We start from the raw sequence: 53014 nt of genomic DNA, 5'->3' as shown, positions 1-53014 counted from the left end.
CAGTAAAAATCCGCCTTCATAGAAGGCGGCTTTGACTACGCCCCAGAGGGGCGCTCTAAGTTCGGACTCATAGAGCCCTCTCTTCACACTTCATGTAGCGATAGCTGTTTATCATCCGCTTCATGCTTTTCTTGATACTTGACGTATTTACGGATCATTTCTGCATTCACACCTACGGTGTCTACACAGTATCCCTTTGCCCAGAAGTGATTTCCCCATAGTTTATGCTTACGTAAGTAGGGAAATTTGCTGAAGAGCCTTATTGCTGTCCTACCCTTCAAGTGGCCCATCACTTCTGATACTGACAACTTCGGCGGTATCTTCACCAAAAGATGCACATGATCTAACTGAACGTTTAGTTCAATAATTTGGATCTTCAGTTGCTCACTGAGTATCCATATCTGTCGGTACACTTCTTTCCCAACATTGCCTTTGAGAATTCTGAAACGGCACTTAGGCGTCCAGACTATATGATATTGACAATGCCACAGTACGTGGGAAGCTCTTTGAAACCTGCTCATGTTTAATTTCCTTATCAGTTGTGGGGACAACAGATAGGGATTTTGGCATGAGCAGGTTTTTACAGGCAGAGCCAAAACCGAGTCGATAACCACGTCCACAGGACGTGGTTTTAAGTTAGGAATAAAAATGGCGCTGAATCCAGCGCCAGTTGAATACTTTCGTGCATTATTTAGTTACGTCCGCGCCAAACCATTTCTCGGAGATCTTCGCCATCGTGCCGTCTTTTTGCATCTCGGCGATCGCCTGGTCAATCGCGGCCAGCAGCTCTGGGTTGTTCTTGCGCAGCGCCACGCCGGACTCCTGACGAGAGAACGCCGGGCCGGCTACCGCCAACGTATCGCCGGTTTTCTTCACCAGATCCAGCGCCGCCAGGCGATCCACCAGAATGGCGTTGATGCGGCCAACGCGCAGATCCTGATACTTGGTCGGGTCGTCGTCGTAGGTACGCACGTCCACGCCCTGCACATTCGCGCGCAGCCATTGCTCATAGTTGGTGCCCAGGCCCACGCCGACCTTCTTGCCCTTCAGGTCTTCCGGCTTGGTGATGGTGCCTTCGTTGCCTTTTTTCACCAGCGCCTGAATACCGGAAACGGTGTAAGGGGTGGAGAAGTCATATTTCTTCTTGCGCTCATCGGAGAGCGTCACCTGGTTGATGACCACGTCGATGCGTTTCGAATCCAGCGAAGCCAGCATGCCGTCCCACTTGGTCGGGTTCAGCTTGGCCTTCACGCCCAGGTGTTCCGCCAGCGCGTTGGCGAAATCCACTTCGAAACCGGTCAGCTTGCCGTCTTCCCCCTGGAAGCTGAACGGCGGATAGGTGCCTTCCAGGCCGACGATCAGCGTGCCGCGCTGCTTCACCTGCTGCAGCAGATTGTCGGCAGCGTAGGTTTGGGTCGCCAAACCGGCGGCCAACGCGACGCCCACCACGCCCAACAGCCATTGACGACGAACTTTTGCAAACATCATAAACACCCCTGTGTGTTATTTATCTTTTTTGATATCAGCACTTTAACAGTGCGACCGCCCGCATAAAGGAATATAACTTTATAAATATAGTTCAAAATGGAATAACAAGCGGTGTTTACACCTGTGGATGGTAGGCGAACAGCGCCGGCGCGCCGCCGGTGTGAACGAACAGAATAGGGCCTTCATCGCGGAAGCGCCGCTGGGCGATGCCGTCGATCAAACCGGCCATCGCTTTGCCGGTGTACACCGGATCCAGCAATACGCCTTCTTGCTGCGCCAGCAGCTGCACCGCCGCCATGCCCTCTTCGTTCGGCATGCCGTATTGTGGCGCGAAGTAATCGTCCCACAGCGCGATCGGCGCCAGTTCGTCGATATTCAGCGAACAGGCCAGAGCTTTCTGGATCTGCTCCACCTTCGGCAGCTGATCGATCACGGTGCGCGAGACGGTCACGCCGATCAGTTCGGTTTCCGGCAGCAGCTGCTGCAGCCCCACCGCCAGCCCGGCGTGGGTGCCGGCGCTGCCGGACGCCACCACCACCGAACTGAACGCCACGTTGCTGCGTTGGCTCTGCTCGGCGATTTCCAATGCGCACTGTACGTATCCCAGCGCGCCCAGGGCATTGGAACCGCCCACCGGCACCACGTAAGGCCGGAAGCCCTGCGCCTCAAGGCGCGTCGCCAGCTCCGCCAGCTGCTGCTGCGGATCGTGCAGCGCTTCGCACATCACCACCTCGGCGTTGAACAGGCCGAGCAACAGGCGGTTGCCGTTGGTCAGGTAGTTTTCCGCGCGGGTATCGATAGGGTTTTCCAGTAGCGCGACGCAGTGCAGGCCCAGTTTCGCCGCCACCGCCGCCGTCTGGCGCACGTGGTTGGATTGAATGGCGCCGGCGGTGACCAGCGTATCGGCACCTTGACGCAGCGCGTCGGCGGCCAAAAACTCAAGCTTTCTCAGCTTGTTGCCGCCCATGGCCATAGGAGTGACATCGTCACGTTTAAGGTAGATTTCGCGGCCGAGGTAATCGGAGAGACGGGACAGCTTTTCGAGCGGTGTGGCGGTGCCAACCAGATCCAGACGCGGAAATTGCGCCAGTTGTTGTTGCAGGTTCACTACTTCCCCCCAGGGAATCGAATATCAACATCTGATAACCGATAGATTTAGCAGATGTGAACTGAATAATCATCCTTTATCACGGGGGAAACAGCAGGCCCCGGCCCAGCGGCCGGGGAAAAGTCTCAGTAGCTGCGCTGCCAGGCGAGATACTGATCGTATTTGCGCAGCGCAATGCGGTAGTTGTTGTGCGCCGCGGTAGGCAGATCGTCGATGATGCGCTGATGGCTGGCGCTGCTGGCGAATTTATCCGCCGGGTAGTTGCGCGCCACCAGCATTTCGTCCAGCCGGCGCAGCCGCACCACATACTCGCGGATGGTGCTGTGGCTCATCTCGGTCTGCTCGAACAGATACTGTTTGAACGCCATGATGTCGAAATAGCTCGGGTGGCTGTTGCAGGAGATCTCGCTGCAGAAGCGGCACAGCGCGGTCAGCTCGTGCTGCACGTTTTGCCAGACCGCATCGTCGATCGGCTGATCCATGCGCGCGATGGCTTCTTTATTGATAATCTTGCCGCGAAACACCAGCGCCATGCGGTCCAACAGTTTGCCGCACTGGGAGCAATGGGTTTGGCTGTGCTTGTAGTCTTTCAGGTAACGGCTAAGCGGCCGTTTCTTCAACAGTATTCCTGGCATAAAGGGCAGTCCGATTGTCGCATGAGTCATCGAGTTGAGGGGCGGTGGGCCGCCGTCAGGTATCGTTCGCCAGCCGCGCGCGCAGCCGTTTGATCGCCTGACTGTGCAGTTGGCTGACGCGGGATTCCCCGACGTCCAGCACGGCGCCGATCTCTTTGAGATTCAACTCTTCCTGGTAATACAGCGTCAGCACCATTTTTTCGCGCTCCGGCAACGCCTCGATGGCGTCGATCACCCGCTGGCGCAGGCTGCCTTCCAACAGGTGATGCAGCGGGTTGGCCTCTTCATGCCCTTCCAGCATCGGTTCCGCGTTCTCGCCATGCTCCTCGCGCCATTCGTCGTAGGAGAAAAGCTGGCTGTTATTGGTGTCCAACAGAATTTGACGGTACTCATCCAGCGAGATATTCAGCGTCTGCGCCACTTCCGTCTCGCTCGCCGGACGGCCGTAACGCTGTTCCAGTTGCCGCATCACCTGCGCGACTTCGCGCGCATGGCGCCGCACGCTGCGCGGCACCCAGTCGCGGCTGCGCAGCTCGTCGAGCATCGCGCCGCGAATGCGTTGCACCGCATAGGTGGTAAAGGCGGTTCCTTGTAGGGCGTCATAACGCTCAACGGCGTTCAATAGCCCGATTCCCCCGGCCTGCAGCAAGTCGTCAAGCTCCACGCTGGCGGGCAGCCTGACCTGCAGGCGCAACGCCTCGTGGCGCACTAACGGGACGTAGCGCAGCCAGAGAGAATTTTTGTCCATCACGCCTTCGGCGGTATACAGATCGCTCACTATGTCTTAAACCTGCGGATAAGAGAGTCAGCGCTATTATGCGTAGGGGGCGGAATGCCAATCGGCTGAACAGTCGCACAAAACGGGCTTTATTTGCGCCATGTAATAACCGCGCGGTGCGCGAGCATAAAAAAACCCCGCCGAAGCGGGGTTTCTTTGCGACAGTTAATCGGGAGAGACGATTAACGCAGCAGGGACAGCACGTTCTGAGTAGACTGGTTAGCCTGTGCCAGAACAGAGGTGCCAGCCTGTTGCAGGATGTTGGCACGGCTCATGTTGGACACTTCGGTCGCGTAGTCAGCATCCTGGATACGGGACTGAGAAGCGGACAGGTTGTTCACGGTGCTGTTCAGGTTGTTGATAACAGAATCGAAACGGTTCTGTACCGCACCCAGGGAAGAACGCAGGGAGTCAACCTGAGACAGCGCTTTGTCCAGGGTTGCCAGCGGGTCGGCAGTTTTTGGCTCGGTGGACTGCTCAGCGCCCTTGGTCACTTTACCGGCTGCGTCTACGGTCGCCTTGAAGTATTTGGCATCGGCACCGGTACCTTCCTGGATCACGTAAGATTTGCCGTTGTCGTAAGAGCGCAGGTTAGCCGCATCAGGACCGGTAGGAGCCACTTCTTTCTCAATGCTGGTTACCGCAGTGCCGCCGGTTGGTTTAGTGGCTTCTTTGGTGCCAACGGATTTCAGGTCGCCGGTCGCTTTATCGAAAGTTGCTTTGTAGTAGTCGCCATCGGCGTTGATAGCGAATACATCGTCACCAACTTTCTCATAGCTGGCAATATCTTTACCACCGGCTTGAACGGTACCGGTGTTGATTGCCACGCTGGTGCCGGTTTTCACGGTAGCAGGTGCAGCGGCAGCTACTTTGGTTTTATCAATGCCATCGGCCACGCTGAACTTTTCCAGACCCAGAGTTTTAGCATTGATGTCTTTCAGTTCGATATCGATGGTTTCGCCGTCGTTCGCGCCAACCTGGATGGTCAGTTTCTGATCTGCGCTCAGTACTTTCACGCCGTTGAAATCAGTCTGCTCGGAGATGCGGTTGATTTCAGACAGACGCTGAGAGATCTCGTCCTGGATGGACTGCAGGTCGCTGGAAGAGTTGGAACCGTTCTGAGACTGTACGGTCAGACGACGGATGTTCTGCAGGTTGTCGTTAACTTCGTTCAGTGCGCCTTCGGTGGTCTGCGCCAGGGAGATACCGTCGTTGGCGTTGCGAGAAGCCTGAGTCAGACCCTTGATGTTCGCGGTGAAACGGTTGGAGATCGCCTGACCCGCAGCATCGTCTTTCGCGCTGTTGATACGCAGACCGGAAGACAGACGCTCAATCGCAGTACCCAGAGAAGACTGAGATTTGTTCAGGTTGTTCTGCGCCATCAGCGACAGGCTGTTAGTGTTAATTACTTGTGCCATTGTTTGCTTTCCTTACGAGTCAGTTGCGTTCTTCGCAACACAGTTAAAAGGTTCGGGCTTGTTTGCCCACGGCGTCAACCACCGTCCCCTCAGGTATCGGCCCTCCCCTAACAACCTTTAGCAATTTTTTAAAATTTTTTGCGCCAGGGGCAATGGCAGAAATAACGCGGTTTTTCCCTCCTCTATTGCGCCATCGTTTTTTTGTTTTTTTCGGTAAACTTTTTCATCACTGGGCCGATAACGCGTAAAGCGAATAAAGTCATTACCAAGGAGAAACACGAATGGCATCGATCAGTTCATTAGGCATCGGCTCAGGACTCGACCTTAACGGTTTGCTCGACAAGCTGACCAAAGCGGAACAACAGCGCCTGACGCCGTACACCACCCAGCAGACCAGCTACAACGCCCAGCTAACCGCTTACGGCACGCTGAAAGGCGCACTGGAGAAGTTTGACAATCTGAGCAAAGACCTGGCCAAGCCAGAGTTCTTCAACAACACCACCGCCACCAAGCACGATCAGTTTACCGTGACCACCACCGACAAGTCGGTACCGGGCAACTATTCGATTGAGGTCTTGAAACTGGCACAGCCGCAAACGCTGACCACTCAGACGCCGATCGCCGACCAGCAGGCCAAGCTGGGCACCCCGGGCAGCAGCGATCGTTCCATATCTATTACGGCAGGTAACCCGCCGAAAGAGACCAAGATCCCGCTCGGTGACGATCAGACTTCGCTGGTCGAGATGCGCGACGCCATCAACAAATCGAAATCCGGCGTCACTGCCAGCATCATGCGCGTCGGCGACAATGACTATCAACTGGCATTGAGCTCCACCACGCCCGGCGAAAAAAACACCATTGCGGTGCAGGTCAATAACGACGACAAGCTCGGTGCCATCCTCAACTACGATCCTAAAAATCCGCCTAAAGATGGCAGCACCGCGATGAAACAAACCGTGCCTGGGCAGGATGCGGAAATCGTCGTCAACGGCACGAAAATCAAGCGCAGCACCAACTCGATCGCCGATGCCTTGCAGGGCGTAACGCTCGATCTGAAAACCACCACCAAGGCCGGCGAACCGCAAAACCTAGTGATCGGCATCGACAAGAGCGGCAGCGCCGACAAGATTAAAGAGTGGGTGGATAACTACAACTCGCTGCTGGACACCTTCAATTCGCTGACCAAATACACGCCGGTCAAAAGCGGCGAAGCGCAGAATGCCAAGAACGGTGCGCTGCTGGGTGACAACACCCTGCGCGGTATCCAGTCCTCGATCAAAAGCGCCCTCAGCTCGGCGCAGGACAACCCGGAGTTGAAAGGCCTGGGCAACCTCGGCATCACCACCAACGTCAAAACCGGCAAGCTGGAAATCGACAGCACCAAGCTGAACAAAGCCATCGACGAAAAACCGGAGCAGGTCGCCAACTTCTTCGCAGGTAACGGCAAAGACACCGGTATGGCCACCCAGATCCACAACGATATCCAAAGTTACATCAAGGCCGGCGGCATCATCGAGAACTCGACCAAGAGCATCAATACCAACCTCGATCGCCTGAACATCCAGATCACCACGGTCACGGCCAGCATTCAGAACACCATCGACCGTTACAAGCAGCAGTTCGTTCAGTTGGATACCATGATGTCCAAATTGAGCAGCACGGGTAACTATTTACAACAGCAATTCTCTGCAAAGTGATCCCTTAACCAGGTAACAGGTAAAGAAACAACATGTATAACAGAAGCGGCACTCAGGCCTATGCACAGGTCAGTCTGGAAAGCGGCGCCATGAGCGCCAGCCCGCACCAGTTAATCGTGATGTTGTTCGACGGGGCGCTCAGCGCCCTGCTTCGCGCACGCATCCTGATGAACCAGGGCGATATCGCCGGCAAAGGCCTGGCGCTGTCCAAAGCCATCAACATCATCGACAACGGCCTGAAAGGCGGCCTCGACCCTCAACAGGGCGGCGAGATCGCCGAAAACCTGGCGGCGTTGTACGACTACATGAAGCGTCGGTTAATGCAGGCCAACCTGCATAACGACGAGGCGGCAATCGCCGAAGTGGTCAAACTGCTGGAGAACATCGCCGATGCCTGGCGCCAGATCGGCCCCAACTACCAACCTTCGCAGGACGCCGTGTAATGGAACGTCAACAGCAGCTGTTAGCCGCTTATCAACAAATTTACAGCCTGAGCAGCCAGATGATCGCGCTGGCGCAAACCGGGCGCTGGGAAGAGCTCGTCGAACTCGAATTCGCCTACGTGACGGCGGTGGAAAAAACCGCCGCCTTTACCGGGCAAGCCGGCCCGTCTATGGCCTTGCAAGAGATGCTGCGCAATAAGCTGCAACAGATCCTCGACAACGAAACCGAGCTCAAGCGTCTGCTGCAGCAACGCATGGATGAGTTGAAAACGCTGATCGAGCAGTCCACGCGCCAGAACGTGGTCAACAATACCTACGGCCAATTTCATGACCGCGCGCTGTTGCTGGGGGAACCACAGGTCCGATAAGATCGACAATACTGACGAAAATGGATTAAATAGCACCATGCGCTATTACTCTCGGGTTACGTTAGGATATTAATCTATGGCATTTGAATTATTCAGTTTATGGGTAATTGGTAAAATGCGCGCTTCGAGCCTGGCTCTCACTTTAATGGATAAGCATCATCCCGACACGGACGTTTTCTGTTCAGCAGGAAATTGATTTTTGATAGATAAAACACGCCGCTGTGTTTCACAGCCCATGGAAAAATGTTGCTCCAACGCGGATCAAAGCGTAAAGATATTCCCAGATAATGGCTGCGAAATGAATATCGATGGAACGTACAATTAATCTCTGTCCAGGAATTGGTGCCTCAGCGCACATCGTTCAGCATACTGAATTATTATTCCCTTCAGTCTATTTTGAGCAACCACATCTGTATCTGATACAACAAGGCCATAAGCGCGTACGCTGGCAACAACACGAAGTGGTGGCTCATCCCGGTGAGCTGTTGATTATCGACGGGGGACAAACGGTGGATATTATTAACGGCCCCTCCGAAGAGGGTGTGTTCAGCTGTCAGTTGCTGACCTGCGACCCTCTGTTGCTCACTCTTCAGCCTCCGGCCGAGGAAACGCCGGCGCCGATGCCGTTCGATGCCGTCCTGGCGCTGCGCAATCTGCCCTGCGCCCTGAAGCACAGCTTTGAGACCACCAGCCTGGCGCTGGCGCTCCGGCAGCGTTTTCCCACCATCATCGTGCGGCACAAAATGCTGGAAATTCTGCTGTGGCTGGCCCAGTTCGGCATTCGCTTCATCCACAACGAAGCCAAAGACCTGACGCAGCGCGTGCGCCGCTGCCTGGCAACCGATCCACACAGCATTTGGACCGCGGCCAAAGTCGCGGAGAGCCTGTCGATGAGTGAAGTGATGCTGCGCCGCAAACTGTCGATGGAAAATACCGCGTTGCGCAACCTGATGATCGACGTGCGCATGAGCAGTGCGCTGGCCCTGCTGCAATCCACCGACTGGCCGATATCCGCCATCGCACAACATGTCGGCTATGAAAGCGCGTCGCGTTTCGCCGAACGTTTTCGCAAGCGCTTCGGCTTTGCGCCTACCGCCATTCGCGGCCACCAAAGGATTATGGAACCTGGCCCCCTGGGGGCCGAAGCGATAGCCGCCGGAGAAACATAAATAGACGCGCAACAAAATGGCTTTATTTAGCACAGGTTCCTAACAGTTGTCACAACGCTGAGATAGGCTACGCAAAGTCGAACCGCCGAAGAGCAAATTAAACGATGCGTAATGAAAAGCGATTATTTTCTCTGGCAATAATGTTGTTGGGGCTGTGGCTTTTAGCATTGCTGTATGAAGAAGACATGATGCGCTTACTTGCCGCACAATAAAATGGCCAGGCTTTTATCGCCTGGTCAGACTTCAGTCCAGTTTAACCAAAATGCCAATTAATACGGCGAGTACCGTCAGCATTAAAATACTGATCAGACGCCATCTGGATTCGCTTTTCGTGCTCATTGACCTGCCTCGAATAATAACCCTACTAATCAGGCCATAATAAACGGTCACCTGGGCATTCAATAAGCCTGACAGCGCCGTTTTCGTCCCTCTATTCGTTACATTAGCGCCCATTCCCTGTCAGTTGCGGCTCCGGCCCTTAGCGTTGTGATACCGACGGCGCCACAAGCGCCAATTTTCCCGGCAGCTCCGCCACCAGTTTGTCCACCGCCAGCCGCACCTTGAGCGGCTGGTAAGGCATATAGGGCCATACCACATTCACCGGAAAACTGAGGCTGGACTCACCGCGCATGATCTCCACCAACGTCCCCGCCGCCAGCCGATCGCGGACCAGCCACTCCGGCAGCCAGGCAATACCGGCACCGGCGGAAACGGCATCGACGATCCCCTGCATATCATCCATCATCATCTTGGCCGGTGGCCTGAACGGCTGCAGCTCGCCGTTTTCGCCGCGAAGTTGCCAGGGCAACACCGCCCCCGCGTGCAGATACCCCACCGCCTGATGTCGGCTTAACGCGTCCACCGTGCTCGGTTCTCCGCTGCGCCGCAGGTAGTCGGGCGAAGCGCACAGGAGCATGCCGTGTTCACCCAGGCGCCGGGCAACCAGACTGCCGCTGTCCGCCAGCTCGCCGATGCGTACCGCCAGATCGAACCCCTCATCGACCAGATCGATCCTGCGATCGCTGAACGAGATTTCCAGCGTCAACAACGGATGCTCATTCGCCAGCGCCGTCAGCAAGGGGGCGATGCACAGGTGGCCGAACAACACCGGCACCGAGACCCTGAGCCGGCCGCTGACCTGCATCTTGCCGCTGTCCAGCTGATTTTCCGCCGCCTGTATGTTCGCTAACGCCTGCCGGCAGTGCTCGTAGTAAAGCGCCCCTTCATCCGTCAGGCTCAGGCTGCGCGTAGTGCGCATAAACAACATCACGCCGAGCCGCGCCTCCAGCCGCGACACGATTTTGCTGACCGCGGAGCGCGTCAGATGCAGTTTTTCTGCGGCGGCGGCAAAACTGCCGCCTTCCGCCACGGCGACAAAAGCCGGCAGCGCGCTGAGATCGCTTTTCATTTTACCGTTTCCAAATTGGAATCAATTAAGTGAAAACCTATCACCACTGGTGAACATCAAGCAATGATAACCTGCAGTCATTCCGGAATTCCCGGTGAAAACCACAGATGACCGTCAGAGGACAACCACATGAAAAAAATACTGGTGCTCAAATCCAGCATTATGGGAAACGACTCGCAGACCAATAACCTGATTGACCGCTATCTGGCGGAGCGTCGGGCCAAAGGACACGAAGATAAGATCGTCGAGCACGATCTGACGGCGTTGGATCTGCCGGTATTGGACGGCGAGCTGTTCAGTGCGCTGCGCGGCGCGGAAAACACCAGCCCACGCGCGCAAGCGGCGGTGGCGCTGTCCAATCGGCTGATTGCCGAACTGAAAGGGAGCGATCTGCTGCTGATCGGAGCGCCAATGTACAACCTCAACGTACCGACCCAGCTGAAAAACTGGTTCGATCTGGTGGCCCGCGCCCGGGTAACGTTCAACTATACCGCCACCTACCCGGTCGGGTTGGTCGAGGGCGTCAATGCGCTGGTATTCAGTTCACGCGGCGGCGTACATGCCGGCCAGCCGACCGACGCCGTGACGCCCTACCTGCGGTCGGTGCTGGGGCTGATGGGGATCGGCGACGTGCAATTTATCTATGCCGAAGGGCTGGATATGAAACCGCACGGCCTCGCGCAGGGACTGGCGAACGCCCACGAACGGATTGCGGAATTGGCGGACTGAGGCCTTTTCGATGTTGCTGACTCTGTTTGTCATCGGCCCTTTTGCCCTCCTGTTAGCCGTCGAGATCCGTCGCTTTTGGCGACGGACCCGGCTCTGACAGGCGGCATAGGCCGAACGTCACACCGGCATATTCATAATATCTTGGTAGGCCGCCACCAGCTTGTTGCGCACCTGCACGCCCAGTTGCAAAGAGACCGACGATTTCTGCAGATCGACCATCACATCGTTCAGGCTGATGCCCGGCACGCCCAGTTCAAAATCCTGCGCCTGCTTGCGCGCCGTTTGCTGGGTCTCGCTGATCTTGCCGAGCGCCGCGGTCAGTTCGCTGGCGAAGCTGACGCCCTGTGGCGCCGCATTCTGCCCCATTTTGCCGGCCTGAACCGCCATGGTCTGCATCTGCTGCAGTACCCCTTCAATGCCCTGAATCGCCATCTGGTCCTCAATCATCTCGTCTCGCCGGGTGACGTTTCACCCTGCACTTCTCCAATGATGCACACCCTAGCACAGCGTTTTCAGAGCTAAAGCGGCTAATTAACTGCAAAAAACCCGGCTTATCGGGCAATCAGAATCGTCTGATAAGGCGAATAATGGCCTGCCCAGAAATGGGAGCGCCGCTATTTAGAAGATATGTGTATCAGGGAGTCTGTTTTGTCACACAACGCTAACCATACCGTTCATCAGCCTGGCAGGGAGCTGCTCAGCGGCCCGTACGGGATCGTGAGCGCCATTGAAGGACGAGACCTAAAATGAGTGCTTCGATAACCGCCGGCGAAAGCCGCGACAACGGCCTGCAGGCCATCTGGAATCGTCTGCGCGCCAACCCGAAAATTCCGTTGCTGGTCGCCGCTTCCGCCGCGATCGCGATCGTCGTCGCGCTGCTGTTGTGGGTGAAAAGTCCCGACTACCGCGTGCTGTACAGCAATCTGAACGACCGCGACGGTGGCGCCATCGTCACCCAGCTGACGCAGATGAATATCCCTTACCGCTTTGCCGAGAATGGCGCAGCGCTGCTGATCCCGGCGGAAAAGGTGCATGAAACCCGCCTGCGCCTGGCGCAGCAAGGGCTGCCGAAAGGCGGCGCCGTCGGCTTCGAACTGCTGGATCAGGAAAAATTCGGCATCAGCCAGTTCAGCGAGCAGATCAACTATCAGCGTGCCCTCGAGGGCGAGCTGTCGCGCACTATCGAATCGCTGGGGCCGGTACAAAACGCCCGCGTTCACCTGGCGCTGCCTAAACCTTCGCTGTTCGTGCGCGAACAAAAATCCCCTTCCGCGTCGGTAACGCTGACCCTGCAACCCGGCCGTGCGCTGGACGATGGCCAGATCAACGCCATCGTTTATATGGTGTCGAGCAGCGTCGCCGGCCTGCCGCCGGGCAATGTGACCGTGGTCGATCAGGCTGGCCGTCTGCTGACGCAGTCCGACGGCACCGGGCGCGATCTCAACGCCTCGCAGCTGAAATACGCCAACGAAGTGGAAAACGGCTTCCAGCGCCGCATCGAAGCGATCCTCGCCCCGGTGGTCGGCAGCGCCAACGTGCGCGCGCAGGTCACGGCGCAAATCGACTTCGCCACTCGCGAACAAACCGATGAACAGTACCAACCTAATCAACAGCCTGACAAAGCCGCTATCCGCTCTCAGCAAACCAGCCTGAGCGAGCAGATCGGCGGGCCACAGGTAGGCGGCGTGCCGGGCGCACTGTCTAATCAGCCAAGCGCGCCGGCCACGGCACCGATTGAGACCGCCAAGCCGGCCACCACCGCAGGCAACAATGCCAACGCCAATGCCACCGCGCAAAACGCCGCGACCACCCGCAGCGCGGCGGCCAGCGGCGTACCGCAAAATACCCGTCGCGACGCGACCACCAACTACGAGCTCGACCGCACCATTCGCCATACCCAGCAAAAAGCCGGCACCGTGCAGCGTTTGTCGGTCGCCGTGGTCGTCAACTATCTGGGCACCGATAAAGACGGCAAACCGCAGCCGATGAGCAAAGAGCAGCTGGCGCAGATCGAAGCGCTGGTGCGTGAAGCGATGGGCTACTCCAGCAGCCGTGGCGATACCCTGAACGTGGTCAACACGCCGTTTACCGACAGTCAGGTGACCGGTGGCGAACTGCCGTTCTGGCAAAGCCAGTCGTTTATCGATCGTCTGATCGACGCGGGCCGCTATCTGCTGGTGCTGCTGGTGGCCTGGCTGCTGTGGCGCAAACTGGTGCGGCCGCAGCTGCAACAGCGCCAGGCGGCGCAACAGGCCGCCGCCGCCGCCGCCAACGCCCCTGCCGCCAAACCGGTCGACAGCAGCAAACCGAGCAACGAGGAGCTGGCGCAGCGTCGTAAATCGCAGCAGCGCGTCAGCGCAGAAGTCCAGAGCCAGCGGATCCGCGATCTGGCTGACAAAGACCCACGCGTGGTCGCTCTGGTAATCCGCCAATGGATGAGTAACGAGATATGAGCCTGACCGGAACCGACAAAAGCGCCATCCTGCTGATGACGCTGGGTGAAGATCGCGCGGCGGAGGTGTTCAAACACCTCTCCTCGCGCGAAGTACAGCTGCTGAGCGGCACCATGGCCGGCATGAGCCAGGTTTCGCACAAACAGCTCGGCGAAGTACTGACCGAGTTTGAAGACGACGCAGAGCAATACGCGGCGCTGAGCGTCAACGCCAGCGACTACCTGCGTTCGGTGCTGGTCAAAGCGCTGGGCGAAGAGCGCGCCGCCAGCCTGCTGGAAGACATTCTCGAATCGCGCGAGACCACCACCGGCATGGAAACGCTCAACTTTATGGAGCCGCAGAGCGCTGCCGATCTGATCCGCGACGAACACCCGCAGATCATCGCCACCATTCTGGTGCACCTCAAACGCGGCCAGGCGGCAGATATCCTGGCCCTGTTCGACGAACGCCTGCGCAACGACGTGATGCTGCGTATCGCCACCTTCGGCGGCGTACAGCCAGCGGCGTTGGCGGAGTTGACCGAAGTGCTGAACAACCTGCTCGACGGCCAGAACCTCAAGCGCAGCAAAATGGGCGGGGTGCGCACCGCCGCCGAGATCATCAACCTGATGAAAACCCAGCAGGAAGAAGCGGTCATCGACGCGATGCGCGAATACGACGGCGAGCTGGCGCAGAAGATCATCGACGAGATGTTCCTGTTCGAAAACCTGGTGGAGGTCGACGATCGCAGTATCCAACGCCTGCTGCAGGAAGTGGAAGGCGAGTCGCTGCTGATTGCGTTGAAAGGCGCCGAGCAGCCGCTGCGCGAGAAGTTCCTCAAGAACATGTCGCAACGCGCCGCCGACATCCTGCGCGACGATCTGGCCAACCGTGGGCCGGTGCGCATGTCGCAGGTGGAGAACGAGCAGAAAGCCATTCTGCTGGTGGTAAGACGCCTGGCGGAAAGCGGCGAAATGATCATCGGCGGCGGCGAGGACACCTATGTCTGATCGCATTAACACCCTGCCCTGGCAGCCCTGGTCGCTCAACGACCTGGGCGAACAGAAACCGGCTGTCGAGCTGCCGCAGTTGCCGGATCTCGAACTTGACGATCCGTCGCCGGACGCACAGGCCGAATTGCAGCAGCAGTTGGCGACGCTGCGCCTGCAGGCGGAGCAACAGGGCCAGCAGTTGGGCTATGCCGACGGCCAGCAAAAAGGCTATGAGGCCGGTTTTCAGTCCGGACTGGAGGAGGGCCGCCAGCAAGGGCTGCTGGAAGCGCAACAGCAGCAGCAGCCGCTGACCGCCCACTGGCAGCAGCTGGTCACCGAATTCCAGCACACGCTGGACGCGCTCGACAGCGTGATCGCTTCGCGGCTGATGCAGCTGGCACTGACCGCCGCCAAACAGGTGCTGGGCCAGCCGCCGGTATGCGACGGCACCGCCCTGCTGGCGCAGATCCAACAACTGATCCAACAGGAACCGATGTTCAACGGCAAGCCGCAGCTGCGGGTGCACCCGGACGACTACCCGCGCGTCGAGCAGCAGCTGGGGGTCACCCTCAGCCTGCACGGCTGGCGCCTGCTGGCGGACGGCGAGCTGCACCCGGGCGGCTGCAAGGTCAGCGCCGAGGAAGGCGATCTCGACGCCAGCCTGGCAACGCGCTGGCATGAACTGTGCCGCCTGGCGGCACCGGGAGAAGTCTGATGACCGCGCGTCTCGGCCGCTGGCTGAGCTCTCTGGATACGCTGGAAAAACGCATCGCGCGCGCGCCGACGGTGCGCCGCTATGGTCGCCTGACCCGTGCGACCGGGCTGGTGCTGGAGGCTACCGGCCTGCAGCTGCCGCTCGGCGCGACCTGCCTCATCGAACGGCACGACGCCGGTGAGGTGCAGGAAGTGGAAAGCGAAGTGGTCGGCTTCAACGGCCAGCGGCTGTTCCTGATGCCGTTGGAAGAAGTGGAAGGCATCGTGCCGGGCGCGCGGGTTTACGCCCGCATCGCGCCGGAAGGCCAAAGCGCCGGCAAACAGCTGCCGCTCGGCCCGGCCCTGTTGGGACGGGTGCTGGACGGCAGCGCCAAACCGCTCGACGGCCTGCCTTCACCGGAAACCGGTTACCGCGCGCCGCTGATCACCGCACCGTTCAACCCCTTGCAGCGCACGCCGATCGAGCAGGTGCTGGACGTGGGGGTGCGCACCATCAACGGCCTGCTAACCGTCGGCCGCGGCCAGCGTATGGGCCTGTTCGCCGGCTCCGGCGTCGGCAAGAGCGTGCTGCTCGGCATGATGGCCCGTTATACCCAGGCGGATGTGATCGTCGTTGGCCTGATCGGCGAGCGTGGCCGCGAGGTCAAAGACTTTATCGAGAACATTCTCGGCGCCGAAGGCCGGGCGCGCTCGGTGGTGATCGCCGCGCCGGCGGACGTGTCGCCGCTGCTGCGCATGCAGGGGGCGGCCTACGCCACCCGCATCGCCGAAGATTTCCGCGATCGCGGGCAGCATGTGTTGTTGATCATGGATTCCCTCACCCGCTACGCCATGGCGCAGCGTGAGATCGCCCTGGCCATCGGCGAGCCGCCGGCGACCAAAGGCTATCCGCCTTCGGTCTTCGCCAAGCTGCCTGCGCTGGTGGAACGCGCGGGCAACGGCATCAGCGGCGGCGGTTCCATCACCGCCTTCTACACCGTGTTGACCGAAGGGGACGATCAGCAAGACCCGATCGCCGACTCGGCGCGCGCAATTCTCGATGGCCACGTGGTGCTGTCCCGGCGCCTGGCGGAAGCCGGCCACTACCCGGCGATCGACATCGAAGCGTCAATCAGCCGCGCCATGACGTCGCTGATCGACGAAGAGCATTACCGCCGGGTGCGCACCTTCAAACAGATGCTGGCCAGCTATCAGCGCAACCGCGATCTGATCAGCGTCGGTGCCTACGCGGCGGGCAGCGATCCGTTGCTGGACAAAGCGATGACGCTGTATCCGCAGATGGAAGCTTACCTGCAACAGGGCATCTTTGAACGCAGCGGCTATGATGAAGCCTGTCAACAGCTGCAGCAGTTGATTGTTTAACGTCACCAGAGGCGCACAGCGATGAAATCACAATCCCCCCTGATTACCCTGCGAGATCTGGCGCAGGATGCGGTGGAACAGGCCGCGCAACAGCTGGGCCAGGTACGGCAGGCGCAGCAGGCGGCAGAGCAGCAGCTGTCGATGCTGCTCAACTATCAGGACGAATACCGCCAGAAGCTGAATCATACGCTCTGCGACGGCATGGACAGCTCACGCTGGCAAAACTACCAGCAGTTTATCGGCACGCTGGAACAGGCCATCGACCAACACCGCCAGCAGCTGCTGCAGTGGGGGCAGAAAGTGGATCATGCGGTGAAGCAATGGCAAGACAAACAACAGCGGCTGAACGCTTTCGAGACCCTGCATACCCGCGCTCTGACGGCGGAGCAGCAGCAGGAGAACAAACGGGATCAAAAACTGATGGATGAGTTCGCTCAACGCAGTGCACAAAGGAATATCAACCCATGAATCTGAACGCCCTGCCCGGCCTGGCCTTACCCGGCGACGCCGGCGGCCTGGCCGAACTGACGTCGGCGCTGGATGAGAGCCAGCTGTCGTCCGCTTTCGCCCAGCTGCTCGGCGCCCGTTTCGCGCCCGCCGCCGACGGCAAACAGCCGCCGGTCGCGCTGAGCGCGGACGAAGAACGCGCCCCGGCCCTGAGCCGCAACCAGCTCAATCAACTGCTGGCCACCTTCGGCGAGCGCGGCGGCCTGCTGCCGGGCCAGACGGCCTCAGCCGACGCGCTTTCACCTGAAGGCGCCGAGGACGAAGCGCCCGCCGCCGGCGACAAACCGGCGCAGCCGCCGATCGCCGCCGCCAAAGAGCTGGATGCCGCAACGCTGCAGGCGCTGTACGCCATGCTGCCGGCCGCGATCGTCGCCCAGGCGCAACCGGCCGAAGGCCAACGCTCGCTGCCGGTGGATAGCGCTGACGAGGCGACTGCGCTGCAGCCCGGCAATGGCCTGCTGAACATCGCGGCGGCCGGTGATAAAACCGCCGCGCGTTCATCGGCATCCCCCGCTCCCTCGCTGACGGAAGCGAAAACGTCGGCTACCGACGGCGATAATGCCAAGGCGGCGCTCCCGCAACCGACCAACGGCGAACGTGCAAGCACCGCACAGCCGCTGCCGGCGAGCGATGCGCAGCAGCCACCGACGCTCAACCACGCCGTCGCCCTGGCCGCCGCCAGCCCAACGCAAACGGCCGCTCCTGCCAGCGCACTGGTGACCGCACCGCCTGCGCCGCAGCTCAACGCGCAGCTGGGCAGCCCGGAGTGGCAGCAGGCGTTGAACCAGCAGGTGCTGATGTTCCACCGCAACGGCCAGCAAAGCGCCGAGCTGCGCCTGCACCCGCAGGAACTGGGCGCCTTGCAGATCACGCTGAAACTGGACGATCAGCAGGCGCAGCTGCACATCGCCTCCGCTCACGGTCAGGTGCGTGCGGCAGTGGAAGCGGCGATGCCGCAGCTGCGGCACGCGCTGGCGGAGAGCGGTATCAACCTGGGGCAGAGCAGCGTGGGCGGCGAGTCCACTCCGCAATGGCAGCAGCAGGCGCAACAGCAGGCTTCCAACGGCCAGGGGCGTTCCAGCTATGCTGAACATCATGGCGGTGACGGCGCAGCAGCCGAGGGCGTCAGCGCACCGGCGGCGCTGCAGCGTATGGCCAGCGCGGTCAACGGCGTCGATATTTTCGCCTAAGCCGCCGCAAACGCCCAAGCTGGCACCCATTTGCGCGTCTATTCAGGCTATTGCACGCCGCAATAGACGCGATAATACCTTTACATGTCATGCGTGCGGCCTTGCCGCGCGCTATGCCCGCCGCCTCGCCGGCCGCGGGTGGAACAACAGGAATTAGATTTCGCTATGTCTCAGAACTCCCTTCCGGCAGCACCGAAACGCCCCCTTCTGGTCATCCTGCTGGTCTTGATCAGCGTCGTCGCCTGTGGCGCCGCGGGCTACAGCTGGTGGCTGCTGCAACAGCATAAAAACGGCGCCGAACCGGCCGCTGCCAAACAGCAACCGCCGGCCGCGCCGGTGTTCATGCCGCTCGACACCTTTACCGTCAACCTGGTGACGCCGGACAACAACCCGGATCGCGTGCTGTACATCGGCCTCACGCTGCGTCTGCCGGACGAAAGTACCCGCCGCCAGCTGAACGATTTTCTGCCGGAAGTGCGCAGCCGTCTGCTGATGCTGCTCTCCCGTCAGGAAGCGAGCCAGCTGGCCAATGAACAAGGGAAGCAACAGTTGGTGGCGCAGATTAAGGACGTGCTCAGCCCGCCGCTGGTTAAGGGACAACCGAAGCAGGTGGTCAGCGACGTGCTGTTCACCGCCTTCATACTGCGGTAATCACTATGGGCGATAGCATTCTTTCACAGGCAGAGATCGACGCCTTGCTCAACGGCGACAGCGCGGGTGATGAACCCGAAGCGATAGTCGGCAAAGAGAGCGAGGTCAAGCCTTACGATCCGAACACCCAGCGCCGCGTGGTGCGCGAGCGTCTGCACGCGCTGGAAATCATCAACGAACGTTTTGCCCGGCAGTTCCGCATGGGGTTGTTCAACCTGCTGCGCCGCAGCCCGGACATTACCGTCGGCCCGATCAAAATCCAGCCGTATCACGAGTTCGCCCGCAACCTGCCGGTGCCGACCAACCTGAACCTGGTGCATCTGAACCCGCTGCGCGGCACCGCCCTGTTCGTGTTCGCGCCGAGCCTGGTGTTCATCGCCGTCGATAACCTGTTCGGCGGCGACGGCCGCTTCCCGACCAAGGTCGAAGGCCGCGAGTTCACCCCGACCGAACAGCGGGTGATCAAGCGCATGCTGCGCCTGGCGCTGGACGCCTACGGCGACGCCTGGAGCGCCATCTACAAGATCGACGTAGAGTACGTGCGCGCCGAAATGCAGGTGAAGTTCACCAACATCACCACCTCGCCGAATGACATCGTGGTCACCACGCCGTTCCAGGTGGAGATCGGCGCGCTGACCGGCGAGTTCAACATCTGCATTCCGTTCGCGATGATCGAACCGCTGCGCGAGCTGTTGACCAACCCGCCGCTGGAAAATTCGCGGCAGGAAGACAGCCACTGGCGCGAAACGTTGGTGAAGCAGGTGCAGCACTCCGAACTGGAGCTTATCGCCAACTTCGTCGATATCCCAATGCGGCTGTCGAAAGTCCTGAAGCTGCAGCCGGGCGATGTATTACCGATAGACAAGCCGGAACGCCTGATCGCCCATGTGGACGGCGTACCGGTTCTGACCAGCCAATACGGCACGTTGAACGGGCAATATGCCCTGCGTGTTGAACATTTGATTAACCCTATTTTGAATGCTCTGAGTGAGGAACAGCCCAATGAGTGATCCTAAGCAACCGTCTGGCGAAGGAAAGGAATCCGTAGACGATCTGTGGGCTGATGCGTTTAACGAGCAGCAGTCGACAGAGAAATCCGGCGCGAGCACCGAAGGGGTGTTTAAGTCGCTGGAAGCTCAGGATGCGCTCGGCAGCCTGCAGGATATCGACCTGATCCTGGATATTCCGGTCAAGCTTACCGTGGAACTGGGGCGCACCAAGATGACCATCAAAGAGCTGCTGCGCCTGTCGCAAGGCTCGGTGGTGGCGCTGGACGGCCTGGCCGGCGAGCCGCTGGACATCCTGATCAACGGTTACCTGATCGCACAAGGTGAAGTGGTGGTGGTGGCCGACAAGTTCGGCGTGCGCATCACCGACATCATCACCCCGTCCGAACGCATGCGTCGACTGAGCCGCTGATGACCGTTGCGGCGCCCGTTACCGTCCAAAGTACCCAACAACCCGCCGCGCCGGCCTTGCCGGCCGGTTCGGTGTTGATGCAGGTCAGCAGCGCGCTCGGCGGCATTCTGCTGCTGATCCTGTTGGCCGGTTGGCTGTTCCGCCGGCTGGGCTTCGCCCCGCAGGCGCGCAACAACAAGCTGCTCAACCTGCGCGCCAGTTGCCAGGTCGGGCAGCGCGAGCGCGTGGTGGTGGTGGAAGTCGACGATACCTTGCTGGTACTGGGCGTCACCGCCCAGCAGATCACCCCGCTGCACACCCTGCCCGCCCCGCCGAAAGACGAGGGGGCAGCCGATGCGGCGTCGCCGGCGGACTTCCGCCAACTGATGCAAAAAGTTCTGAAACGTCCGGAAAAATCGGCATGACCTCGACTCTTCATACCCTCGTCCGCCGTCCGGCGGTTTGGCTCCCTGCCGCCCTGCTGTTCATCAGCCCGGCGGCTGTGGCGCAACTGCCGGGGCTGATCAGTCAGCCGCTGGCCAACGGCGGCCAAAGCTGGTCGCTGCCGGTGCAGACGCTGGTGCTGTTGACCTCGCTGACCTTCCTGCCCGCCATGCTGCTGATGATGACCAGCTTTACCCGCATCATCATCGTGCTCGGGCTGCTGCGCAACGCGCTGGGCACCCCGTCGGCGCCGCCGAATCAGGTGATGCTGGGGCTGGCATTGTTCCTGACCTTCTTCATCATGTCGCCGGTGTTCGACAAGGTCTATCAGGACGCCTACCTGCCGTTCAGCCAGGACAAGATCGGGCTGGAGGTCGCGCTGGATAAAGGCGCGCAGCCGCTGCGCGAATTCATGCTGCGCCAAACGCGCGAAACCGATCTCGCGCTGTACGCCAGGCTGGCCAATCAGCCGCCGCTGGCCGGCCCGGAAGCGGTGCCGATGCGCATCCTGCTGCCCGCCTACGTCACCAGCGAACTGAAAACGGCCTTCCAGATCGGCTTTACGGTGTTCATTCCGTTCCTGATTATCGACCTGGTGGTCGCCAGCGTGCTGATGGCGCTGGGGATGATGATGGTACCGCCGGCCACCATCTCGCTGCCGTTCAAGCTGATGCTGTTCGTGCTGGTCGATGGCTGGCAGCTGCTGCTCGGCTCGCTGGCGCAGAGCTTCTATTCGTAACCCCCCGATCGGAGAACGCGAGATGACACCTGAATCGGTTATGGCGCTCGGCACCGAGGCGATGAAAGTGGCGCTGGCGCTGGCCGCGCCGCTGCTGCTGGCGGCGCTGATCAGCGGCCTGGTGGTCAGCCTGCTGCAGGCCGCTACCCAGATCAACGAAATGACGCTGTCGTTCATCCCCAAAATTCTGGCGGTGGTGGCCACCATCATCATCGCCGGCCCCTGGATGTTGAACCTGCTGCTGGACTACATGCGCACCCTGTTCAGCAACCTGCCCACCCTGATCGGCTAACCGTGCTCACCTTCGACAGCGCCCAGCTCACCGTCTGGCTCAGCCACTATTTTTGGCCGCTGCTGCGCATTCTGGCGCTGATAAGCACCGCGCCGATATTCAGCGAAAAGCAAATCAGCAAAAAGGTCAAAATCGGCCTTGGCGGGCTGATCGTCATCCTGATCGCGCCGACGCTGCCCGCCAGCAATATCCCGATCTTCTCCGCCGCCGGCCTGTGGCTGGCGATTCAACAGATTCTGATCGGCGTGGCGCTGGGATTGACCATGCAGTTCGCCTTCGCGGCGGTGCGCCTGGCGGGCGAAGTGATCGGCATGCAGATGGGCCTGTCGTTCGCCACCTTCTTCGATCCCAGCGGCGGCCCGAACATGCCGGTGCTGGCGCGCCTGCTCAACCTGCTGGCGATGCTGCTGTTCCTCAGCTTCGACGGCCATCTGTGGCTGATTTCGCTGCTGGCGGACAGCTTCCACACCCTGCCTATCCAGACGCAGCCGCTGAACGGCAACGGCTTCCTGGTACTGACCCAGGTCGGCTCGCTGATCTTCATCAACGGAATGATGCTGGCGCTGCCGCTGATCTGCCTGCTGTTAACGCTGAACATGGCGCTCGGCTTGCTCAACCGCATGACGCCGCAGCTGTCGGTCTTCGTGATCGGCTTCCCGGTCACCATGACCTTCGGCATCATGACGCTGGGCATGATGATGCCGATGTTAGCCCCGTTCTGCGAGCATCTGTTCGGTGAAATCTTCGATCGGCTGGCGGCGGTGATCGGCGGCATGACCTTCTAAGCCCCTGCGCAGCCCCTTCCTTCCCCCCGTTTTCGCCTGAGACAAAATGGCAATAAAAACGCTTTCTTGGGACAAAAGCCTGAGAAACGCCTTTTATCCGGATTAAGGTTCAAATGTCTCCGGTGGCTTGAATAAATAAAACCCCGACCTAGAATAGACCCGGTAACAAAAAATATCGCCTTGCACCTCCTTATCTTTCGCAGCGATAAAGTACGTTTATCTCGAGTAAAAAATAAGAATAACGCAGTCACGCATTGTTAAATACGCGGCAGATAACTTACACCCAGAATAAATGCGTCCGGCAGCCTGCCGGCTGCAGGGCGCAGCATCGACCTTTGCTAACCACAGGAGCGAGATCATGATTAAAGCGAAAAGCAACCGCAAAGCACGCCGGTTATTCGGTTTGACCCACTGGAAAAGCAACAAGTTTAGAGTTTCTTTTACCGAGACGGCCGACGGCGGAAAATGGAAAGTAGAGAAGAAAAAGAAATAGCACCGCTATTTATCGTCAGGGAAATAATATCCATCGCGATTTTTCCACCACTGATTTCAATCATGCCGTTGCGCATTAAACAGGGGTGACAATCGTATTATTGCTTCCCTGATGAAAAAAAGGCGCGTCACTCAGTCAGTAGTGGGAGAACGAGTGACGCGCCAAACGAGTGCGCCCGGTTTCAAGAAGCCTTCCTCCCCGCGGGGCGGAGAGGACGTTTTCTAAGCGCACTAAAGGGAAACCCGTCGCGGTCAGGCAACGGGGTCTTGCTCTTAACGATTCATCTGGAACAGCGACATGCCCTGCATATCGCTGAAGGTTTTATACGACGCCTGCAGCGCTGCCTGCTGCATAAAGTAAGACGAAATAGACTCGGCCAGATCGGCATCCGTCAACGCGCTCATCTGGACCTGGTTGGTCATGTCGCGCTCTTTGCCGATGCTGTCCAGCTGATCCATCTCCTGCAGCTGGCTGCCCAGCTCGGCGCGCACGCTCAGTACGTTGTTGTATGAGTTGTCCAGGCCGCGGTTGGCTTTCGCCAGCGCATCGTTCACCTGCTGCTTGGTGGCCTCATCGGCGCCCTGCAGCGGGGTTTTCAGCGCGTTCAGCGCGATATCGATACTCTCGAATACGTTGCTGACCGGCGCGCTGCCGTCCGGCTCAGGCTTCGGGTTGCTGGTCAACGACATGAACACCGCGTTGCCGGTATGGCCGATGGTCATGGTGCGGTTGGCGTCCACTTTCTGCTGAACCGTCTTGTCACCGCCCTGATAGCTGACGGTGCCACCGTTGTCGACGAACGGCGCCTTGTCGTTCACGTATCCGCCGAACATATAGCGGCCGTTGCCGTCGGTGCTGTTGGCCTGGTTCAGCAGCTGATCTTTCAGCCCCTGCAGCTGGGTGGCCAACGACTGGCGGTCGTTATCGCTTTCGGTGCCGCCGGCGCTGACGATCAGCGCCTTCATGTCCGCGATGGTGGACGTCGCGCCGGCCAAGACCGTTTCTTCCATCGACACGCTTTGGCGAGCGAAAGTCCGCGCCAGCGTGTATTGGCTGTTTTCCGCCTGCGACTGCGACAACATCACCGCGCGCGACGCCGCCAGCGGATCGTCGGACGGGTTGATCACCCGCTTGCCCGAGGAAAGCTGCTCGGCGGCCTTCATGAACAGCGACTGGTTGCCCGTGATGCCGTTCATGTTCTGTTGGTACATCATGCTGGTGCTCATGCGCATGCTGTGGGTTCCTTACTCTGAGCGACCGGCGCCGTTATCGGCGCCGGTTAACAATGAAATCAACGAATATTCAGCAGCGCATCGAACAGCGAGCTGGCGGTCTGAATCACCTGCGCGTTGGCCATGTAGTACTGCTGGAAACGCAGCAGCTCGCCGTACTCTTCGTCAAGGTTAACGCCGGACATCGACTGCTGTTGCTCGCCCAGCTGCTTCACGATCTTGGCCTGCGAAGTGGCGATGGCCTTGGCGGCAGCGGTCTGGTTACCGACGCCGCTGACGATGCCGGCATAAGCGCCGCTCAGGGTCGCCTTGCCGTCCACCAGGTTTTTGGTCTGCAGATCCAGCAGCTTCTTGGCGTTTTCGTTATCGCCTCGGCCGCTGTCGTCTTTACCGGCGGCGGCGATCTTGGACGAATCGGTGATGGCCACTTTCAGGTTGCCCGCCACGTCGCTGACCGGCTTCACGGTGAAGCTGTCTTTAGCCTGCGCATTGCCGTCGATGCTCACTTCCAGCCCATCGAAGTTCAGCGTCGGTTTGCCGTCGGCGCTGGTGCCCGGCGTGGCGTTGACTTTCACGTTGTCCGGCAGGCGGCTGACCTGCCAGTTGCTGCCGTCGAACTCGACGCGATAATCGTTGGCCTTCACCTTGCCGGTGTCGGTGTAAGCGACCGACAGCGACGCGTCGCCGGTGTTGCGGGTGTTATCCACCACCCGGCCGCCGCTGAAGCTGAAGAAGTCGCCGCCTGCGTCACCGTTCAGGTCGAAACCGGCGCGATGCTGCTGGTTGAAGCTGTCCGCCATCGCCAACGCCAACTGGCCCAGCTGATTGCGCACGCCGTCCAGCGTCTCGCTGCGGAATTTCAGCACGCCGCTCAGGCTGCCGCTGGTGATCTGGCCTTCCGGCACTTCGCTGGCGCCATTGCCGCGGTTATAACCGATGGTCAGGCGGGAAGGATCGCTGCTGGAAGGCATCGCCTCCACCTGATAAGTGTTGCTGCCCTGCACCAGGGTCAAACCGTTGGCGAAGGAGACGGTATAAGCGTCGCCATCCTGCTGCGTGACCTGCACGCCCACCAGCTGATTCAACTCGGTAACCAGCTGATCGCGCTGATCCAGCAACGCATTCGGCTCGCCGCCGGCGCTGCCGCGCAAACGGGTGATCTCGTCGTTCAGCTTGGCGATCTGTTGGCCGTAGCTGTTGATCTGCTGCGCCGTATCGCTGATCTGCTGATTGACGCCGTTGTCCATGTCGCGCAGGAATTTGTCGGTGTTGTTGAACTGGTTCACCAGGCCATTGGCCTTGCCCAGCACCGTCTGGCGCGCGGCGTCGTCACCGGCGTTGCTCACCAGGTTCTGCAGGTTGGTGAAGAAATCCTGCATGTTGGTCGACAGCGGGTTGGTTTTGCTCGCCAGCAGGTTGTCTATCTGCGAAATCTTCTCGTAATAGGCGTTTTGCGCCCCGAAGGCGCTTTGCGCACCGCGCAACTGGTTGGTGATGAACTGGTTGTACTCGCGGTTGACGCTGGTGACGGTCACACCGTTGCCGATAAAGCCGCTCATGGTGGCCATGCCGCCGTTCTGCGCCAGGATCGCGGTCTGGCGGTTATAGCCCGCCACGTTGTAGTTGGAGATGTTGTTGCTGACGGTACTGAGCGCCACCTGAGCCGCATTCAGCCCGCTCATCGCGGTATTGATTAAGCTATTGGACATCGGAATTCCTTATGCTGCGGCGCCGGTGGCCCACAGGGTTCTAATTGAGCTGCTGAGCCTGTTCGCTCAGCCTGTCTCGGTTATCGGCAAAAATGAGAAGAACTTGAGGAAAAAAAGCGGCAATGCGGTCAGCATCCAGCCAGCCTTCATTACCGCCTATCCCCTCAATAATTGGCGTCGCAGCAAGGCGACAAGCAAGGGCGTCCCCGGGAGCCTGGTTAAGCCAAGTGACCGGGGCGAACTTGTGCAGTCAACGCCGCTGCGGCGTCAAGCCTGACGGGGATTTAGAACAAATCTTTCAAATCGTGGGTATAAGCTTTGACCGCCTGTTCTCCTGCGTTCTTCATCTGCTGAATCACGCTGACCAGTTTGCTGGCGTACTGCGGATCGGTGGCGTAGCCGGCGCGTTGCAGCGCATGCGCCGCCTGCTCCGGGCTGCGCGCGGCGGCCACGTCGGCGTAGCGCGGGTTGTTGGTCAACAGCTTGACGTAATCGGCGATCGCCTCGACGTACGAGCCGTAGACGCGGAACTTCGCCTTCACCTTCTTCGCCGCGCCCTGTTCGAACTCGGTGGTGGTGATCTCCGTCACCGGCCCGTTCCAGCTGCCGCCGGCCTTGATGCCGAACAGGTTGTAGCTCGGCGTGCCGTCCGAGGTCGGGATCTCGCGCTGCCCCCAACCGGACTCCAGCGCCGCCTGAGCGACGATCAGCTGATGCGGAATGCCGCTCTGCTGGCTGGCGACCTTCGCCGGTATCGACAGGCGAGCGACGAAGTTGCCGTTGTTGAGCGACAGCGGCGCGGCGGCCGGCGGGGCTTTCGGCATCGCGCGGCGCACCATCTGCTCCAGCGCCTGGTTCGGCAGCGTTTGCAGCACCTCGTTGTCCAGCGCCATCGGCGACAGGCCCGCCGTTTCACTCGGCACAGTATTGGCGTTGCTCATCTGCTTGACCATCATGTCGGCCAGCCCCAGCCCTTTTTGCGACATCTGCTGGGCGATTTGCTGGTCGTACATCGAGGTATAGAGCCGCGTTTGATCGCTGCTCAATACCCCATCCTGCGGCAAGGCAGAGCGCATGCTTTTCAGCATCTTCTGCACGAACATGCCTTCTACCTGCTGGGCCACCTGCTTGAGGTTGCCCTGCGGGTCCGCCGCCGCATCGCGCTTGAGGCCATTCAGCGCCTGGGCGTCATAGGCCGCGCCCGACATCGCCATCAGATCGCCGGCCATCAGATGATTTCCAGCTTGGCGCGCAGGCAGCCGGCGCTCTGCATCGCCTGCAGGATCGACATCAGATCGATCGGCGTGGCGCCCAGCGCGTTCAGCGCGCGGATCACGTTGTTCAGGTTGGCGCTGGCGTTCACCTTCTGCAGCGATCCGCCCTGCTGTTGCACCGAGATCTGGGTGTTTGGCGTCACCACCGTCTGGCCGCCGCCGAACGGCGTCGTCGGTTGGCTGACGGTGTTCTGCCGATCGACCACCACCGACAGGTTGCCCTGGGCGACGGCGCAAGAGTCGAGGATCACATCGCGGTTCATCACCACCGAACCGGTGCGCGAGTTGATGATCACTTTGGCATCCATCGCCCCGACGTTGACGGTGATGTTTTGAATCTCCGCCAGGAAGCGCACCTGAGAGCTGTTGCCCTGCGGCACCAGCACCTGGATCGTGCGGGCGTCGAGCGGCGTCGCGGTGCCGCCGCCGCGTTGGCGGTTGATGGCGTCGCTGATCTGCTGCGCCAGCGTGAAATCTTCGTCGTTCAGTTGCAGGTTGAGAACGCCGCCGCTGCCGAAGGTGGTCGGCAGCTCGCGCTCGATGGTGGCGCCGTTGCTGATGCGCCCGCCCGCCAGCTGGTTGACCTGCACGCTGCTGCCGCCGGCCGCCGCACCCGCGCCGCCGACCAGCACGTTGCCCTGCGCCAGCGCATAAACCTGGTTATCCACGCCTTTGAGCGGCGTCATCAGCAGGGTGCCGCCACGCAGGCTCTTGGCGTTGCCCATCGAAGAAACCACCACGTCGATGTTCTGCCCGGCGCGCGAGAACGGCGGCAGTTTGGCGGTTACCATCACCGCCGCCACGTTTTTCAGCTGCATGTTGGTGCCTGGCGGCACGGTGATGCCCAGCTGCGACAGCATGTTGCTCAGGCTTTGGGTGGTAAACGGCGTCTGCATGGTCTGGTCGCCGGAGCCGTCCAGCCCCACCACCAGGCCGTAGCCGATCAGGGCGTTGTCTCGCACGCCCTGCACCGTCACCAGATCGCGGATGCGCTCCGCCGCCGCCGGCAAGCACACCAGCCCGACGCACAGCGCGATAAACCATTTTTTCAGCATCAGTCAATCCTTAGAACGGTGAAACATTTAAGAAGAAGCGCTGCAGCCAGCCCATGGTCTGCGCTTCGTTGATATAGCCATTGCCGACGTATTCGATACGTGCGTCCGCCACCTGCGTCGAGGTCACCGAGTTGTTGCCGCTGATGGTGCGCGGATTGACGACGCCGGAGAAGCGGATGAATTCCGTGCCCTGGTTGATGGCGATCTGCTTTTCCCCTACCACGTGCAGGTTGCCGTTGGCCAGCACCTGGTTGACCGTCACCGTAATGGTGCCGTTGAAGGTGTTGTTGGCGTTGGCACCGCCCTTGCCGCCGAAGGTGCTGTCGCCGGAAATATCCATATCGGCGCGCGCATTGCCCAACAGGCCGTCGAGGTAACGCGGCGAGGTGGCGACGCCGAACTTGCTTGCGCCGTTGCGGCTGGCGTTGGCGGAGGAGCTCTTGCTGGCGCTGACGTTTTCCTGCAGCACGATGGTCAGGGTGTCGCCGACGTTGCGCGGACGGCGGTCTTCGAACAGCGGCTGGTAGCCGTAGTTCATCGGCTGCACCGTCTGGAAGATCGAGCCGTTCGGCATCGGCGCACTGGCCGGCGCGGGCTGCGCCGTGGTCGCGCCGTCCACCAGCGGTTTGTGCGGGATATAGGCGCAGCCGCTCAGCGTCAGCATCACCATTCCCGCCAGCCAGCGTTGTCCCTGCCGCGGCAGGATTGCCATCGAATATGTGGTTACCACGGGTATCGCCTTTGTTTCACGAAAGAGAATGACGGGCGCGGCAAGCCGGGCCCGTCAATGACAGATTACAGTTGCGTCAGCTTTTGCAGCATCTGATCGGAGGTCGATACCGCTTTGCTGTTGATCTCGTAAGCGCGCTGAGTCTGGATCATGTTGACCAGCTCTTCCGCCACGTTGACGTTGGAAGTTTCCACGTAACCCTGATACAGCAGACCGGCGCCGTTCAGCCCCGGCGTGCTCTCGTTCGGCGCACCCGAGCTTTCGGTTTCCTGATACAGGTTCTCGCCCACGCTCTCCAGACCGCTGTCGTTGACGAACGTGGTCAGCGTCAGTTGGCCCACCTGCTGGGCGGCGGTTTGCCCCTGCTGGGTGACGCTGACGATGCCGTCGCGGCCGACGGTGATGGACAGTGCGTTCGCCGGAATGGTGATCGCCGGCTGCACCTGGAAACCGCTGGAGGTCACCAGCTGGCCGTTCTGATCGATCTGGAACGACCCGTCACGGGTATAGGCCTGAGTGCCGTCCGGCAGCATCACCTGGAAGAATCCCTGCCCCTTGATGGCGACGTCTTTGCTGTTGTTGGTCTGCGACAGGTTACCCTGGCTGTGCAGACGCTCGGTCGCCACCGGACGCACGCCGGTGCCGATCTGCAGGCCGGAAGGCAGCGTGGTCTGCTCGGAGGACTGCGCCCCCGGCTGACGCATGGTCTGGTACAGCAGATCTTCAAATACCGCACGCTGGCGTTTGAAGCCGTTGGTGCTGACGTTCGCCAGGTTGTTGGCGATCACGTCCATGTTGGTCTGCTGCGCGTCCAGACCGGTTTTGGCAATCCATAAGGATGGAATCATCGGTTATTTCCTTGCTGCTTAACTCATTGAGAGCAGTGAGTTGGCACGCTGTTCGTTTTCATCCACGCTGTGGATGACCTTCATTTGCATTTCAAAGCGGCGGGCGTTGGCGATCATGTCGACCATGGTTTCCACCGGCTTGACGTTGCTGCCTTCCAGCACGCCCGGCATCACCCGCACCAGCGGATCGTTTTGCAACTGATTGCCGCGCTGCTGTTGGGTTTCCGGCGTCAGGCGGAACAGCCCGTCGTCACCGCGCATCACTTCGCGCGCATCGGCTTTCACCAGCTTCAGGCGGCCGATCTGCGCAATGGTGTTCGGCGGATCGCCGGCGTTCAGCGCCGAAATGGTGCCGTCGGCCGCGATGGTGATCTCCGCCGACGGCGGCACCTCGATCGGGCCGCCGTCGCCCATCACCGGCAGCCCCTGCACCGTCAACTGCCCGGTGGAGGAGATCTGAATGTTGCCGTTGCGGGTATAGGCTTCACCGCCACCCGGCAGGCTCACCGCCAGGAAACCGTCCTGCTGCAGCGCCACGTCCAGCGGACGCGACGTGTAGTTCAGCGCCCCCTGGCTCATGTCGGCGCCCGGCGTCGACGCGGTCACCAAGGTGCGCGTCGCCATACTCGGCCCGTCGACCGGTACCGCGCGCAACGCGGCGAGCTGGGCGCGAAAGCCCGGCGTCGACGCATTGGCCAGGTTGTTGGCGGTGATGGACTGCTGTTCCAGAGTTTGGCGCGCCGCGCCCATCGCGGTATAAATCGCGTGATCCATGACTCGGCCCTATTAGCGCAGGCTAACCAGCGTCTGCAGGATGGAGTCCTGCGTCTTGATGGTCTGGGCGTTGGACTGGTAGTTACGCTGTGCGACGATCATGTTCACCAGCTCCTGGCTCAGATCGACGTTGGAAGACTCCAGCGCGCCGCTGGTCAGCTTACCGAAGCCGCCGCCGCCCGACAGACCGACGCGCGGCTGGCCGGATGCACCGGTTTCCTGCCACACGTTATCGCCCTGCGACGCCAGCCCTTCCGGGTTGGAGAAGTTGGCCATGACGATCTGGCCCAGCACCTGAGTCTGCTGGTTGGAGTAGATGCCCACGACGGTGCCGTCGTTGTTGATTTGGAAGTTGGTGTATTCACCGGCGGCATAGCCGTCCTGCGCCACTTTGCTCACCGAGTCGCTGCCCACGTTCTGCTGCATGCTGCCGGCGAAGCTCAGGGTGAAGTTTTGCGCCGGTGCGCCGTCTTTGGCGGTCATCGGGATCACCATGCTGAACTCGCCCGGCGCGCCGTTGGTGCTGGTGGTTTTCACCAGGTTGCCGCTGGTGCTGAACTCCATGGTGCCGGCGTTCACTGGCGCTGCGCTGCCGTCCTGGGTATAGACCTGCCACTTGTTGTCTTCCGTCTTCACGAAGTAGGCGTTGATGTTGTGCGCGTTACCCAGCGAGTCGTAGGCGGTGATGGTGTTGACGTAGTTGTAGCTGTCCTGTTTGGTCGGATCGAACGTCTTGTTCTCCGGCACTTTATGGGTGGACTTCAGGTTGGTTACCATCTCACCGGAGGTAGACGCCTTGGCGTTCATCATGCCTTCAGGAATGCTCAGCGGCACCGGGTTGGCACCCTGCTGGATGGTCGGCGGGGAACCGGCCGCCGGGTAACCGGTCAGCTGCAGGCCCTGCATGTTGGTCAGATTGCGGTTCTCGTCCAGCTTGAACTGGCCGTTGCGGGTATAGAAGATACCGCCGTCTTTATCCTGCATGCGGAAGAAGCCGTTGCCGTTGATGGCCACATCCAGCGCACGGCTGGTGCCGGTGGTGGTGCCGCCCTTGAAGTTCTGGGTGATGCCGGACACTTTAACGCCCAGCCCAACCTGCGAACCGGCGAACATGTCGGCGAAGGACACGCTGCCGGATTTGAAGCCCGCGGTCGCGGAGTTGGCGATGTTGTTACCGATCACGTCCAGGTTGGTTGCTGCCGCGTTCAAGCCGCTGACTGCCTGAGAAAAGGCCATGTTATTCTCCGAATAGTGGTCAGGCTATCGTCCGATTGAGCCTGATGCTTAGGGTTATAAGATCTGTCGCACGTCTTCCAGGGTGGCGTTGCCCGCCAGGCCGAGATCCAGCTTGGCGCCGTTGCCGTCGCGGATCACGCCGTTCACCAGCCCGAAGTGCAGGCTACGCGCCACCAACTGTTCACCGTTGCCTTTGGCGTTAATCGCCACTTTGTAGGCGCCGTCTGGCGCGGTGGAGCCGTCATCCAGCGAACCGTCCCAGGTGAAGGCGTGTACGCCGGCGGTCAGGCCGCCGATTTCGATGGTGCGCACCACCTGCCCGCTGGCGTTGGTGATGGTGGCGGTCACCTGATCGGCGGCGCGCTCCAGTTCCACGCCGAACGGCGTGGTGCTGACCTTGCCATCCTTGCTGCCGACCAGAATGTTGTTGCCCGGCACCATCACGCCATGACCGATCAGCGCCGTCGCCTGCAGCGACTGGTTGCTGTTGATCTGGCCGGAGATCGAGCCCAGCGTGGTGTTGAGTTTTTCGATGCCCTGAACGGTGTTGATCTGCGCCAGCTGCGAGGTCAGCTCGTTGTTCTGCATCGGATTGGTCGGATCCTGGTTTTTCAACTGCGCCACCAGCAGCGTCAGGAAGCTGTTGTGCAGATCCTGGCTGTTGGTATTTTTGCTGTTGTTACCGATGACGGTGTTGTCCAACGACTCGTTAGTGGTTGCGGCAATAGCCATGGGAACCTCCGGTTACTGACCCAGCGTCAGGGTTTTCATCATCATCGACTTGGTGGTGTTGAGCACCTCGACGTTGGCCTGGTAGCTGCGGGAAGCGGAGATGGTGTTGACCATTTCCCCCACGACGTCGACGTTCGGCATGCGCACGTAGCCCTTGGCGTCCGCCAGCGGGTTGCCCGGCTGGTACACCAGACGCTCGGGCGCCGGATCGTCCACCACCTGGGCGACGCGCACGCCGCCGGTCGGCTGCCCGGGCGCCGCCGCGACCTGGAACACCACCTGCTTGGCGCGGTAAGGCTCGCCGTCCGGGCCGGTCACGCTGTCGGCGTTGGCCATGTTGCTGGCGCTGACGTTCATGCGCTGGGATTGCGCCGATAACGCCGAGCCGGAGATATCAAAAATGTTCAGTAAAGACATGCGCCTTATCCTTGTTGCAGCACGGACATCATCCCTTTGATCTGCCCGTTGAGCAGCGTCAGGTCGGTCTGATATTTCAGGCTGTTATCGGCAAAGTTGGTGCGTTCGCGATCCATGTCCACCGTGTTGCCGTCCATCGACGGCTGGTCCGGTACCCGGTACAACAGATCGAGCTGCGGCGGCTGCAGGGTTTGCGCCGGGATGTGGCGCGCCGCCGTCAGGTTCAGCGACATGCCGTTGCCGTTGACGCGCCCTTGTTCCAGCACTTTGTTCAATTGGCTGGCGAAATCGATATCCCGCGCCTGATAACCCGGTGTGTCTGCGTTGGCGATGTTGGCGGCCAGAATTTCCTGCCGCTGGGCGCGCAAGTTCAGCGCCTCTTGGCCAAAGCGCAGAGCCGCGTCCAGTTTGTCGAGCATGCTCCCTCCGCGAGGTTAGAATTTGGAGTCGACAGGATAAACGTCCCCAGCGCCACCCTATCGCGGGAATAGACGCAAAATGGGGCGCTATTTATCTGCTTAGCCTGCGCGCGCTGCGGGTACACTTACGCGTATCCCGATGAAGCTTGAGAAGATGACGATGAAAGGTAAAATGCTGCTGCTTATCGGCCTGCTGTGCAGTCTGAACGCGCGCGCCGACGATCTGGCGACGCAAATCGAAAGCTTCATCAAAGGCAAGTTCACCGGCGAGCCGGTACAGGTGAAAGTGCGGGTGCGCACGCCGCCGGCCCAATGGCCCGCCTGCGAACTGCCCCAGCTGTCGCTGCCGCCCAACGCGCGGATCGGCGGCAACGTCAGCATTTCGGCGCGCTGTGGCCAGGAGCGGCGTTTTATCCAGACGCAGGTGCAGGTGTTCGGCCGCTATCTGGTTTCGGCGCGCGGCATCAGCGCCGGCAGCCGGTTGACCGCGGCGGATCTGGCGTTGAAGGAAGGCCGGCTCGATACCCTGCCGCCGCGCGCGCTGACCGAAGCGGGCAAAGCGTTAGGCGCCGTCAGCCTGCGCAATATCAGCCCCGGCCAACCGCTGACCCTCGCCATGCTGCGCCGCGCCTGGATTATCAAAGCCGGGCAACCGGTACAGGTCACCGCGCAGGGCGAAGGGTTCAACATCAGCGGTGCGGGCAAGGCGATGAACAACGCCGCCGCCGAAGACAGCGTGCGCGTGCGCATGGCGTCCGGGCAGATCGTCAGCGGCGTGGTCGGGGACGACGGCGCGATTCGCATTACGTTATAAAAAAGTAAAGGTTCCGCAAACCTTGCCGATAAGACAAATCAAGCAGCATTTTATTGGCCACCAGGGCCGCAAAACTTTCATTGCAGCGTCGTCGCCCCCGAGCGGTCACGGCGTAAACGGAGATGGACCATGAGTATCGATCGCACCCAGCGGTTACAGCCGGTTTCCACTGTGCAACCGCGTGAAACCCCGGCCGACAACCCGCTCCAACCGCGTAAGGCCGCCGTGGCCGAAACGGCCGTCAGCGGCACACAGGTCAAACTGAGCGAGGCGCAGGCGCGCCTGATGCAGCCGGGCACCCAGGATATCGATATGGGCCGGGTCGAGGCCATCAAGCAGGCGATCCGCAACGGCGAACTGAAGATGGACGCCGGCAAAATCGCCGACGCGCTGCTGCAAGACGCGCAGAGCGACATTCAATGGATCGCCGGGCGCGACTGACGGCGCGGCGGCGAGTAGCGGTAAAGGATAAGTCATCACTATGGAAAACCTGGCACAACTGCTGGATAAACTGTTGGAAACGCTGCAGGCGCTCAATGGCGTGCTGGAGGAAGAGCACGACTTGCTGTGTTCCGGCCAGTTGCCCGGCGTGGCGCTGCAGCGCGTAACCGATGCCAAAAGCCAACTGCTGGCGACGGTCGCCTACCTCGAGCAACAGCGCCTGGGGCAGGAAAAAGCCTGCGGGCAACGCGCGCCTTACGCCAGCCATGCGCCCTTGGCCGATCGCTGGCAACGCGTTCAACTGCTGAGCCAAACGCTGCGCGAGAAGAATCAGCACAATGGCCTGCTGCTCAATCAGCAGATCGACCATAACGCTCAGGCGCTGGCGATTCTCAGCAAGAACAACAAATCGCTGTATGGCCCGGACGGCCAGTCGCACGCCGGTAGCCTGCTCGGCAGAAAAATCGGCGTCTAAGCCCTGATTTCGCCCGGTGTGCGCACCACCGGGCGCGGGTTTACCCGGCTATGCGCGCCCTCTCGCATTTTCTTCTTATCGCTTTCTGAATTCCCTTAACGTTATGCGCCAGGCTGCGCAGAACGGATATTTGCCTGTTCCTCATCACTCCCTCTTTCGTCATCTTAGCTCGGTCGTTAAACATCTTGATCTATACCCACTAAGGGTATATTTTCACACGGAGAGTGAATGACCGACATTTATCTCACAAAAGCCTTCCAGACATTTGCCGGCGACGAACGCATCAGTGACGCCACGATAGTGAAAGCGGCGCGAGAGATGCAAAATCAGTTGTACGACGCCAATCTCGGTGGTTGCGTTTACAAAAAACGCATCGCCCGGATGGGGAGTGGAAAACGGCGCGGGTATCGGGTATTAATCGCAACGGCAGATGAAGGCAGGATCTTTTTCATGTATGGCTTTGCCAAAAACGAAAGAGACAACATCAATCAGGATGAGTTAATTTCCTGGCGGCATTTGGCGGCGCTGTATCTGGATTATTCACCATTCAGACTGTATCAGCTGGTCAACTGCGGGGAATTAATAAGGTTACAACTATGAGCAAGATGCTGAAATCGATCCACCAGGAAGTTCAGGGCCTGCACCGCGCCGGTTTCGTCGACGACGTGACCATGCGCACCTTCGACATGCTGTGTCTGCGGCCGGTGAAACAGTTCGGGCCGGCCGAGATCCGCGCGCTGCGCGAACGGGAAAACGTCAGTCAGCCGGTGTTTGCGCTGTATCTCAACGTCAGTAAAAAGGCGGTACAAAAATGGGAGCGCGGCGAAGCGCAACCGAACTCCGCCGCAATGAAGCTGCTGTCACTGGTGGAACGCAACGGCCTGCAAATTCTGGCCTGACCCTACTGATAATTGACGATGACCTGATTGCCAATCACGCGCAGCGGCGGATTCAACCCGCCTTGCGACTGCACGTAATAGACAAAGCGCAATTCCGCATTGGCCGGTTCGCCCTGCAAACCGTTGCTGCTGCCGCTGCCGCCGCCGAGCGGAATGCAGCGGTTCACCGTACACAGCTGGGCCTGCAGCCCGACCGGCTCCGGCCCCAGTAAACGGTAGCGCCAGCTGACGCTGGTGATGCGCGCATTGGCATCCGGCAACGCGTTCGGCGGCCGCAAACCGGCGGACTCATCGCGCATGCCGCCCTGTTCCAACGTCACGCCCCCCCCTTCGGCCACCCAGGAACCGGACACCGCACCGGCGGTTAACGGCGCCAGCAAACACAACACGAACAGACAGCGTTTCATCAGGCGGCTCCAATGGTCGACGTCATGCGAATCTGGCGATCGTCGTTGATTTCGAGGTTGGACAACACCACGATCTGCGGCAGGCTGCGGCGCAGGAAGCGCGCCAGCAAGGCCCGCAGCGCATGGTTGACCAGCAGCACCGGCGGCGCGCTGAGCATCTCTTGCCGCTGCAGCGCCTGGCGCGCCTGATCCAGCAGGCGATCGGCCAGCCCCGGTTCCAGGCCGCCACCGCCCTGCAACGCCTGCAACAACAGGCGCTCCAGTTGGGTATCCAAACCGATGACCTGAATCTCGCCGTTGCCCGGGAACCACTGCTGCGTGATCGCCCTGCCCAGCGCTACCCGCACCACGGTGGTCAGCTCATAAGGATCGCTTTGCGCCGGAGCATGCTCCGCCAGCGTTTCGACGATGGTGCGCATATCGCGGATAGAAACACGCTCGGCCAGCAGGTTTTGCAGCACCTTGTGCAGCGTGGTCAGTGATACCACACCCGGCACGAAGTCTTCGGTCAGTTTCGGCATCTCCTGCGACACGCGATCCAGCAACTGTTGGGTTTCCTGGCGGCCAAACAGCTCGCTGGCGAACTGGCCGATCAGGTGATTGAGGTGCGTCGCCACTACGGTGCTGGCTTCCACCACGGTAAAGCCCTGGATCTGCGCCTGCTCGCGCAAGGCGCTGTCGATCCACACCGCCTCGAGCCCAAAGGCCGGATCGACGGTTTTGTCTCCCGCCAGCTCACCCACGGCATTGCCGGGGTTGATCGCCAGCCAGCGGCCCGGCTGCGCTTCACCGCTGCCGATCTCGACGCCTTTCATCAGGATGCGGTAGCTGGCAGGCGGCAGTTCCAGGTTGTCGCGAATGTGTACCACCGGCGGCAGATACCCCATGTCCTGCGCGAATTTCTTGCGAATACCGCGGATACGCCCCAGCAGCTCACCGTTTTGTTGAAAATCGACCATCGGAATCAACCGATAGCCTACTTCCATCCCCAGCGGATCCTCCAACTGCACGTCGGCCCAGCTGGCTTCGGCGGCCTGCGGGTTGTCCGGCATCACCGGCGCCTCCACCGCTTTCGGTGCCTGTTGTTCACGGCCGCGCAGCCACCAGGCCAGGCCCAGCAAAGCGACGGTAAACAGCAGGAACACCAGGTTCGGCATGCCCGGCACCAGGCCCAACAGCCCCAGTACCCCGGCGCTCAGCAGCATCACGCGCGGATTGTTGAACAGCTGGCCCACCATCTGCTCGCCGACGTCCTGATCGGTCGCGACGCGAGTGACGATAACGCCGGCGGCGGTAGAGATCACCAACGCCGGGATCTGCGCCACCAGGCCGTCGCCGATGGTCAGCAGCGTATAGCTTTCCGCCGCCGCCCCCAGCTCCATGCCGTGTTGCACCACGCCGACCAACAGGCCGCCGACCACGTTCAGCACCATGATCATCAGGCCGGCGATGGCGTCGCCGCGCACGAATTTACTGGCACCGTCCATCGAGCCGTAGAAATCGGCCTCCTGGGTGACTTCGGCGCGGCGTTTCTTCGCTTCGTCCTCGCCGATCAACCCGGCGTTCAGATCGGCGTCGATCGCCATCTGTTTACCCGGCATGCCGTCCAGGACGAAACGCGCGCCCACTTCGGCGATACGCCCGGCCCCCTTGGTGATGACCATGAAGTTGATCAACACCAGGATGATGAACACCACAATACCGATGGCGAAGTTGCCGCCCACCAGGAAGTGGCCGAAGGCCTCCACCACGCGGCCGGCGGCGGCGGAACCGGTGTGCCCCTCCAGCAAGATAATGCGCGTGGACGCGACGTTGAGCGACAAACGCAGCAGCGTGGAGAACAGCAGAATGGTCGGGAAGGCGGCGAATTCGAGCGTGCGCTGGGTGAACATCGCCACCAGCAGCACCATGATCGACAGCGCGATGTTGAAGGTAAACAGCAGGTCGAGGATAAACGCCGGCAACGGCAGCACCATCATCGACAGGATCAGCAGGATCAACACCGGGCCGGCCAACACCTGCCACTGCGTATCTTTAAAATTGCCCGGCAAACGAAGCAGGGAGGCCAAATTAGCCATCAGAGTCACTCTCTCTTGCAAAATCCAGTGCTTCCGGCACCGGTAAACGTTCAGGTTTTTTCGGGATCAGGCCGCCCTCGCGCCGCCAGCGGCGCAGTTGGTACACCCAGGCCAGCACTTCGGCGACCGCGGCATACAGGGTGGCCGGAATATGTTGTCCAATCTCGCTGTGTCGATACAGCGCACGCGCCAGCGGCGGCGCTTCCAGCATCGGGATGCGGTGCTCCGCACCGAGTTCGCGAATGCGCAAGGCGATTTCGCCGGCCCCCTTGGCCAGCACTTTCGGCGCACTCATTTTTTTGTCGTTGTACTGCAACGCGACGGCGTAGTGCGTCGGGTTGGTGACGATCACGTCCGCCTTGGGCACATCAGCCATCATGCGGCGCCGGGCGATCGCCCGCTGCTGCTGGCGAATACGTCCCTTAACGTGCGGGTCCCCTTCCTGGTCTTTGAATTCGTCGCGAATATCCTGCTTGGTCATCTTCAACTTTTTGAAGTGGCTCCACAGCTGGTAGAACACGTCGAACGCCACCATCGGCGTCAATCCCAGCACCACCAGAAAACCGCAGAACAGAATCATCTGCAGCGCATTGCCCAACGCGTCGAGCGGCTGCTGGGTCATCAGATGCAGCATTGCCGCCCAGTTATGCCAGAGATAGAGGCCTGTCACCCAGCCGACCAGCGTCGCTTTCAGGATCCCTTTCAGCAGCTCGGCCAGCACCTGGCTGGAAAAGATGCGCTTCAACCCGGACAACGGGTTCAGCCGTTTCAAATCGAATTTGATCGACTTGCCGCTGAACAGAATGCCTCCCAACAGCATCGGCGCGGCGAGCGCCACCAGCACCAGCCCCGCCATGATTGGCAACAGCGCCAGTACGGCCTGGCGCAGCAACATGCCCAGTTGGCGCAGCATCTGTTTATCGTTACTGACCATGCCATGGTCGAAGTTCAGCCCCTGCGTGAGCATCGCCGCCAGCTGTTGCGCCATGTTGCTGCCGGACATCAGGATGATCGCGAGGCCCGAGAGCAGCATCAGTACCGAGGTCAGTTCGCGGGAACGCGGGATCTGGCCGTCTTCACGCGCCTTCTCCAGCCTGTGGGGCGTGGGGGCCTCGCTTTTTTCCAGATCGCTGTCTTCAGCCACGAAACGCCGTTCCTGTGTCGAGAGGGTAAAGAATGGCGGTCAGCATGCCAAAAAATTGGCGATGTCATTGACGGAACAACGGGGGAAAAGGCGGGTTATTTAGGGGATGAGACCATCAGGGAGAGGTTACAACCAATTTTCCAGCCGCAAACCCTCAACGCGCTCAAATTCGCGTCGATTATTGGTCACCAGGATCAATCCTTCGCTGCGCGCATGCCCGGCGATATGTAGATCGTTTACGCCAATAGGCGTTCCCTGGCGTTCCAGCGCAGCCCGGATGTTGCCGTAGTGCGATGCTGCTTTGGCACTGTAATCGAGAATGTCCAATCGGGAGACAAAATCCTCAACGACTCTGGCGTTCACCGCTGGGCGAGCGCTTTTCTCCACCCCGTGAACCAATTCGCCATAGGTGATCGACGAAATGACCATTTTACCTGCATAGCGATTGAATGCCTCCAGCACTTCCAGCGGGCGGCGCTTAATGACATAGATAACAATGTTGGTGTCCAGCATATGACTGAACATCAAAAATCTTCCCGCTCGCGCTGGTGCTGCCCGGCACGTTCATTGAGGAAATCATCGCTCACCTCATTTTCCGCACAGAAGAAGCTATCCCAGGTATTCTCCAGGGGGGCAAGAATGCGCTCTTTGCCCACTACGCGGACGGTCACTTTAGAAACGGTATCAGGGAAACGCACCTCTGCAGGCAAGCGTACAGCCTGTGTCCGATTATTGGTAAAGACAGAACCTAACGTCATGGCGACCTCCTTTAACTGGAGTACAAATTATAACCGCCATGATGTATATAGCAATGCTATATACATTAATCTTTGCGGGACACCGCGCAACTTTCGGGGCGCGCCGTCGCGCGCCCCGAAAAGCCTCAGAAACCGAGGCTGTCGAGCAGATCGTCGACCTGCGCCTGGTTGGCGATCACGCCGACGCCGTTCTGGTCGAGCTGCGGGCCGTTCAGCAGGCTGTCGTTCGGCCGTTTTTCCTTCACCGGCTGCTCCGGCATGTTTTCCATCAGCACCATCAGCAGCTGCTTTTCGATCTCCTGCACCACGTCCATCATGCGCTTGATCACCTGGCCGGTCAGATCCTGGAAGTCCTGCGCCATCATGATTTCCAGCAGTTGGGCATTGGTGAAGGCCGTATGGCCCGGCACCTGATCCAGATACTGGCGCGTGTCGTTAACCAGAGAACGCGCGTCGTCCAGTTCGATGGGGTTGGCGAACCACTCGTCCCAGCGCCCTTTCAACGCGTTCGCGCCGGATTCCAGCTCCGCCTGGCGCGGTTGCGCCGCCTCCACGCAGTTCAACGCCCGTTCCGCCGCCTGCGCCGTCATGGTTACGACATAGTCAAGACGGTCGCGCGCATCCGGGATCGCCTCTGCCGCCTGGGCGATCGCCTGATCGAGCCCCAGTTCGCGCATGCTGTCGCGCAGCATTCGGGTCAGTTGGCCGATGCGGGAGATGATCTCTCCCGCGGTCGCTGCATCGCTGGCAGGCATTGGAATGTCTCTCATCGCCCTCTCCTTACATGCCCAATTTTTCAAAAATCTTGTTGAGCTTTTCTTCCAGCGTCGCCGCCGTAAAAGGTTTCACTACATAACCGCTGGCGCCGGCCTGCGCCGCCGCGATGATATTTTCTTTCTTGGCTTCCGCCGTCACCATCAGTACCGGCATCGCGGCCAGCACGCTATCGGCGCGGATGGTTTGCAGCAGCTCCAGCCCGTCCATGTTCGGCATGTTCCAGTCGGACACCACAAAGTCGAAACCGCCGGCGCGCAGCTTGTTCAGCGCATCCGCGCCGTCTTCAGCTTCTTCGACGTTGTTGAAGCCCAGCTCTTTGAGCAAATTTCTGACGATGCGGCGCATGGTGGAGAAATCGTCCACAACCAGAAATCTGAGGTTCTTGTCTGCCATTGTTACTCCTGAAATAGTTAACCGTTTAATGATGCAAAACCGCAGGCCGCCGCGCGGCGAACCTGGGTCATATCGCCGCCGGGAAGACCCTGCGGACTAAAATCAAATGCGCAATGCCTGGCCGCCGGCGATCTGCGCCAGCATGCGCTGGCTCATCCTGTCCAGCTCGACCACTTCGCTGACGCCGCCGCTGGCGATCGCCTCGCGCGGCATGCCGAACACCACGCAGCTCGCCTCGTTCTGCGCCAGGGTATAGGCCCCGGCGCGGTGCATCTCCAGCATCCCCGCCGCTCCGTCGTTGCCCATCCCGGTGAGGATCACGCCCACCGCATTGCGGCCGGCATATTGCGCCACCGAGCGGAACAGCACGTCGACCGAGGGGCGATGGCGGTTGACCGCCGGGCCGTCATGCAGCTTCACCTGATAGTTGGCGCCGCTGCGCGTCAGCTCCAGGTGACGATCCCCCGGAGCGATGTAGGCGTGGCCCGGCAGTACGCGCTCGCCGTCCTCCGCTTCTTTCACCGTGATCTGGCACAGCTTGTTCAGCCGCTCGGCGAACGAACGGGTGAAACCCGGCGGCATGTGCTGGGTGATCAGCAGCGCCGGGCTGGTTGCCGGCAACGGCTGCAGCACCTGGCGGATCGCTTCGGTGCCGCCGGTGGAAGCGCCGATGGCGATCAGTTTTTCACTGCTCAGTAGCGGCGCATGGCTGAGGATCGCCGGCGCCGGGCTGCTGGAACGCTGCGGCAGGCGTGCTCTGGCGGCGGTGCGGATCTTCTCGGCAATCAGCTCGCTGTAGGCCAACATGCCCTCGCGAATGCCGAGCTGCGGTTTGGTCACGAAGTCCACCGCGCCCAGTTCCAGCGCGCGCAGCGTGATTTCCGAGCCTTTGCCGGTCAGCGAAGAGACCATCACCACCGGCATCGGCCGCAGGCGCATCAGCTTCTCGAGGAAATCCAGCCCGTCCATGCGCGGCATCTCGACGTCCAGCGTCAGCACCTGAGGATTAAATTTTTTGATCAGATCGCGCGCCACCAACGGATCCGGCGCGGTCGCCACCATCTCCATGTCGGCGTGGCCGTTCACGATTTCCGTCATCAGCTGGCGCATCAGTGCCGAATCGTCTACGCATAACACTCTGATTTTACTCATTACCTCTCCTTGGTCAGCCCATACACGGTCTGCCCACGCAAGTAGAAATCCCGGCTGATCTGGCTGAAATTCTCGGAGTGGCCGGCAAACATCAGCCCCCCCGGCTTAAGCAAGGGAACGAAGCGGCGCAGGATGCGCTCCTGCGTCGCCTTATCGAAATAGATCATTACGTTGCGGCAAAAAATGGCGTCGAATTGCCCCGGCAGTGCCCACTCCGGCGCCAGCAGGTTCAGCGGCTGAAAGTTCACCCGCGCCGCCAGTTCCGGCCGCACGCGCACCAGCCCCTGATGCGGCCCGGTGCCGCGCAGAAAATAGCGCTGCATTTGGGTCGGCGTCAGGGTGCGCAGATCTTCCTGGCGGTAAACGCCCGCCTCCGCTTTTTCCAGCACCTGCGTATCGATATCGCTGGCCCAAACCTGGCAACTGCCGGCCCGTTGGCCCAATGCATCGCTCAGCGTGATGGCGATCGAATACGGTTCTTCGCCGGTCGAGGCCGCGGTGCTCCAGACGCTGTAGCCGTTCGGCCGCGAGCGCGCGTGCTCCGCCAGGATCGGGAAGTGATGCGCCTCGCGGAAAAAGGCCGTCAGGTTGGTGGTCAGCGCGTTGATAAACGCCTGCCACTCCGCGCTGTTCGGGTCGCTTTCCAGCAGCGCCAGGTAGTCGCCGAAATCGTGCAATCCCAACAGCCGCAAACGGCGCACCAGGCGGTTGTAAACCATCTCGCGCTTATGCTCCGCCAGCACAATGCCGGCGCGTTGATAAATCAACTGGCTGATACGGCGAAAATGCACGTCCGACAGCGGCAGGCGCTGCACCATTTGCGTCAACATCGACGCAGTATCCCGGTTAGAAGTTGACGGCGCCTGTTTCATGCCACCTCACCGGGGAAAAACGTGCTGCTTATGCGGTTTAACAATCTTGGGCTTCCTTTACCACGGGTGAAACTGCGTTGTTGCTGTTACCTGGCGCGACGAAGTTATCGTCCGCCAGACGGAATACCGCGACCGCGTCGGCCAGGGTAATGGCCTGCTCTTCCAGCGCGGTGGCGGCCGAAGCGGACTCTTCCACCAGCGCGGCGTTCTGCTGGGTGACCTGATCCATCTGGGTCACCGCCTGCGTCACCTGCTCGATGCCGCGGCTCTGTTCATCCGAAGCCGACGCGATCTCGCCCATGATGTCGGTCACGCGGGTCACCGAACGCACGATGTCCTGCATGGTGGCGCCGGAGTTTTCCACCAGCACCGAGCCGTGTTTGACGCGGCTGACCGATTCGTCGATCAGCACCTTGATCTCTTTCGCCGCCTGCGCGCTGCGGCTCGCCAGGTTGCGCACTTCGCCGGCGACCACGGCGAAACCGCGCCCCTGTTCACCGGCGCGCGCCGCTTCCACCGCCGCATTGAGCGCCAGAATGTTGGTCTGGAAAGCGATGCCGTCAATCACGCTGGTGATGGCGCCGATTTTCTGCGAACTGTTGGCGATATCGTGCATGGTGGTCACCACGTCGCCGGCCAGTTCGCCGCCCTTGGCCGCGGTGGCCGAGGCGTCGCGCGCCAGCTGAGAGGCCTGCCGCGCATTGTCGGCGTTCTGTTTCACCGTGGCGGTCAACTGTTCCATGCTGGCGGCGGTTTCTTCCAGCGAAGCGGCCTGCTGCTCGGTGCGGGAAGAGAGATCGTTATTGCCTTCGGATATCTCCTGCAGGCCGATCAGAATCGACTCCGCCCCGTCGCGCACGGCGCCGACGGTGCCGATCAGCGACTGCTGCGTGCGTTGCAGGCTGGCGAACAGCATGCTGATTTCATTGCGGCCATACACCTGAATCGGCGTCGCCAAATCGCCGGCGGCGATGCGTTCAAAGTGGCTGCGGATTTGGTTCAGCGGCTGCACCAGCATGGTACGCAACCACCACATGGCGCTGCCGGTCACCACGATCAGCATCAAGACCGCCCCCGCCAGCATCAGGCCCGCCAGCGTGAAGGAGAACTGGTTGGCGTCTCTGGCTTCGCTGATGTCGCCGTTGACCAGCTGCAGGTACTGCACGAAGTCGGCCTCGAACAGGTCTTGGGTTTTCTGCGTCGGCTGATCCATAAATGCCTGCAGCTCCCCCTTCTCCAGGAAGCCGATCAGCTCGCGCAGCGCGCCGCGCAGCCGCTCGTAGCTGGCCTTGGTCGTTGCCGTCTGCTGACTCTGTTGCTCACTGCTGCGCTCAACCGCCATGAACTGATTGAAATAGAGATCGGCCTTCTGCAGCGAACTGCGGGCGCTGCTCATCAATTCGTTCACCTGCTCCTGCGGCAGTTTCAGCGCCGCGCGGGTGCCGGCGCGGTTCAGCGTATTGCGCGCCTGCAACAGCGACACCCAGCTCAGGCTGAGCGAATCGCGCTGCTGGCTGCCGAGGGTGATGATGTCGAGGTTGTGGTTATCGGAGCGAAACGCGGAATACGACAGGCCGCTGCTGGCCAACTGCAGAACGCAGAAGGTCATCAACAACAGGAACAAGCTGGTAGAGATACGGATTCGGTTAAACACTGTGAACCTCCTTGCAGCCGGCCGGCGACCGGCCTACGTAGGGAAAAGGGCCTCTGCGAGAGAGGCCCGATACCGGTCAGAACGTTTCCCAGTTATCCTGCAGATCGCTGGCGTTCATTTTCTTATGATTGATTACCGGTGTTACCGTCGCCTTGCTGGTGGCAGGCGCTTTAAACTCTTCCTGGCCTTCCGACCTCAGGCGGAATACCGCCACCGACTGGGTCAGCATGCTGGCCTGTTCTTCCAGCGCTGCCGCCGCCGAGGCGGATTCTTCCACCAACGAGGCGTTCTGCTGGGTCACGCGGTCCATTTCCGCTACCGCCTGGCCAACCTGATCGATACCGCGGCTCTGCTCGTCAGAAGCCGACGCGATTTCGCCCATGATGTCGGTCACGCGGGTAACGGCGTTGACGATATCGCCCATGGTTTCGCCGGCACTTTCCACCAGCACGGAGCCCATATCGACGCGGCTGACCGAGTCTTCGATCAGGCCTTTGATCTCTTTTGCCGCCTGCGCGCTGCGCTGCGCCAGGTTGCGCACTTCACCGGCCACCACCGCGAAGCCGCGGCCTTGCTCGCCGGCGCGCGCCGCTTCCACCGCGGCGTTCAACGCCAGGATGTTGGTCTGGAAGGCGATGCCGTCGATCACGCCGGTGATATCGGCGATTTTCTGCGAGCTGCCGGCGATGTCGTGCATGGTCTGCACCACGTTGGCCACGACCTTGCCGCCTTTCTGCGCGGTTTCGGAGGCGCTCAGCGCCAGCTGTGAAGCCTGACGGGCGTTTTCGGCGTTCTGTTTCACCGTCGCGGTCAGCTGTTCCATGCTGGCGGCGGTCTCTTCCAGCGAAGCGGCCTGCTGCTCGGTGCGGGAGGAGAGATCGTTGTTGCCCGCGGCAATTTCCGACGCGCCGCTGTAGATGGCGTCCGCGCCCTGACGCACGCCGCTGACGGTTTCGATCAGCTCGCTTTGCATGTGTTTCAGGCTGGCCGCCAGCACGCCCATTTCGTTGCGGCTGGTGACGACGATCTGCTGAGTCAGGTCGCCGGCGGCGATCTGTTTGATGTGGTCAATCATGCGGTTCAGCGGGCGCACCAGGATGTGATGAATGCCGGTCCAGGCCAGTACGATCACCGCCAGCACCACCACCAGAATCACGATCAGCGTCCAAATGGCCGAGTTGTAGGAGCTGTTGCTGCCGTCGACCGCGATTTGATACAGCTTGCCGTTTTGCTCCAGATAAACGTTGTAGCTCTGCTCAAAGTTGTCCTGGTAGCTCTGCGTAGGCTGATCGAAGAAGGCGTTAATCTTGCCTTCGCCCAGCAGTTGGATCAGTTCGGAGAGCGCGCCGTACAGAATGTCGTACTGTTGCTTAACGCGCTCTGCCGACTGGGGATCCTGACGCGGATCCTGAGGGATTTTTTCGTAAGCGGCATAGTGTCTTTCCGCCTCGGCCAGCTCTTCTTTCGCTTTGCCCAGCAGTTCATCAATGGTGGCGCCGCTGCCGATCTTATTGGTATCCATCATGTAGCGAATACCGGCACGGTTCAGGGAGTTGCGCGCCTGCAGCAGGTCAACGCGGCTTTCACTCAGCTGCAGCTGCTGCTGGCGGATAGTTTGCAGGACGGTAAAGTTTTCCTTATCGCTTTTCAGCGAGGAGAAAAAGAGTCCGCCCGAAATCAACTGCAAGGCGCCAAACAGCACCAACACCAGCAACAGGCTGGTGACCACCTTCATACGATTTAACATGATTTCCCTTGTTGAAGCCCGCGCAGACAGGCTCTGATGACGTTGAATGTGAGAGTTATCGGCGCCGTACGGCAAAACTTTATGCGGGAAAGTAACTATTTTTAGTAGGGGTTCCGGGCTCGGTCGGCGGCGTCGCGACAGGTCAGGAAGAGTGATGGATGAAGGGGGCAGCGCCCTGCCCCCTCGGGTCATGAATCAGACGCTTTTCGCCACGCTGTCGACCAGCGACATCTCTTCGCTGCTCAGCAGCTTTTCGATATCCACCAGGATCAGCATGCGCTCGCCCAGCGAACCGAGACCGGTGAGGTATTCGGTCGCCAGCGTCACCGCGAACTCCGGCGCCGGGCGGATCTGCTCGGCGGTCAGCGACAGCACGTCGGAAACGCCGTCGACCACGATGCCCACCACGCGCTGGCCAAAGTTCAGCACGATCACCACGGTGTTTTCATCGTAAGACACGCTTTGCTGCGAGAATTTCACCCGCAGATCGATGATCGGGACGATCACGCCGCGCAGGTTAGTGACGCCCTTGATGAACGCCGGCGTGTTGGCGATACGGGTCACCTGATCGTAGCCGCGAATTTCCTGCACCTTGAGGATGTCGATGCCGTACTCCTCGTTGCCCAGGGTAAAAATCAGAAACTCTTGCCCTACCGTTTCGCCAGCCAATTTGCTGACGGCTGCCAATCCTGCCATATCATTCACCTTTTAAATCAATAAACTCATTATTATGCGGCGGCGTCCGTCAGACGCTTTTCACGGTTCAAGGTTTGCAACGCCGAGACATCGACGATCAAGGCCACGCTGCCGTCGCCCAAAATGGTCGCGGCGGAGATGCCCGGCACTTTGCGGTAGTTGCTTTCCAGATTCTTCACCACCACCTGATGTTGGCCAATCAGCTGATCCACCAGCAACGCATAGCGGCGGCCGGCGCTTTGCAGGATAACGACGATGCCCTGCGTGGCGTCGGTTTTGGCGCCTTCCACTTCAAATACCCGATACAGCTCCACCAGCGGCAGATATTCGCCGCGCACCTGCAGCACGCGTTCGCCGCCGGCCAGCGGATGCAGATCTTCTGCCTGCGGCTGCAGCGATTCCATTACCGCGTTCAGCGGCAGGATAAAGACTTCGTCGTTCACCTTGACCGACATGCCGTCGAGGATCGCCAGCGTCAGCGGCAGCAGGATGCGGATGGTGGTGCCTTTACCGGCCTGCGAACGGATCTCGACGTGGCCGCCCATCTCCTGAATATTCCGTTTCACCACGTCCATGCCGACGCCGCGGCCGGAAACGTCGGTCACCTGCTCGGCGGTGGAGAAGCCCGGTGCGAAGATCAGCATGCCGACCTCTTCATCGCTCATGCTGTCGCTCACCGCCAGCCCTTGCGACGCGGCCTTGGCGAGAATTTTTTCGCGGTTCAGGCCCGCGCCGTCGTCGATAACCTCAATGCAGATGTTGCCGCCCTGGTGTTCGGCCGACAGCACCAGATTGCCCACCGCCGACTTGCCGGCGGCGATGCGGGTGGCCGGCTCTTCGATACCGTGATCGAGGCTGTTGCGCACCAGGTGCGTCAACGGATCGATAATGCGTTCGATCAGGCTTTTGTCCAGTTCGGTGGAACTGCCCTGCAGCGTCAGCTCCACCTGCTTGTTCAGCTTGCCAGCCAGATCGCGCACCAGGCGCGGATAGCGGCTGAAGACGTATTCCATCGGCATCATGCGGATCGACATTACCGACTCCTGCAGATCGCGCGCGTTACGCTCCAGCTGGCTCATGCTGTTCAACAGGTCGCCGTGGTTCACCGGATCGAGCGTGCCGGAGCGCTGCGCCAGCATCGACTGGGTGATCACCAGCTCGCCCACCAGGTTGATCAGCTGATCCACCTTTTCCACCGCCACGCGAATGCTGGTGGACTCGCTCGCCTTGGCGCGCGCTTTCGGCGCTTCCGCCGGAGCGGCGGCCGGTTTGGCGGCAGGCGGCGCGGCGTTCGCGACCGGCGCAGGTGCAGGTTCCGGCGCGGCGACCGCTGCCGGTAAGCTCGCTTCTGCAACGGCCGGTTCGCTCTGCGTCGGCGTCGAGAAGCTGATTTGTTCCGGCTCCAGCACGAAACACAGCACGGCGCTGATGTCGTCTTCGCTGGCGGAGGTGAGCAACGTCACGTCCAGACTGTGTTCCGTCTGATGAGGGTCTTTAACCTCGCCGAGGTTGCCCAGCTCTTCCAACATCAAGGGGATTTCACTGGCTTTCAGCCCGTTCAGGCTGATGCGCATGCCGCCTTCGATCGCCGCCGGCGCAGCCGCCGGCTTCACGACAGGCTGCTGAACGGCCGGTTGAGCCGCAGGCGCCTCCTGCTGCTGTTGCGCCTCCAACGCCAGCTGGCGCAGCGCCTGGCAAATGTATTCAAAGCTTTCGGCATCAGGCTGTTGCGAGGTTTTATAGGCGTCCAGTTGCTCCTGCATAATGTCTTTGGTTTCCAGAAACAGGTTGATAATCTCGGTGCTCAGGCTCATTTCCTGGCGTCTTGCACCGTCCAGCAGGTTCTCCAGCAGGTGGGTCGTTTCCTGCAGCACCGAAAAGCCAAAGGTCGCCGCACCGCCCTTGATCGAGTGCGCCGCGCGGAAAATGGCGTTCAACGGCTCGATATCGGGGGCCAGCGGATCCAACTCCAGCAGGTGTTGCTCCATGTCGGCCAGCAACTCGTCCGCCTCATCAAAGAAGGTCTGATAAAAATCGCTAATGTCCATGCTCACGGGGTCACCTCTGGCTGTGAGTCGCGGTTAGTCGGTGCGGGTGCGGCCGCCGGTTGTTCCGGCGCTTGGCCGGCCGGGGCTATCGCCGGGGATGCCTGCGATTGAGCGACAGGGTCCGCCGCCGGCGGCGGCGTCGCTTGATCGGTCGGCGTTACCGCCTGGGGTTCCGGCGTTTGACTGGCCGGCGCAGTCGCCGATGGCGCCAGCTGCTTCAGGCTAGCCGGCTGGGCGATATCCATCGCGTTGCTTTCGGCATTTTCGTGTTCGATGCCTTCTTGCGTTTGCTTATTCAGCACCAGCACGGTGATGCGACGGTTAATCGCGTCATCGGCACCGTGCTGTTTCAGGCTCATGGTGGCCGCCATGCCCACCACCCGCAGCACTTTGCCTTCCGCCAGGCCGCCGGCGATCAGCTCGCGCCGGGAGGCGTTGGCGCGATCGGCCGACAGTTCCCAGTTGCTGTAGCCGCGCTCGCCGGTGGCGTAAGGGATATCATCAGTGTGGCCGGACAGGCTGATCTTGTTCGGCAGGTCGTTAAGGATCGGCGCTATCGCCCGCAGAATATCGCGCATATAGCTCTCGACCTGCGCGCTGCCGGTTTTGAACATCGGCCGGTTCTGACTATCGATAATCTGGATGCGCAGCCCTTCGTCCATCATGTTGATCAACAGATGCGGTCGCAGCGCCTTCAGGCGCGGGTCGGACTCAATCAATTCGTCCAGCTTTTCGCGCAGCTTGTTCAGGCGCAGCTCTTCAGCGCGCGAGTCCGGCGAGTCAACCTGCTTTCTCACCAGGCCGTGCTGCTGGGTAGGATCGTCGCCGCCGCCCGGGATCGGGCTGCTTTCGGAACTGCTCTTGTCGCCGCTGGTCAGGGCGACCTTGAGCGGCGTGCGGAAATATTCGGCGATCTGCGTCAGCTCCTGCGGGCTGGCGATCGCCAGCAGCCACATCACCAGGAAGAACGCCATCATCGCCGTCATAAAGTCGGCATAAGCGATCTTCCAGGAGCCGCCGTGATGGGCGGCATGATGCGACTTGCGCTTTCTGACCAGAACGACCGGATGATTCTGTTTCATGCTTCTTCTTCTTCCGTCGCCTGCTGCGCCGGCGCTTTCACGCGGCGCACGTGTTCTTCCAGCTCAACGAAAGAAGGACGTTCGGTGGTGTACAGCGTTTTACGGCCAAACTCGACGGCGATCTGCGGCGCGTAACCGTTCAGGCTCGACAGCAGCGTGACCTTGATGCACTGCATCATCTTGACGTTTTCGGCGCTCTTCTGGCGCAGCAACGTGGCCAGCGGCGAGATAAAGCCGTAGGCCAGCAAAATGCCGAGGAAAGTACCGACCATGGCGTTAGCGATCAGCGCGCCCAGTTCCGCTGCCGGCCGATCGGCCGAAGCCAGGGCGTGCACCACCCCCATCACCGCCGCGACGATACCGAACGCCGGCAAGGAGTCGCCCACCATCGCCAGACTGCCGGCGGGCACTTCACTTTCCTGTTCGTAGGTTTCGATCTCTTCGTCCATCAGCGCTTCGATCTCGAACGCATTCATATTGCCGCTCACCATCAGCCGTAAATAGTCGGTAATGAACTCCACCAGGGTGTTATCGGCAAGGATGCGCGGATAATTAGAGAAAATTTCACTTTCTTGTGGATTATCGATGTCGAACTCGAGCGACAGCATGCCTTGCTGACGCGATTTGGCCAGCAGGCGGAACAACAGCGCCATCAGATCCATGTACAGATCTTTGTTGTATTTGGAACGGCGCATCAGCCGCGGCAGCGCGCGCAGCGTAGCCTTGATCGCCTTGCCGTTGTTGCCGACGATGAAAGCGCCGACCCCCGCCCCGCCGATAATCAGAAACTCCGCCGGTTGATATAACGCACCGAGATGACCGCCCACGATCAGGTAGCCGCCAAACACCGCACCCAATACCACGAGATAACCCAAAATAACTAGCACACGCATTCCTTAAATTAACAATGTGGATGGAAGGTGGGGCAAACGCGCCCTGGCGCGACAGACCAGGCTGCGTGTCTGGGGGCGGCATGCCGCCCCTGCGTATCACACGTCGGTATTCATTGCCGAGAGCCGGCAATGTGGCGGCTCAAATGGCGCGTTTGACCTGCTCGTCCAGCAGTTGAGGAATAATATCGGCCAGTTGCGGCGAAAGTTTACGTCTTTTTACGGCGCGGGATGGGGGTTGGCATAAACTGCAGATGAAACCGTTCAGCGGCTGGTGCGCGTGGGTGATAAATGCGCCGCCACAGCAGCTGCAGGCGGAAAGCTGCAGCATGCCGCTGTCGACGAAACGCACCAGCGTCCAGGCTCGGGTCAGCGCCAGCAGCGGCGCATCGCCGGCCTGCTGGGGGCACTGCTCCAGATAGAGGCGATAGGCTTTAATCACCGCTTCCACCCCGCTGCACTGCCCGCTTTTCATCAGAAACAGGTAGGCGTTGTAAAACATCGACGAGTGAATATTCTGTTCCCAGGTCATAAACCAGTCGGTTGAGAACGGCAACATCCCTTTTGGCGGCGGGCTACCGCGCAACTCCTTATAAAGTTTAATCAAGCGCCCGCGGCTGAGCTGGGTTTCGCTCTCCAGCATCTGCAAACGGGCTCCCAGTGAAATCAGCTCCATGGCGAGCTGAATGTCCTTGGCTTCTTGAACAATACTTTTCTCAACCATCATCAGGCTCTTTTCTTCGTCGGGCTAGCGTCTTTACTCGATAGCTCTTGCAGTAAATGGCTTGATAGCAAAATGCCGGTATGGATTTGTTGCAGATCGTCGACGCGCGACTCTTTGGTCAGGCGTTCGATGGTCTGGTGATCGTTAAAGCGGAAGTGGCAAACCAGCTGGTTGGTCTCGGCCAGTTTGACCATTTGCGGTAAAGTCAGCTGCGCCAACGCGTCGGCCATGGTTTCATCGATACCAAGGCGGAACATCGCGGACGCTTTTTCATCGTTGATCAAACGCTGTGCTAAA

The 53014-nt window shown here is 60.3% G+C and carries 61 protein-coding genes (1 of these 61 cut by a window edge); 25 read left to right on the top strand and 36 right to left on the bottom strand.

Features of this window, described 5'->3' with window-relative positions; all coding sequences use genetic code 11:
* Nucleotides 1-83: 83 nt before the first annotated feature.
* The 6 genes from tnpA to AWX27_RS08200 all read right to left on the bottom strand — a co-directional run bounded on the left by tnpA (nt 84) and on the right by AWX27_RS08200 (nt 5427).
* A complete protein-coding gene (tnpA, locus tag AWX27_RS08225) occupies nt 84-521 on the bottom strand; it encodes an IS200/IS605 family transposase (protein WP_039567450.1) in 438 nt (145 codons plus the stop codon).
* Nucleotides 522-687: 166 nt separating this feature from the next.
* The gene (gene tcyJ / locus AWX27_RS08220) at nt 688-1488 is read right to left on the bottom strand and encodes a cystine ABC transporter substrate-binding protein (RefSeq protein ID WP_049197982.1); all 801 of its coding nucleotides are present in this window, start codon (nt 1486-1488) and stop codon (nt 688-690) included.
* Between the two features lie 115 nt (nt 1489-1603).
* Complete coding sequence (locus AWX27_RS08215) at nt 1604-2596, bottom strand: D-cysteine desulfhydrase (protein WP_025303239.1); 993 nt, start codon at nt 2594-2596, stop codon at nt 1604-1606.
* A gap of 125 nt (nt 2597-2721) precedes the next feature.
* Nucleotides 2722-3231 carry a flagella biosynthesis regulatory protein FliZ gene (gene fliZ, locus AWX27_RS08210; RefSeq protein ID WP_025303240.1) on the bottom strand — a complete coding sequence of 170 codons (510 nt, stop codon included), beginning with the start codon at nt 3229-3231 and terminating at the stop codon, nt 2722-2724.
* Nucleotides 3232-3286: 55 nt separating this feature from the next.
* Complete coding sequence (locus AWX27_RS08205) at nt 3287-4009, bottom strand: RNA polymerase sigma factor FliA (RefSeq protein WP_004934752.1); 723 nt, start codon at nt 4007-4009, stop codon at nt 3287-3289.
* Nucleotides 4010-4191: 182 nt separating this feature from the next.
* Nucleotides 4192-5427 carry a flagellin FliC gene (locus AWX27_RS08200; protein WP_060420830.1) on the bottom strand — a complete coding sequence of 412 codons (1236 nt, stop codon included), beginning with the start codon at nt 5425-5427 and terminating at the stop codon, nt 4192-4194.
* Between the two features lie 281 nt (nt 5428-5708).
* On the opposite strand from AWX27_RS08200, the gene fliD reads away from it, so the two are divergent.
* The 4 genes from fliD to AWX27_RS08180 all read left to right on the top strand — a co-directional run bounded on the left by fliD (nt 5709) and on the right by AWX27_RS08180 (nt 9104).
* Nucleotides 5709-7124, top strand: coding sequence for a flagellar filament capping protein FliD (gene fliD, locus AWX27_RS08195; RefSeq protein WP_060420827.1), 1416 nt, complete (start codon nt 5709-5711; stop codon nt 7122-7124).
* 32 nt (nt 7125-7156) lie between these two features.
* On the top strand, nt 7157-7567 hold the full coding sequence (gene fliS, locus AWX27_RS08190; protein WP_038876901.1) for a flagellar export chaperone FliS: 411 nt from the start codon (nt 7157-7159) through the stop codon (nt 7565-7567).
* On the top strand, nt 7567-7935 hold the full coding sequence (gene fliT, locus AWX27_RS08185; protein WP_038876898.1) for a flagella biosynthesis regulatory protein FliT: 369 nt from the start codon (nt 7567-7569) through the stop codon (nt 7933-7935). Before fliS ends, fliT begins: the two co-directional genes overlap by 1 nt.
* Before the next feature lie 308 nt (nt 7936-8243).
* The gene (locus AWX27_RS08180; RefSeq protein WP_060420825.1) at nt 8244-9104 is read left to right on the top strand and encodes a helix-turn-helix transcriptional regulator; all 861 of its coding nucleotides are present in this window, start codon (nt 8244-8246) and stop codon (nt 9102-9104) included.
* A 478-nt stretch (nt 9105-9582) separates the two neighbouring features.
* Here AWX27_RS08180 and AWX27_RS08175 read toward each other — a convergent pair whose 3' ends face one another.
* A complete protein-coding gene (locus AWX27_RS08175; protein ID WP_060420822.1) occupies nt 9583-10512 on the bottom strand; it encodes a LysR family transcriptional regulator in 930 nt (309 codons plus the stop codon).
* Between the two features lie 129 nt (nt 10513-10641).
* On the opposite strand from AWX27_RS08175, the gene AWX27_RS08170 reads away from it, so the two are divergent.
* Complete coding sequence (locus AWX27_RS08170) at nt 10642-11241, top strand: FMN-dependent NADH-azoreductase (protein WP_060420819.1); 600 nt, start codon at nt 10642-10644, stop codon at nt 11239-11241.
* A 117-nt stretch (nt 11242-11358) separates the two neighbouring features.
* Here the strand turns inward: AWX27_RS08170 and fliE are convergent, their stop codons facing one another.
* Nucleotides 11359-11673, bottom strand: coding sequence for a flagellar hook-basal body complex protein FliE (fliE, locus tag AWX27_RS08165; RefSeq protein ID WP_025159836.1), 315 nt, complete (start codon nt 11671-11673; stop codon nt 11359-11361).
* A gap of 314 nt (nt 11674-11987) precedes the next feature.
* Between fliE and fliF the strand changes: the two genes are divergently transcribed.
* The 14 genes from fliF (at nt 11988) to sra (ending at nt 23240) form a co-directional block, all read left to right on the top strand.
* Entirely contained in the window at nt 11988-13694 is a 1707-nt protein-coding gene (gene fliF, locus AWX27_RS08160) for a flagellar basal-body MS-ring/collar protein FliF (protein ID WP_060420817.1), read from the top strand.
* Nucleotides 13691-14683 carry a flagellar motor switch protein FliG gene (gene fliG, locus AWX27_RS08155; RefSeq protein ID WP_060420814.1) on the top strand — a complete coding sequence of 331 codons (993 nt, stop codon included), beginning with the start codon at nt 13691-13693 and terminating at the stop codon, nt 14681-14683. Before fliF ends, fliG begins: the two co-directional genes overlap by 4 nt.
* Complete coding sequence (fliH, locus tag AWX27_RS08150) at nt 14676-15380, top strand: flagellar assembly protein FliH (protein WP_038876881.1); 705 nt, start codon at nt 14676-14678, stop codon at nt 15378-15380. The genes fliG and fliH overlap by 8 nt, the downstream gene beginning before the upstream one ends.
* A complete protein-coding gene (gene fliI / locus AWX27_RS08145) occupies nt 15380-16741 on the top strand; it encodes a flagellar protein export ATPase FliI (protein WP_004934781.1) in 1362 nt (453 codons plus the stop codon). Before fliH ends, fliI begins: the two co-directional genes overlap by 1 nt.
* A gap of 21 nt (nt 16742-16762) precedes the next feature.
* Nucleotides 16763-17209: a flagellar export protein FliJ gene (gene fliJ, locus AWX27_RS08140; RefSeq protein WP_033647768.1), complete on the top strand. Its 447-nt coding sequence runs from the start codon at nt 16763-16765 to the stop codon at nt 17207-17209.
* The gene (locus tag AWX27_RS08135) at nt 17206-18438 is read left to right on the top strand and encodes a flagellar hook-length control protein FliK (protein ID WP_060420811.1); all 1233 of its coding nucleotides are present in this window, start codon (nt 17206-17208) and stop codon (nt 18436-18438) included. Before fliJ ends, AWX27_RS08135 begins: the two co-directional genes overlap by 4 nt.
* A 165-nt stretch (nt 18439-18603) precedes the next feature.
* A complete protein-coding gene (gene fliL / locus AWX27_RS08130) occupies nt 18604-19089 on the top strand; it encodes a flagellar basal body-associated protein FliL (protein ID WP_004934797.1) in 486 nt (161 codons plus the stop codon).
* A 5-nt stretch (nt 19090-19094) separates the two neighbouring features.
* Complete coding sequence (fliM, locus tag AWX27_RS08125) at nt 19095-20099, top strand: flagellar motor switch protein FliM (RefSeq protein WP_025303254.1); 1005 nt, start codon at nt 19095-19097, stop codon at nt 20097-20099.
* Complete coding sequence (fliN, locus tag AWX27_RS08120) at nt 20092-20508, top strand: flagellar motor switch protein FliN (RefSeq protein WP_038876868.1); 417 nt, start codon at nt 20092-20094, stop codon at nt 20506-20508. The genes fliM and fliN overlap by 8 nt, the downstream gene beginning before the upstream one ends.
* Complete coding sequence (fliO, locus tag AWX27_RS08115; RefSeq protein WP_060420808.1) at nt 20508-20912, top strand: flagellar biosynthetic protein FliO; 405 nt, start codon at nt 20508-20510, stop codon at nt 20910-20912. Before fliN ends, fliO begins: the two co-directional genes overlap by 1 nt.
* Nucleotides 20909-21670 (top strand): flagellar type III secretion system pore protein FliP, encoded by a 762-nt coding sequence (gene fliP, locus AWX27_RS08110; RefSeq protein WP_060420806.1) that lies wholly within the window; start codon nt 20909-20911, stop codon nt 21668-21670. Before fliO ends, fliP begins: the two co-directional genes overlap by 4 nt.
* 22 nt (nt 21671-21692) lie before the next feature.
* Entirely contained in the window at nt 21693-21962 is a 270-nt protein-coding gene (gene fliQ / locus AWX27_RS08105) for a flagellar biosynthesis protein FliQ (protein ID WP_004934803.1), read from the top strand.
* A gap of 2 nt (nt 21963-21964) precedes the next feature.
* Nucleotides 21965-22747, top strand: coding sequence for a flagellar biosynthetic protein FliR (gene fliR, locus AWX27_RS08100; protein ID WP_033632754.1), 783 nt, complete (start codon nt 21965-21967; stop codon nt 22745-22747).
* 358 nt (nt 22748-23105) lie between these two features.
* Nucleotides 23106-23240 (top strand): stationary-phase-induced ribosome-associated protein, encoded by a 135-nt coding sequence (gene sra / locus AWX27_RS25290; RefSeq protein WP_087763075.1) that lies wholly within the window; start codon nt 23106-23108, stop codon nt 23238-23240.
* Between the two features lie 272 nt (nt 23241-23512).
* On the opposite strand, the gene flgL is transcribed toward sra, so the two are convergent.
* Together flgL and flgK are read right to left on the bottom strand one after the other, a co-directional pair.
* Nucleotides 23513-24472: a flagellar hook-associated protein FlgL gene (flgL, locus tag AWX27_RS08095; RefSeq protein ID WP_060420803.1), complete on the bottom strand. Its 960-nt coding sequence runs from the start codon at nt 24470-24472 to the stop codon at nt 23513-23515.
* 59 nt (nt 24473-24531) lie between these two features.
* Nucleotides 24532-26181, bottom strand: a complete 1650-nt coding sequence (flgK, locus tag AWX27_RS08090; protein ID WP_060420800.1) for a flagellar hook-associated protein FlgK — start codon at nt 26179-26181, stop codon at nt 24532-24534.
* Here flgK and AWX27_RS08085 point away from each other — a divergent pair.
* On the top strand, nt 26174-26458 hold the full coding sequence (locus tag AWX27_RS08085) for a hypothetical protein (RefSeq protein WP_038876852.1): 285 nt from the start codon (nt 26174-26176) through the stop codon (nt 26456-26458). The two genes, flgK and AWX27_RS08085, sit on opposite strands and share 8 nt — an antisense overlap.
* A gap of 7 nt (nt 26459-26465) precedes the next feature.
* Here the strand turns inward: AWX27_RS08085 and flgJ are convergent, their stop codons facing one another.
* From flgJ to flgB, 9 genes are all read right to left on the bottom strand, one after another.
* Complete coding sequence (gene flgJ, locus AWX27_RS08080; RefSeq protein ID WP_060420798.1) at nt 26466-27410, bottom strand: flagellar assembly peptidoglycan hydrolase FlgJ; 945 nt, start codon at nt 27408-27410, stop codon at nt 26466-26468.
* A complete protein-coding gene (locus AWX27_RS08075) occupies nt 27410-28510 on the bottom strand; it encodes a flagellar basal body P-ring protein FlgI (RefSeq protein WP_004934816.1) in 1101 nt (366 codons plus the stop codon). Before AWX27_RS08075 ends, flgJ begins: the two co-directional genes overlap by 1 nt.
* Nucleotides 28511-28520: 10 nt before the next feature.
* Nucleotides 28521-29222, bottom strand: a complete 702-nt coding sequence (gene flgH, locus AWX27_RS08070) for a flagellar basal body L-ring protein FlgH (RefSeq protein WP_004934817.1) — start codon at nt 29220-29222, stop codon at nt 28521-28523.
* Between the two features lie 83 nt (nt 29223-29305).
* Nucleotides 29306-30088, bottom strand: coding sequence for a flagellar basal-body rod protein FlgG (flgG, locus tag AWX27_RS08065; RefSeq protein ID WP_004934819.1), 783 nt, complete (start codon nt 30086-30088; stop codon nt 29306-29308).
* An 18-nt stretch (nt 30089-30106) separates the two neighbouring features.
* The gene (locus AWX27_RS08060; RefSeq protein WP_060420794.1) at nt 30107-30862 is read right to left on the bottom strand and encodes a flagellar basal body rod protein FlgF; all 756 of its coding nucleotides are present in this window, start codon (nt 30860-30862) and stop codon (nt 30107-30109) included.
* Between the two features lie 12 nt (nt 30863-30874).
* Nucleotides 30875-32098: a flagellar hook protein FlgE gene (flgE, locus tag AWX27_RS08055; RefSeq protein ID WP_004934822.1), complete on the bottom strand. Its 1224-nt coding sequence runs from the start codon at nt 32096-32098 to the stop codon at nt 30875-30877.
* A gap of 54 nt (nt 32099-32152) precedes the next feature.
* Complete coding sequence (gene flgD / locus AWX27_RS08050) at nt 32153-32830, bottom strand: flagellar hook assembly protein FlgD (protein ID WP_016927297.1); 678 nt, start codon at nt 32828-32830, stop codon at nt 32153-32155.
* 12 nt (nt 32831-32842) lie between these two features.
* Nucleotides 32843-33247 carry a flagellar basal body rod protein FlgC gene (flgC, locus tag AWX27_RS08045; protein ID WP_004934826.1) on the bottom strand — a complete coding sequence of 135 codons (405 nt, stop codon included), beginning with the start codon at nt 33245-33247 and terminating at the stop codon, nt 32843-32845.
* 5 nt (nt 33248-33252) lie between these two features.
* On the bottom strand, nt 33253-33666 hold the full coding sequence (gene flgB, locus AWX27_RS08040) for a flagellar basal body rod protein FlgB (protein WP_033634995.1): 414 nt from the start codon (nt 33664-33666) through the stop codon (nt 33253-33255).
* Nucleotides 33667-33826: 160 nt separating this feature from the next.
* Here flgB and flgA point away from each other — a divergent pair, with 160 nt between their 5' ends.
* The 5 genes from flgA to AWX27_RS08015 all read left to right on the top strand — a co-directional run bounded on the left by flgA (nt 33827) and on the right by AWX27_RS08015 (nt 36295).
* A complete protein-coding gene (flgA, locus tag AWX27_RS08035; RefSeq protein ID WP_060420907.1) occupies nt 33827-34480 on the top strand; it encodes a flagellar basal body P-ring formation chaperone FlgA in 654 nt (217 codons plus the stop codon).
* A 129-nt stretch (nt 34481-34609) separates the two neighbouring features.
* Nucleotides 34610-34921: a flagellar biosynthesis anti-sigma factor FlgM gene (gene flgM / locus AWX27_RS08030; protein WP_019452957.1), complete on the top strand. Its 312-nt coding sequence runs from the start codon at nt 34610-34612 to the stop codon at nt 34919-34921.
* Between the two features lie 40 nt (nt 34922-34961).
* Complete coding sequence (locus tag AWX27_RS08025; protein WP_033634998.1) at nt 34962-35396, top strand: flagella synthesis protein FlgN; 435 nt, start codon at nt 34962-34964, stop codon at nt 35394-35396.
* 228 nt (nt 35397-35624) lie between these two features.
* Nucleotides 35625-35996, top strand: coding sequence for a type II toxin-antitoxin system RelE/ParE family toxin (locus AWX27_RS08020; RefSeq protein WP_033647787.1), 372 nt, complete (start codon nt 35625-35627; stop codon nt 35994-35996).
* Nucleotides 35993-36295, top strand: a complete 303-nt coding sequence (locus AWX27_RS08015; protein WP_038876832.1) for a helix-turn-helix domain-containing protein — start codon at nt 35993-35995, stop codon at nt 36293-36295. The genes AWX27_RS08020 and AWX27_RS08015 overlap by 4 nt, the downstream gene beginning before the upstream one ends.
* Before the next feature lie 2 nt (nt 36296-36297).
* Here AWX27_RS08015 and AWX27_RS08010 read toward each other — a convergent pair whose 3' ends face one another.
* From AWX27_RS08010 to flhD, 17 genes are all read right to left on the bottom strand, one after another.
* On the bottom strand, nt 36298-36702 hold the full coding sequence (locus AWX27_RS08010; protein ID WP_060420791.1) for a flagellar protein FlhE: 405 nt from the start codon (nt 36700-36702) through the stop codon (nt 36298-36300).
* Complete coding sequence (gene flhA, locus AWX27_RS08005; protein WP_060420788.1) at nt 36702-38780, bottom strand: flagellar biosynthesis protein FlhA; 2079 nt, start codon at nt 38778-38780, stop codon at nt 36702-36704. Before flhA ends, AWX27_RS08010 begins: the two co-directional genes overlap by 1 nt.
* Nucleotides 38773-39924 carry a flagellar biosynthesis protein FlhB gene (gene flhB, locus AWX27_RS08000; protein WP_047730459.1) on the bottom strand — a complete coding sequence of 384 codons (1152 nt, stop codon included), beginning with the start codon at nt 39922-39924 and terminating at the stop codon, nt 38773-38775. Before flhB ends, flhA begins: the two co-directional genes overlap by 8 nt.
* Before the next feature lie 126 nt (nt 39925-40050).
* Nucleotides 40051-40449, bottom strand: coding sequence for a type II toxin-antitoxin system tRNA(fMet)-specific endonuclease VapC (locus AWX27_RS07995; protein ID WP_033640020.1), 399 nt, complete (start codon nt 40447-40449; stop codon nt 40051-40053).
* A complete protein-coding gene (gene vapB / locus AWX27_RS07990) occupies nt 40449-40682 on the bottom strand; it encodes a type II toxin-antitoxin system VapB family antitoxin (protein WP_041035628.1) in 234 nt (77 codons plus the stop codon). Before vapB ends, AWX27_RS07995 begins: the two co-directional genes overlap by 1 nt.
* A gap of 125 nt (nt 40683-40807) precedes the next feature.
* Nucleotides 40808-41452 (bottom strand): protein phosphatase CheZ, encoded by a 645-nt coding sequence (gene cheZ / locus AWX27_RS07985; RefSeq protein ID WP_004934858.1) that lies wholly within the window; start codon nt 41450-41452, stop codon nt 40808-40810.
* Between the two features lie 10 nt (nt 41453-41462).
* A complete protein-coding gene (gene cheY / locus AWX27_RS07980) occupies nt 41463-41852 on the bottom strand; it encodes a chemotaxis response regulator CheY (protein WP_060420785.1) in 390 nt (129 codons plus the stop codon).
* A gap of 102 nt (nt 41853-41954) precedes the next feature.
* Nucleotides 41955-43004 (bottom strand): protein-glutamate methylesterase/protein-glutamine glutaminase, encoded by a 1050-nt coding sequence (locus tag AWX27_RS07975; RefSeq protein WP_015378262.1) that lies wholly within the window; start codon nt 43002-43004, stop codon nt 41955-41957.
* Nucleotides 43004-43876 carry a protein-glutamate O-methyltransferase CheR gene (cheR, locus tag AWX27_RS07970; protein WP_025159837.1) on the bottom strand — a complete coding sequence of 291 codons (873 nt, stop codon included), beginning with the start codon at nt 43874-43876 and terminating at the stop codon, nt 43004-43006. Before cheR ends, AWX27_RS07975 begins: the two co-directional genes overlap by 1 nt.
* 37 nt (nt 43877-43913) lie before the next feature.
* The gene (locus AWX27_RS07965) at nt 43914-45530 is read right to left on the bottom strand and encodes a methyl-accepting chemotaxis protein (RefSeq protein ID WP_047730456.1); all 1617 of its coding nucleotides are present in this window, start codon (nt 45528-45530) and stop codon (nt 43914-43916) included.
* Between the two features lie 76 nt (nt 45531-45606).
* On the bottom strand, nt 45607-47277 hold the full coding sequence (locus AWX27_RS07960; RefSeq protein ID WP_060420782.1) for a methyl-accepting chemotaxis protein: 1671 nt from the start codon (nt 47275-47277) through the stop codon (nt 45607-45609).
* A gap of 195 nt (nt 47278-47472) precedes the next feature.
* Nucleotides 47473-47973 (bottom strand): chemotaxis protein CheW, encoded by a 501-nt coding sequence (gene cheW / locus AWX27_RS07955; RefSeq protein WP_025303271.1) that lies wholly within the window; start codon nt 47971-47973, stop codon nt 47473-47475.
* A gap of 32 nt (nt 47974-48005) precedes the next feature.
* Nucleotides 48006-50027, bottom strand: a complete 2022-nt coding sequence (gene cheA, locus AWX27_RS07950) for a chemotaxis protein CheA (protein WP_060420780.1) — start codon at nt 50025-50027, stop codon at nt 48006-48008.
* On the bottom strand, nt 50024-51103 hold the full coding sequence (gene motB / locus AWX27_RS07945) for a flagellar motor protein MotB (protein WP_060420777.1): 1080 nt from the start codon (nt 51101-51103) through the stop codon (nt 50024-50026). The genes cheA and motB overlap by 4 nt, the downstream gene beginning before the upstream one ends.
* Entirely contained in the window at nt 51100-51990 is an 891-nt protein-coding gene (motA, locus tag AWX27_RS07940; RefSeq protein ID WP_015378266.1) for a flagellar motor stator protein MotA, read from the bottom strand. The genes motB and motA overlap by 4 nt, the downstream gene beginning before the upstream one ends.
* A gap of 145 nt (nt 51991-52135) precedes the next feature.
* Nucleotides 52136-52720, bottom strand: a complete 585-nt coding sequence (gene flhC, locus AWX27_RS07935; RefSeq protein WP_019452971.1) for a flagellar transcriptional regulator FlhC — start codon at nt 52718-52720, stop codon at nt 52136-52138.
* Nucleotides 52720-53014: the 3' portion of a flagellar transcriptional regulator FlhD gene (gene flhD, locus AWX27_RS07930; RefSeq protein ID WP_033643537.1), read on the bottom strand. The gene runs 56 nt beyond the window's last position; only the last 295 of its 351 coding nucleotides appear in the window; its start codon lies off the right edge, out of view; it ends in the stop codon at nt 52720-52722. Before flhD ends, flhC begins: the two co-directional genes overlap by 1 nt.

Origin of the sequence: Serratia sp. 2880STDY5682894, assembly GCF_001537385.1 — a bacterium.
GTDB classification, from domain to species: domain Bacteria; phylum Pseudomonadota; class Gammaproteobacteria; order Enterobacterales; family Enterobacteriaceae; genus Serratia; species Serratia nevei.
This window is presented reverse-complemented; position numbering and strand designations above follow the sequence as displayed.

Excerpts from the sequence above, each read along its gene's own strand:
- tnpA (WP_039567450.1), bottom strand. The coding sequence starts at position 521 with ATGAGCAGGTTTCAAAGAGCTTCCCACGTACTGTGGCATTGTCAATAT.
- tcyJ (WP_049197982.1), bottom strand. The coding sequence starts at position 1,488 with ATGATGTTTGCAAAAGTTCGTCGTCAATGGCTGTTGGGCGTGGTGGGC.
- fliZ (WP_025303240.1), bottom strand. The coding sequence starts at position 3,231 with ATGCCAGGAATACTGTTGAAGAAACGGCCGCTTAGCCGTTACCTGAAA.
- AWX27_RS08200 (WP_060420830.1), bottom strand. The coding sequence starts at position 5,427 with ATGGCACAAGTAATTAACACTAACAGCCTGTCGCTGATGGCGCAGAAC.
- fliD (WP_060420827.1), top strand. The coding sequence starts at position 5,709 with ATGGCATCGATCAGTTCATTAGGCATCGGCTCAGGACTCGACCTTAAC.
- fliS (WP_038876901.1), top strand. The coding sequence starts at position 7,157 with ATGTATAACAGAAGCGGCACTCAGGCCTATGCACAGGTCAGTCTGGAA.
- fliT (WP_038876898.1), top strand. The coding sequence starts at position 7,567 with ATGGAACGTCAACAGCAGCTGTTAGCCGCTTATCAACAAATTTACAGC.
- AWX27_RS08180 (WP_060420825.1), top strand. The coding sequence starts at position 8,244 with ATGGAACGTACAATTAATCTCTGTCCAGGAATTGGTGCCTCAGCGCAC.
- AWX27_RS08175 (WP_060420822.1), bottom strand. The coding sequence starts at position 10,512 with ATGAAAAGCGATCTCAGCGCGCTGCCGGCTTTTGTCGCCGTGGCGGAA.
- AWX27_RS08170 (WP_060420819.1), top strand. The coding sequence starts at position 10,642 with ATGAAAAAAATACTGGTGCTCAAATCCAGCATTATGGGAAACGACTCG.
- fliE (WP_025159836.1), bottom strand. The coding sequence starts at position 11,673 with ATGGCGATTCAGGGCATTGAAGGGGTACTGCAGCAGATGCAGACCATG.
- fliF (WP_060420817.1), top strand. The coding sequence starts at position 11,988 with ATGAGTGCTTCGATAACCGCCGGCGAAAGCCGCGACAACGGCCTGCAG.
- fliG (WP_060420814.1), top strand. The coding sequence starts at position 13,691 with ATGAGCCTGACCGGAACCGACAAAAGCGCCATCCTGCTGATGACGCTG.
- fliH (WP_038876881.1), top strand. The coding sequence starts at position 14,676 with ATGTCTGATCGCATTAACACCCTGCCCTGGCAGCCCTGGTCGCTCAAC.
- fliI (WP_004934781.1), top strand. The coding sequence starts at position 15,380 with ATGACCGCGCGTCTCGGCCGCTGGCTGAGCTCTCTGGATACGCTGGAA.
- fliJ (WP_033647768.1), top strand. The coding sequence starts at position 16,763 with ATGAAATCACAATCCCCCCTGATTACCCTGCGAGATCTGGCGCAGGAT.
- AWX27_RS08135 (WP_060420811.1), top strand. The coding sequence starts at position 17,206 with ATGAATCTGAACGCCCTGCCCGGCCTGGCCTTACCCGGCGACGCCGGC.
- fliL (WP_004934797.1), top strand. The coding sequence starts at position 18,604 with ATGTCTCAGAACTCCCTTCCGGCAGCACCGAAACGCCCCCTTCTGGTC.
- fliM (WP_025303254.1), top strand. The coding sequence starts at position 19,095 with ATGGGCGATAGCATTCTTTCACAGGCAGAGATCGACGCCTTGCTCAAC.
- fliN (WP_038876868.1), top strand. The coding sequence starts at position 20,092 with ATGAGTGATCCTAAGCAACCGTCTGGCGAAGGAAAGGAATCCGTAGAC.
- fliO (WP_060420808.1), top strand. The coding sequence starts at position 20,508 with ATGACCGTTGCGGCGCCCGTTACCGTCCAAAGTACCCAACAACCCGCC.
- fliP (WP_060420806.1), top strand. The coding sequence starts at position 20,909 with ATGACCTCGACTCTTCATACCCTCGTCCGCCGTCCGGCGGTTTGGCTC.
- fliQ (WP_004934803.1), top strand. The coding sequence starts at position 21,693 with ATGACACCTGAATCGGTTATGGCGCTCGGCACCGAGGCGATGAAAGTG.
- sra (WP_087763075.1), top strand. The coding sequence starts at position 23,106 with ATGATTAAAGCGAAAAGCAACCGCAAAGCACGCCGGTTATTCGGTTTG.
- flgL (WP_060420803.1), bottom strand. The coding sequence starts at position 24,472 with ATGCGCATGAGCACCAGCATGATGTACCAACAGAACATGAACGGCATC.
- flgK (WP_060420800.1), bottom strand. The coding sequence starts at position 26,181 with ATGTCCAATAGCTTAATCAATACCGCGATGAGCGGGCTGAATGCGGCT.
- flgJ (WP_060420798.1), bottom strand. The coding sequence starts at position 27,410 with ATGGCCGGCGATCTGATGGCGATGTCGGGCGCGGCCTATGACGCCCAG.
- AWX27_RS08075 (WP_004934816.1), bottom strand. The coding sequence starts at position 28,510 with ATGCTGAAAAAATGGTTTATCGCGCTGTGCGTCGGGCTGGTGTGCTTG.
- flgH (WP_004934817.1), bottom strand. The coding sequence starts at position 29,222 with ATGGCAATCCTGCCGCGGCAGGGACAACGCTGGCTGGCGGGAATGGTG.
- flgG (WP_004934819.1), bottom strand. The coding sequence starts at position 30,088 with ATGATTCCATCCTTATGGATTGCCAAAACCGGTCTGGACGCGCAGCAG.
- AWX27_RS08060 (WP_060420794.1), bottom strand. The coding sequence starts at position 30,862 with ATGGATCACGCGATTTATACCGCGATGGGCGCGGCGCGCCAAACTCTG.
- flgE (WP_004934822.1), bottom strand. The coding sequence starts at position 32,098 with ATGGCCTTTTCTCAGGCAGTCAGCGGCTTGAACGCGGCAGCAACCAAC.
- flgD (WP_016927297.1), bottom strand. The coding sequence starts at position 32,830 with ATGGCTATTGCCGCAACCACTAACGAGTCGTTGGACAACACCGTCATC.
- flgC (WP_004934826.1), bottom strand. The coding sequence starts at position 33,247 with ATGTCTTTACTGAACATTTTTGATATCTCCGGCTCGGCGTTATCGGCG.
- flgB (WP_033634995.1), bottom strand. The coding sequence starts at position 33,666 with ATGCTCGACAAACTGGACGCGGCTCTGCGCTTTGGCCAAGAGGCGCTG.
- flgA (WP_060420907.1), top strand. The coding sequence starts at position 33,827 with ATGAAAGGTAAAATGCTGCTGCTTATCGGCCTGCTGTGCAGTCTGAAC.
- flgM (WP_019452957.1), top strand. The coding sequence starts at position 34,610 with ATGAGTATCGATCGCACCCAGCGGTTACAGCCGGTTTCCACTGTGCAA.
- AWX27_RS08025 (WP_033634998.1), top strand. The coding sequence starts at position 34,962 with ATGGAAAACCTGGCACAACTGCTGGATAAACTGTTGGAAACGCTGCAG.
- AWX27_RS08020 (WP_033647787.1), top strand. The coding sequence starts at position 35,625 with ATGACCGACATTTATCTCACAAAAGCCTTCCAGACATTTGCCGGCGAC.
- AWX27_RS08015 (WP_038876832.1), top strand. The coding sequence starts at position 35,993 with ATGAGCAAGATGCTGAAATCGATCCACCAGGAAGTTCAGGGCCTGCAC.
- AWX27_RS08010 (WP_060420791.1), bottom strand. The coding sequence starts at position 36,702 with ATGAAACGCTGTCTGTTCGTGTTGTGTTTGCTGGCGCCGTTAACCGCC.
- flhA (WP_060420788.1), bottom strand. The coding sequence starts at position 38,780 with ATGGCTAATTTGGCCTCCCTGCTTCGTTTGCCGGGCAATTTTAAAGAT.
- AWX27_RS07995 (WP_033640020.1), bottom strand. The coding sequence starts at position 40,449 with ATGTTCAGTCATATGCTGGACACCAACATTGTTATCTATGTCATTAAG.
- vapB (WP_041035628.1), bottom strand. The coding sequence starts at position 40,682 with ATGACGTTAGGTTCTGTCTTTACCAATAATCGGACACAGGCTGTACGC.
- cheZ (WP_004934858.1), bottom strand. The coding sequence starts at position 41,452 with ATGAGAGACATTCCAATGCCTGCCAGCGATGCAGCGACCGCGGGAGAG.
- cheY (WP_060420785.1), bottom strand. The coding sequence starts at position 41,852 with ATGGCAGACAAGAACCTCAGATTTCTGGTTGTGGACGATTTCTCCACC.
- AWX27_RS07975 (WP_015378262.1), bottom strand. The coding sequence starts at position 43,004 with ATGAGTAAAATCAGAGTGTTATGCGTAGACGATTCGGCACTGATGCGC.
- cheR (WP_025159837.1), bottom strand. The coding sequence starts at position 43,876 with ATGAAACAGGCGCCGTCAACTTCTAACCGGGATACTGCGTCGATGTTG.
- AWX27_RS07960 (WP_060420782.1), bottom strand. The coding sequence starts at position 47,277 with ATGTTAAATCGTATGAAGGTGGTCACCAGCCTGTTGCTGGTGTTGGTG.
- cheW (WP_025303271.1), bottom strand. The coding sequence starts at position 47,973 with ATGGCAGGATTGGCAGCCGTCAGCAAATTGGCTGGCGAAACGGTAGGG.
- motB (WP_060420777.1), bottom strand. The coding sequence starts at position 51,103 with ATGAAACAGAATCATCCGGTCGTTCTGGTCAGAAAGCGCAAGTCGCAT.
- flhC (WP_019452971.1), bottom strand. The coding sequence starts at position 52,720 with ATGATGGTTGAGAAAAGTATTGTTCAAGAAGCCAAGGACATTCAGCTC.